Below are 57,671 nucleotides of genomic sequence, written 5' to 3'. Positions count from 1 at the left end.
GACCGCATGCTCAAGGACATGGCCGCGCGACTGCTCGAATGCGTCGCCAAAGACGACACCGTGGCCCGCATGGGCGGAGACGAGTTCACGCTGCTACTGCAGCCGGGCGCTTCGCAGCAGGCGGCGATGAATCGCGCCATTCATGTCGCCGAGCAGATCCTCGGCAGCCTGGTGAGGCCGTTCGTGCTCGAAGGCCGGGAGTTCTTCGTGACGGCCAGTATCGGTATCGCGCTGAGCCCGCAGGACGGTAAGGAACTGAGCCAGTTGATGAAGAACGCCGACACGGCGATGTACTACGCCAAGGAGCGCGGCAAAAACAACTTCCAGTTCTATCAGGCAGACATGAACGCCAGTGCGCTGGAGCGTCTGGAGCTGGAAAGCGATCTGCGTCACGCCTTGGAACAGAAAGAATTCACCCTGTATTACCAGCCGCAATTCAGCGGCGACGGCAAGCGCCTGACCGGCGCCGAAGCGTTGTTGCGCTGGCGCCATCCGACCCGCGGACTGGTTCCGCCAGGTGATTTCATTCCGGTCCTCGAAGAGCTAGGGCTGGTGGTCGAAGTCGGCGAATGGGTGCTCATGGAAGCCTGTCGCCAACTGCGCGAATGGCACAAGGCCAAAGTTCGCGTGCCGAAGGTGTCGGTCAATATCTCGGCCCGGCAGTTTTCCGACGGCCAACTGGGCACGCGTATCGCCAACATCCTGCAGGAAACCGAGCTGCCTCCTGCCTGTCTTGAACTGGAGCTGACTGAAAGTATCCTGATGCGCGAGGTCAGCGAGGCGATGATGATTCTCGACGGCCTCAAACGTCTGGGCCTAAGCATCGCGGTGGACGATTTCGGCACCGGCTACTCGTCGCTGAACTATCTCAAGCAGTTTCCCATTGATGTGTTGAAGATCGACCGCACCTTCGTCGATGGCCTGCCCTCCGGCGAACAGGACGCTCAGATCGCCCGCGCGATTATCGCCATGGCCCACAGCCTCAACCTGGCCGTCATCGCAGAGGGTGTGGAAACCTACGAACAGCTGGAGTTCCTGCGCGAACACGGCTGTGACGAAGTGCAGGGCTACCTGTTCGGCCGTCCTATGACGCCGTCACGGTTTGAAGCGCAGTTCAGCAACGATGCGCTGTTCATGCTGGACTAGTGTGGTGTTTCAAGCCATAAGCCGCCGGCAGAAACCCACAGGCGTAAAGCGGCTGGTTTGCGGCTCGCTGCATTGCATGGAAGCTGCATTGCGCTCATCACGCGCATGACCGGCTTTCATATGCCAGATAAAAGCCGATGTTGTAGAATGCCCCCCTTTTCAATTGCCCGATCCCCGAGGACCGCCATGTTCAGCCGTCATTTGACTATCGCCAAGTACGACTCCGACCTGTATGCCGCTATGGAACAAGAAGCCAAGCGCCAGGAAGAGCACATCGAGCTGATCGCCTCGGAAAACTACACCAGCCCCGCTGTCATGGAAGCGCAAGGCTCGGTACTGACCAACAAGTACGCCGAGGGCTACCCGGGCAAGCGTTACTACGGCGGTTGCGAATACGTCGATATCGTCGAGCAACTGGCCATCGACCGCGCCAAGGAGCTGTTCGGCGCCGATTACGCCAACGTCCAGCCGCACGCCGGCTCCCAGGCCAACAGCGCAGTCTATCTGGCCCTGCTGAGCGCTGGCGATACCATCCTGGGCATGAGCCTGGCCCACGGCGGTCACCTGACCCACGGCGCCAGCGTTTCGTCCTCCGGCAAGCTGTACAACGCCGTACAATACGGCATCGACGGCAACGGCTTGATCGACTACGACGAAGTCGAGCGTCTGGCAGTCGAACACAAGCCGAAAATGATCGTGGCCGGCTTCTCGGCTTACTCGCAGATACTGGACTTCCCGCGCTTCCGCGCCATCGCAGACAAGGTCGGTGCGTACCTGTTCGTCGACATGGCGCACGTGGCCGGTCTGGTCGCCGCAGGCGTCTATCCGAACCCGGTTCCTTTCGCTGACGTCGTCACCACCACCACCCACAAGACCCTGCGTGGTCCACGTGGCGGCCTGATCCTGGCTCGCGCCAACGCCGAGATCGAAAAGAAGCTGAACTCCGCGGTATTCCCGGGCGGCCAGGGCGGTCCGCTGGAGCACGTGATCGCGGCCAAGGCGATCTGCTTCAAGGAAGCGCTGCAGCCTGAGTTCAAGACCTACCAGCAACAAGTGGTCAAGAACGCCAAGACAATGGCCGAAGTGTTCATCGAGCGCGGTTTCGACGTAGTGTCCGGCGGCACCGAGAACCACCTGTTCCTGTTGTCCCTGATCAAACAGGACATCTCCGGCAAAGACGCCGACGCGGCCCTGGGCAAGGCGTTCATCACCGTGAACAAAAACTCGGTGCCAAACGACCCTCGCTCCCCATTCGTCACTTCCGGCCTGCGTTTCGGCACTCCGGCTGTGACCACTCGCGGCTTCAAGGAAGCAGAGTGCAAGGAACTGGCAGGCTGGATCTGCGACATCCTGGCTGACTTGAACAACGAAGCGGTGATCGACGCCGTTCGCGAGAAGGTCAAAGCCGTCTGCGCCAAGCTGCCGGTTTACGGCGCTTGATAGCAGCCGCTTGACGCGAAAAAGCCCGGCTCCAGAGCCGGGCTTTTTTATGGGTGACTGGTGATCAACCTGTGGGAGCGGAACGCTCGCTCCCACAGGTTTATCGTTCGGCAAGGGCTAGGGGTGTAACAGAGCCGTAGGGTGAACCACTGATTCAATCTGCTGCCACCCTGGCAAACCCTTCGCGAATCTTTTCTTCGGGCAAGTCATCGGCGATAAACACGATCACGCTTTCACGCCGCTCATCCGCGCCCCACTCCAGGTCGAAATCAAAGCCGTACAACTTCAATACGCCCTGGAAAACCAGCTTGCGGTCTTCGCCAGCGATGTTGAGCACACCCTTGTAGCGCAGCAACTGCTTGCCATGTTCTTCAAGCAGGTCGTTCATGAAGCTGCTGAGCCGGTCGATGTCCAGCGCCTTGTCGCTGCGCAGTACCACGCTGCTGATGCGGTCGATGGAGCGTCCCGCAGGTGCCGCCGGGCGCAAAGTCATGCCGCCGACATCGGCGTTGAGGTTGAAGCCACGCACATCCAGCAGCTCGGCCAGATCGATCTGGCCATGCTCGACCACGCGAATAGGCGCACGACGGTTGATGCGAGTCAGGCGCTCGCTCAGGGCTTTGAATGCAGAGTCATCCACCAGATCGGTCTTGCTCACCAGCAAGCGGTCGGCAAAACCGATCTGCGCCTGAGCGATGGTCTGCTCCAGATGCGTATCGGCATGCGCGGCATCGACCAGGGTGATGATGCCGTCAAGGATGTAGCGCTCGCGCAGTTCTTCGTCGATGAAAAAGGTCTGCGCCACGGGTGCAGGATCGGCAAGGCCGGTGCACTCGATCACCAGCCGATCGAACGCGATCTCGCCGCTGTCCAGGCGCTCCAGCAGCAGGACCAGTGCCTTGGTCAGGTCGGTGTGAATGGTGCAGCACACGCAGCCGTTGGACAGGGTCATCACCTGCACCGGCTCATTGCCCAGCAATTGCGTATCGATCCCGGCATCGCTGAATTCGTTTTCGATCACGGCGATCTTCAGACCGTGCTCTGCCTTGAGCAGATGACGCAACAACGTGGTCTTGCCCGAGCCGAGAAAACCACTCAGAACGGTGACGGGAATCGGTGGCGAAACGGTCATGCCTACTCCTGCTTTTCGATTTTTTGCTAACGGCGCGCTCCTGAAAGAACCCCGCAAATGAAAACGCGCCACGATAGGCGTGGCGCGTCAGGTCAAACCGGCTCGACAGCCTGAACCGTTAACAGCATTTCGGCCCGCCTTTGCCGCCGTAACGTGCATCCTGGCGCTCGCGGAAAAACGCCTCATACGACATCACCGGCTTGTCCGGATGAGTGTTCTGCATATGCTCGACGTAGGTGTCGTAGTCGGGCATGCCGACCATCAAGCGCGCAGCCTGACCCAGATACTTACCCAGACGACTCAGGTCATTGAACATTTGCACCTCCTCGCCTCACAGCGCACTCAGTGGGTTTTCGGGAAGGCCTGAAACGGCGCTTCCTTGTCGGTACGCTCTTTCTTGATCCAGGCCGCGCGACCGACCTTGAGCGCGTAGAACAGGATGCTCAGTACCACGAACAGGAACAGTGCGGTCAAAACCGCGTTGGTGTACGCGTTGAAGATCACGTGCTGCATCTGCTCAACGCTTTTGGCCGGTGCCAGAACCTGCCCGGCATCGGCCGCCGCGCTATATTTGCGGGCCAGCGCCAGGAAGCCAACCGCAGGACTCGGATCGAACAGCTTGATGAAGCCCGCTGTTACGGTGCAAATCAACAGCCACGACGCCGGGAGTATGGTGACCCAGATGTACTGCTGACGTTTCATCTTGATCAGCACCACCGTCGCCAGCATCAGCGCAATACCCGCCAGCATCTGGTTGGAGATACCGAACAGCGGCCACAAGGTATTGATGCCACCGAGCGGATCGATCACGCCTTGATACAGCAGATACCCCCACAACGCCACGCAGCCACCGGTGCCGATGGCGTTGGCGGTCCAGGACTCGGTGCGTTTGAGCGAAGGCACGAAACTGCCGAGCAGGTCCTGCAACATGAAGCGGCCGGCACGGGTACCGGCGTCAACTGCGGTGAGGATGAACAGCGCTTCGAACAGGATCGCGAAGTGGTACCAGAACGCCATGCTGTTCTGGCCGGGAAACGCCTGGTGCAGGATCTGCGCGATGCCCACCGCCAGCGTAGGTGCACCGCCAGCGCGGGCCAGTACGGTGTTTTCGCCAATGTCTTTGGCGACTGCAGTCAATTGATCCGGGGTGATCACGAAGCCCCAGCTGCTGACCATCTGCGCGACCGAGGTGACATCAGCACCGACCACTGCTGCCGGGCTGTTCATGGCGAAATAGACGCCAGGCTCGATGACCGATGCGGCCACCATGGCCATGATCGCGACGAAAGACTCCATCAGCATGCCGCCGTAGCCGATGTAACGCGCGTTGACTTCGTTATCCAGCAGCTTGGGCGTGGTGCCCGAGGAAATCAGAGCGTGGAAGCCGGACACCGCGCCACAGGCGATGGTGATGAACAGGAATGGAAACAACGCACCCTTCCATACCGGGCCGGTGCCGTCGGTGAACTGCGTCAGGGCCGGCATTTTCAGCTCGGGCGCCAGAATCAGAATGCCGATCGCCAGCGCGACGATGGTGCCGATTTTCAGGAACGTCGAGAGGTAGTCACGCGGCGCCAGCACCAGCCATACCGGCAGCATGGCGGCAACAAAACCGTAACCGACCAGCATCCAGGTGATCTGCACGCCCGTAAAGGTGAACAGCGGCGCCCACTCGGGACTGGCCGCAACCTGACCGCCAAGCCAGATCGACAGCAGCAACAGTACAACGCCCACCAGCGAGATTTCGCCAATGCGGCCCGGACGAATGAAGCGCATGTAGATGCCCATGAACATCGCGATCGGGATAGTCGCCATGACCGTGAACATGCCCCATGGGCTCTCGGCCAAGGCCTTGACCACGATCAGCGCCAGCACCGCGAGAATGATGATCATGATCAGGAAGCAGCCGAACAGGGCGATGGTGCCGGGCACGCGGCCCATTTCCTCGCGAACCATGTCACCCAGCGAGCGGCCGTTACGACGGGTCGACAGGAACAGGATCATGAAGTCCTGCACCGCCCCGGCCAGCACCACGCCAGCAATCAGCCAAAGAGTACCGGGCAGATAGCCCATCTGCGCAGCCAACACCGGACCGACCAGCGGACCTGCGCCGGCAATGGCGGCAAAGTGGTGGCCGAAAAGAATGTGTTTGTTGGTCGGAACATAATCCAGACCGTCGTTGTTCAGCACCGCCGGGGTGGCCCGGTCAGGGTCCAGCTGCATGACACGACTGGCAATGAACAGGCTGTAGTAGCGATAAGCGACCAGATAGATGGCAACCGCAGCGACCACGATCCAGAGTGCGTTGATTGCCTCTCCCCGACGCAAGGCAACCACTCCCAGAGCCCAGGCCCCGAGAATCGCAACGATCAGCCAAGGCACATGGCGCAGCAGACTATTATTATTTTTCATTTTTTATTTCCAGCAGAGTGGACATGTTTGAAATGGCTGACAGAGTTTAGCGTTGCTGGAGCGAAAGGCCACCCCCCACAATGGTCTAGCCCGGGATTTGGCCTATAGTCAGAGCATCTGTAGCCCAGTCGGGGGTCCGGTCGTCCAGGCCCCTGCTGCCGAACCCAAGGAGAAGTCGTGCCATGCCAGATTCTCACGAAGATCGCCGTCGTTTTAAACGTATATCGTTCAACGCCAAGACCGAGCTGGCGCAAGGTGCCGGGATCTGGCCGGTGCAACTGCTCGACCTGTCGCTCAATGGCTTGCTGATCCAGCGCCCCGAGCCATGGCAGGGTAATCCCGACGAGACTTTCATCGTCGATATTCATCTGGATGCGAGTACCCATGTGCGCATGGAGGTGCGGCTGACCCATGACGACCACAATCACCTGGGTTTCGCCTGTGAACACATTGATCTGGATTCAATCACGCACCTGCGCCGTTTTGTCGAGCTGAACCTGGCCGATCAGGATGAGCTGGACCGGGAGCTGGCGGCGTTACTGGAGGTGTGAAGACTGCGGGGAAATTTCCCGACCGACGCACGCCGCTGTGTAGGCGCGAGCTTGCTCGCGAGGGCCTGGTTACCTTTAACACACCCTTCGCGGCGAGCTCAGTCCTCGCAAGCAGGCTTGCTCCACGGGAGTCAAGTCGGCGCTTATACGGGCATTTACAATGCGCCTATTCCTCAAACAATGCGTCCAGCGCCTGATCCAGCCGGGTCACGGCAATCACGGTCAGACCCGGTGGCGATTCTTTCGGCGCATTGCCCTTGGGCACGATGGCGCGTTTGAAGCCGTGTTTGGCGGCCTCTTTCAGACGCTCCTGCCCGCTCGGCACAGGTCGCACTTCGCCGGACAATCCGACTTCCCCGAACACCAGCAAATCTCCAGGCAGCGCCCGGTTGCGCAAGCTGGACATCACCGCCGCCATCAAGGCCAGGTCGGAGGCGGTTTCCAGCACCTTGACCCCGCCGACCACGTTAAGGAACACATCCTGGTCGTGGGTCGGAATGCCGCCATGCCGATGCAGAACCGCCAGCAACATCGCCAGCCTGTTTTGATCCAGACCCAGGGTCACACGGCGCGGATTGGACAGGTGGCTGTCGTCCACCAGCGCCTGCACTTCGACCAGCATCGGTCGGGTACCTTCCCACGTGGCCATGACCACGCTTCCTGCAACGGCTTCCTGCGCGCGGGTCAGAAAAATCGCTGAAGGGTTGGAGACTTCTTTCAGGCCCTTGTCGGTCATGCCGAACACGCCCAGTTCATTGACGGCGCCGAAACGGTTCTTCACTGCCCGCAGTAAACGCAGACGCCCGTCCGATTCGCCCTCGAAATACAGCACAGTGTCGACCATGTGTTCGAGTACCCGCGGCCCGGCCAGCGCCCCTTCCTTGGTCACATGTCCCACCAGAAAGATCGCGGTGCCGCTCTGCTTGGCGTAACGCACCAGCAGCGCCGCGCTCTCACGTACCTGCGACACGCCACCAGGAGCCGATTGCAGTTGCTCGGTGAAAATGGTCTGGATCGAGTCGATCACCATGACCTTCGGCTGTTCGATCCGGGCCGTCGCGATGATGCTTTCGATGCAGGTTTCGGTCATCACCCGCAGTTTTTCCTGCGGCAGCCCCAGCCGGCGGGCGCGCATGGCGACCTGCTGCTGCGATTCCTCACCGGTCACATACAGCGCGGGCATGCGCTCGGCAATGGCGCACAGCGTCTGCAGTAGAATCGTCGATTTACCGATACCCGGATCACCGCCGATCAACACCACCGAACCATCGACCAGACCACCGCCGAGTACGCGGTCCAGCTCGGCGGAATTGGTGGAAAAGCGCGGGATCTCTTCAACACTGACTTCAGCCAGGGTTTTGATCTGCGCCTGCTGGCCGGTCCAGCCAGCACGACCGCTGGGCGCCGCTGCAGCGCCGCTTTCAATGACCGTCTCGACCAGGGTGTTCCATGCGCCGCATTCACCGCATTGCCCGGCCCATTTGGGAAAGGTCGCGCCGCACTCGGTGCAGCCATACATGCGCTTGGCCTTGGCCATGAAACCCCCGCCGCAAAAAAGAGCCAATCATACCCCATGACTTGGACACACGCCCGGGATGGCCCGCGCAGACACCTTTCTGAACGAATCGATAAAACTTACCCGTACAAAGCCGGTCGATTGCATGGATTACGCGAGATGCAGTTAGCTGACTACACTGCGTTGGACACTTTCATTTGCAACAAAGGAACACACCATGAGCGTACTAAGCGAGTTCAAAGCCTTTGCCGTCAAAGGAAACGTCGTCGACATGGCCGTCGGCATCATCATCGGCGCAGCATTCGGCAAGATCGTTTCGTCGTTCGTCGGCGATGTAATCATGCCTCCGCTGGGTCTGCTGATTGGTGGCGTGGACTTCAGTGACCTGGCAATTACCTTGCGCGCAGCCGTGGGAGACGCCCCGGCCGTAGTGCTGGCCTATGGCAAGTTCATCCAGACGGTGGTCGACTTCCTCATCGTAGCCTTCGCCATCTTCATGGGTGTGAAGGCGATCAACCGCCTGAAACACCAGGAAGCCAAAGCCCCGACGCTGCCAGCAACACCTAGCAAGGAAGAAACCCTGCTGACCGAGATTCGTGATCTGCTCAAAGAGCAGAACAGCAAACCGGCTGCGTCGCTGCCGGTGAATCCTGATCGGTTGGTTTAAGGCACTTCGCCCCTGCGGGAGTGAGCCTGCTCGCGAAAGCATCTGTGCATACAACACATGCTTGGCGACGGGCTCAGTCCTGGCGAGCAAGCTCTCTCGCAAGCTTCTCTGGCCGTAGCCATCAGCGCGGAGCCAGCAAGCAGCTCCTTTACCAATAGTTCTCTACTGCCACCTGACCAGGCTTGCGGGTCAGCGCCAGACGCATATCACGAGTCTTCAGCAGCGCTCGGGTGTCATCGATCATTTGCGGATTACCGCAGAGCATGACCCGGGAATGCTCAGGGGCAAGGTCCACCCCCGCAGCTTTTTCCAGCTCGCCGTTTTCGATCAGCGTGGTGATGCGGCCATGCAAGGCCCCCGGGTGCTCTTCGCGGGTCACTGTGGCGATGAACTGAAACTTGTGGGCGTACTCGGCCAGATAATCGCGTTGCATCAATTCGGCGATCAACGGCTGATAAGCAAGCTCCTGCGCCTCCCGAACGCTGTACACCAGAATGATGCGTTCGAATTTTTCCCATACCTCGAAGTTCTGCAAGATCGACAGAAACGGCGCCACCCCGGTCCCTGTCGATAACATCCACAGATCTCGGCCATCGGTGAAGCGATCGAGGGTCAAATAGCCGACCGCCTGTTTCTCGACCATCAACGTGTCACCCACCTGCAGGCGGCTCAGCTCGCTGGTGAACTCCCCGCCCGGCACGACGATGGAAAAAAACTCGAGAAACTCATCGAACGGCGACGACACCACCGAATACGCGCGCCACACCGTGCTGCCATCAGCCTTGGTCACCCCCAGCCGCGCAAACTGCCCTGCCGTGAAGCGAAACCCCGGGTCGCGGGTGGTGCGCAAGGTGAACAGGCTTGGGGTCAACGGGGTCACGTCGAGCAGCGTTTGCCGGGTGAACTTCTCTGCACTGGCAGTCATGGGCGCTCCTGGCTCCTTTCACTCATTCAGGTGCGCACAGTTTCCCGCAAACCGCCGTCGATAAACACCGCGGGTTTGTAGTGGTATCTGGCAATGAAAGTCGGGGGCTCAAAACTGGCCATTTTTTAGAGCATTTCGCAATTGGGGTTATCGCGACCGGTTAGATCGTCCGCGCAACGACGTCGTAACCTTTTGATTGGCCGCGAGTTGCGAAATCTGCGTTGACCCGAGCGCCTTTCCGCTGGTCAGCAAGCGACAGACCAGAGCCGAACCACAGGGGATTCCTTTCCTAGACTTCAATCAAAACGGTAATGAATCAGATCAGCCATGGAGGCTTGGAATGGAATACATGAAACTGGACCTGCTACGGATGAGCCGAGCCGTCCCCCTGATCCACAGTGGCCTGACATTCAGGGAGATCGAAGTACTCAAGTGGTCGGCAGAGGGCAAAACTGCCGCTGAGGTGGCGATGATTCTGAATGTGAAGCTACGCACGGTGAATTTCCATATCGGCAGTGCCATTCGCAAAATGGGCGTCACCAACAAAACGTCGGCGGTGGTGCAGGCCGCGCTGCATGGCGTGTTCCAGCCTTAGTTTCGATAGTACTGGAAATGACAACGAAACCCCGGGTGCTAAGCCATAGCAAAACCACGTAAAATCGCCGGTTTCGCGAATCGGGATCAGGGGCGCTGTGTTCACAGGTGCCGAGTCACGGCTCGCGTCGCCCACGAATGGAATTCTCCAGCTCATGCCCCTGCTTAACTCGCCTTTCGCCCAGCTCGACCTGATTCGCCAGCCGGAGCAGTCGGACGAACCGTTACAGGCCTTCGATGCCGCCGACGAGTACCTGCTCAATCACCTCGCCGAGCATGGCCTGACACTGCAGACGCGTGTGTTGATCCTCAATGACAGTTTCGGCGCGCTGGCCGCAAGCCTTGCGCCGCATGCTGCGGTATCGAGCAGCACCGATTCGTTTCTGGCGGCACAGGCACTGGAAAAGAATCTGGTGCGCAACGGGCAGGCTTATGACGCCGTGCCGGTGATCCCGGCCAGCGCGCCCTTCGAAGGGCCGTTCGATTGGGTGTTGATTCGCGTGCCGAAAACCCTGGCACTGCTCGAAGAACAACTGATTCGTCTGCAGGGAAAGCTGGCGCCGGGAGCCAGGGTGGTTGCTGCGGGGATGATCAAACACCTGCCGCGTTCGGCCGGTGAGCTGATGGAAGAATACATCGGCCCGGTGCAGGCTTCGCTGGCGGTCAAGAAAGCACGGTTGCTGTTTTGTTCGCCTGAAGCGAAAGCCAACCAGCCCTCGCCTTTCCCGACCCGCTACACCGTGGACGACCCGAAGATCGAGCTGATCAACCACGCCAACGTGTTCTGCCGTGACGGCCTGGACATCGGTACGCGGGCGTTTTTACCCCACCTGCCGAAAAACCTCGGTGAGGCACGGGTGGCGGACCTGGGATGCGGCAACGGCATATTGGCCATTGCCAGCGCGCTGCAAAACCCTGACGCGCACTACACGTTGGTGGACGAATCGTTCATGGCGGTGCAGTCAGCGCAAGAGAACTGGCAGTTGGCGCTGGGTGATCGGGAAGTGCGGATTCGCGCCGATGACGGCCTGGCGGGCCAGACGCCTGATTCGCTGGACGTGGTGCTGTGCAACCCGCCGTTCCATCAGCAGCAAGTGGTGGGGGATTTTCTCGCGTGGCGCATGTTCCAGCAGGCGCGCGCAGCGCTGGTGACAGGCGGTGCCTTGTACATCGTGGGCAATCGACACCTGGGGTATCACAGCAAACTGGCGCGGCTGTTTCGCGGGGTGGAGCAAGTGGCAGCGACGCCCAAGTTCGTCATCCTCAGGGCCCGAAAATAACCGTATTCCTTGTATCGTGCTGCAACTTAATGGGACTTCATGCCCGCCGCGGTCATGAACATCCGCAACAGCATGGCGACGACGAACAGCGCCAATACACTGCCTGTCCAGATGATGACTAGCCAGCCAAGGCGCTGCCAAAGCGGTTTTCCCAGCGCCAAGTCTTCATCAGGCACAGATCGGTCGGAAAAAGATTCTTTACCGGACATCGTTAAACCCTCTTCTTGGAAACAGCGGCCCCGGTGCCCTCATAGAGATGTCACCGGGACCTTTGCTCACTAGTGGTAACCGTCTTCGTGGGTGACCTTGCCGCGGAACACGTAATAGCTCCAGAACGTATACCCAAGGATCAACGGGATGATGAACAAGGTGCCGACCAGGATGAAGCCCTGGCTCTGCGGCGGCGACGCGGCGTCCCAGATTGAGACCGAGGGCGGAATAATGTTCGGCCACAGGCTGATGCCCAAACCGCTGTAGCCGAGGAAGATCAGCACCAACGTCAACAGGAACGGCGTGTAGTGCGCGTTACGCTCCACCGCCTTGAACAACCCGTAGATGGTTGCCAGCACTAACGCTGGCACCGGCATGAACCAGATCAGATTCGGCGCACTGAACCAGCGATCGGCGATGTCCTGATGCGCCAGCGGAGTCCACAGACTGACAATGCCAATCACCACAAGGATGGCAAGTGCCAGAGGACGCGCCAGATCGTGCATGGCCTTCTGCAAGGCGCCTTCGGTTTTCATGATCAGCCAGGTGCAGCCGAGCAACGCGTAGGCCACGATCAGCGCCAGACCGCAGAACAGCGAGAAAGGCGTCAGCCAGTCGAGCCCGCCCCCGGCGTACTGGCGGTTAACCACCGGTATGCCGTCGATGTACGCCCCCAGCGCCACGCCCTGAAAGAAGGTTGCCACCAGCGAACCGCCGATGAATGCCTTGTCCCAGAGATGGCGTTTGGCATCGGTCGCCTTGAAGCGGAACTCAAATGCCACGCCTCGGAAAATCAGCCCGATGAGCATGAAAATCAGCGGCAGATACAAGGCCTCCAGCACCACCGAATAGGCCAGCGGGAAAGCGCCGAACAGTCCTGCGCCGCCCAGCACCAGCCAGGTTTCATTGCCGTCCCAGACAGGCGCAACGGTGTTCATCATGACGTCGCGGTCGGTCTTGTCCTTCATGAACGGAAAGAGAATCCCGATGCCCAGGTCAAAGCCGTCCATGACGACGTACATCATGATGCCGAAGATGATGATCACGGCCCAGATCAGTGGAAGATCGATACCCATGACTCAATTCCCCTCGCGCAGGCTGTCTTTATGGCCTTCTACGCTGCTTTCGTCAGCAGCGGAGAGAGGACGTGCTGGAGTGCGTTTCTGGCCGGGACCACCGTGGGGCGTGTCATCGCCTTCGTGCGTTTTCGGCCCCTTGCGCACCAGCCGCATCATGTAGCCGAAGCCGGTGCCGAACAGCATGAAATAGACCACCACGAACAGCACCAGGGTGATCGTCAGTTGCCCCACGCTATGGTGCGACGACGCGTTGGCGGTGCGCATCAGCCCATAGACCACCCACGGCTGACGGCCGACTTCGGTGGTGAACCAGCCCGCCAGCATGGCAATCAGGCCGGCAGGCCCCATGCACATGACCAGCCTCAGGAACAGACGATTGGTGTACAGCCCGCCACGCCAGCGCAACCAGGCGCTCCACAGGCCGACCGCAATCATCAGCATGCCCAGCGCGACCATGACCCGGAATGACCAGAAGATGATCAGCGAATTCGGTCGATCCTCAGGTGGGAATGACTTCAGCGCGGGGATCTGTTTATCCAGGCTGTGAGTCAGGATGAGGCTGCCCAGGTAGGGAATCTCTACCGCGTATTTGGTCCGCTCTTCCTTCATGTCAGGGATGCCGAACAGAATCAGCGGCGTCGGTTCGTTACCAATGTTTTCCCAGTGACCTTCGATGGCGGCGATCTTGGCCGGCTGGTGCTCCAGCGTGTTCAAGCCATGAGCGTCACCTACCACGGCCTGGACCGGTGCGACGATCAACGCCATCCACATGGCCATCGAAAGCATGCGGCGAATGGCCGGGTTATCGCGGCCACGCAACAGATGCCAGGCCGCCGAGGCACCGACGAAGAACGCGGTTGCAACGAATGCGGCAATTGCCATGTGCGCCAGGCGGTAGGGGAAGGACGGATTGAAGATCACCGCCAGCCAATCGACGGGTATGACCCGGCCGTCGACAATGTCAAAACCCTGTGGCGTCTGCATCCAGCTGTTGGAGGCGAGAATCCAGAACGTCGAGATCAGTGTGCCGATGGCCACCATGACGGTGGCAAAGAAGTGCAGTCCACGACCGACGCGATTCCAGCCAAAGAGCATGACTCCCAGAAAACCGGCTTCCAGGAAGAATGCGGTAAGGACCTCATAGGTCAGCAATGGCCCCGTCACCGCGCCGGCGAAATCGGAGAATCGGCTCCAGTTGGTGCCGAACTCGTACGCCATGACCAGACCGGAGACCACACCCATGCCGAAGTTGACGGCGAAAATCTTCGACCAGAAGTGGTACAGATCGCGGTAGGTATTGTCGTGAGTCTTGAGCCACAGGCCTTCGAGCACCGCAAGGAAGCTCGCCAGACCAATGGTGATGGCAGGGAAAAGAATGTGAAACGAAACAGTGAACGCAAACTGAATTCGGGCGAGATCGAGCGCCTCTAAACCGAACATAGGTCTTCCTCTATCAGGTTATACCGGCTTCAGACGCGAGCCTTCAGCCACTGCCCCACAGCCTGTCGATGACGACGCGCGATTGTTCTTTTGGTTTCGCGCCCATGTTTGACCGGACAAAAATGACTCAGGGGGTGTGTCCAGATGCACGATCAATCAACGCTCAAGGCTGTATTGACGCAGATCAACTGACTCAGAAAGAGTAGTCCCATTTCGGCACTTGAACCGCGTGGTCTTTTGTCGCGTGACGAGTTGTCTCACCCTACAGGTATCTGCACGCCATTCATTCCCTTCGGTCGCGGCCATGGCGATATCGCGTTTGGCATCGATCTGGCTGGCGATGGCGTTGATGTCGCGTCCCGCTTGTACCGAGAGGTCTCGGCCTGCGCTGACGGTAGAGCCGATCTGGGTGATGTCGCTGTTGGTGTGTTTGCTGTTCAGCACGAGGCTGTCAGTCAATTGGGTTGCGGCGGTGTTGACGTCTCGGCCGGCGTTCAGCGTCATGTCGCGACCGGCTTGCAAGGTGCTGCCGATGTTGTTGATGTCTCGCCCGGCAGAAACGCTCAGGTCGTTGGCGGCTTCGATGCGGGCGGCGTTATCGGCGTACTCCTTGTGCAGTTGGCCCCGCACGTCGCTGTCGAGCGAAGCGACGCTGCGCTCGTTGGTGACATCGCCGCCGATGGCGGTGACAGTGACATCGCGACCGGCGATGATGCCGCCCGCCTTGTTGGTGACGTCGTTGCCCGCGAGCAGGTCCAGACGGTTGCCGGCGGAGATCAGGCCGCTGTTCAACAGGTCATTGCCAGCGGTGGCGGACAGGTTGTTGGTGGCCTTGAGGGTGCCGACGTTGTCGAGGTTCTGGCCGGCAATGAGGGTCACGTCCTTGCCGGCGATCAGCGCGCCGTTCGGGGCGAGACGACCAATTGCCTGGCTCACGAATCACCTTCACTTAAATATTTTAATTCCCTACTCATCAAACATTTTCTGTGTTCTATCAGCCTGAGCCTTCGCAGTTACTTCCCAGCACGCAGTTAAACTGTTTTGACTTAACACGTTAGGCCAGCCAAAGGAAGGGAGGTTTACACTAAGTAGATAAAACAACACCAGCACGAAGCCGGTGTTAGATTAATCGAAACCTCTACACATTAAGTACACCTACTAAAAGCCAAGCGCAGGGCCGCACCTATATCAGAAGGGCTACTACCGCTGGGGATAGTGACATAGTTACTCTCACTTATACCCTTACCACTCCAGGCTTCTAGCTTTTCGTGATGACTGGGGCGAATAGTGATCTGATCACTCTTACTTTCGATACTGCATTTTTTCATATCTTTAAATAATGCACGCTTGGTCTTGTAGCCATAGCGCTCCAAAGTGTTGCCAACCCATTGATCATACCGTTCATTGGTCAGGTTGTAGTCGTAGAGTTCCATATCAAAAGTAGCTTCAGGATGAATCCAAACATCCTTTCGCGGCTCGGGAAGCACAAATCGGCTATGAGCCAAGGCGTCAAGCACAGCAAGGCCTAGCTCTTTATCGGCAGCGTCAGGGCTGAAAAAATGCTCCACACCTTGCGGATCTGCTTGGCTACTTCGATAGCCAGAAAAAGTTTTTACGGAAATGAAATCTTTATTCATTTTCGCATCTGCCCAAGCTGTTTTTACGACATCACTCATCTTAATCTACCTTGGTAATTTTCACCGTAACGCCTTTGCTCTGACCATACTCAATAGCTCTATTAATTTGATCCCACTGAGCACTCGTCGTAGCCTTTGGAACTGCCACTTGCAATTCACGACTAGTAATTTGACTAGAGGATACTGTTACGTCTTTCAAACCGTACTCAGTAAACCCTGCGGCGGTATCAATATTTCCTTTGAGTGATGAATATACCTGGCTCGGATTGGCCATTTTAGCCACAGTGGTCGTATCAAGTGTTTTTGCACTAGTCGCAACACCGGTCGTTCTATCAAAAAAGTCAAATGTCTTAAAGTTTGGGGGTAGTCGAGAGCCAGCTGGCAGTTGCGTCCCAAGGTAATCCTCCCAAGGCATGCCCTGTCCTTGGATACCCTTACCCCACTCAATCCCAGTAGTAGCACGGTCTACCGCTCCGCCAGTTGCTTTTGCACCAACAGCAAACCCTGAACTAGCCTTCCCCAGTATAGCCCCTAATCCTAAGCCAGAAAGCTCTCCGGCCATGAACTCGCCCCACGCTTTAACGAACTCGGTCGCTGGCTGGACACCTTCAAACCCTTCACCCCGCGCGAGCGCTCGTCCGGCATCAGCCATCTTTTCAGCTGAGTATCCCTGGCTTTGCATGTACTCCATTTGGGTAGTAGCGGCTTGCCCATACGCGGCTAAACCTGGCGGCAGATGATCGCCGAAGTTGTACTGGGTACCGTTCTGCGCCACCCAGGCGCCGGTTTTCAAGCTTTCACCATCGGCGCCACTCTGGGTGGATGCGGCAAGTAAACCGACCAACTGCGAGCTCATGCTGAGCAGATTAGGATTGCCTTTCACCAACTCATTGAGCTCGGCCACTACGGCCTCATTAGCCCCAGCTGCCAAAGCACCAGTCTTGAAGTCACCACCGCTGACTTTGGCCAACAGCCCGCCGACCATGGCGTGAACCATGATCTTTTGAAGGCTGCCGTCGGCAGCTGGAACATAATCCCCCACGGCGTGGAAGCTGGCCGCAGCCAAGGTATTGAACAACGTGCTTTGCAGTGCATCACCCAGATCACCGCCTTGGCCCATTATCTTGCTCAGTGCCGCCGAGGTGCCATTCTGTAAGCCCTGATTGATCGCGAACTGACCAATTCCTTTCCAGGTACTGAGGTTGGTGGTGATTTTGCCAGTCACAGGGTCGGTGGTGACACCGGTCCATTCATCGAAATAGCTAGCGGTCATCCCCGCCGTGACGCCCGAAATGACATACCCTTTAAGGGCTTCGGTTGAGGTCACGTCTCTTATGACAGCACCTAGATTGCCCTTATTGTTGATCGTACTGACGGCAGCACCACCAGCGGCAGAGCTTGCCACCGCCGTTAGCGCTACGTTGCCCCATCCAGCGGCAGTTGCCATTCCCGCAGCGGAGGTCCCAGCGGCGGCCATGGCGGTACCAGAACCTGCTGTGGCACCGGCTACTGTGCCCAATGCCGCACTCGCTGCGCCAGCGGTAAGAACCGTCACAATAATGATGATCGCCAGCATTGCGCCCTGGCCCAAGCTCGAGTTGCTGTACTTATAGGCGTCGTGAGTTTCCTTGATCAGCTTCCAATCAACATCCCCCCGCTTCTCCGCATCCTTCAACCAGCCCAGATCGGGATCAGCCTTGACCATCGCATCAATCGCCTGGCTAACCGTCTGCTGATTAACCTGCTTGACCTCGATATGCAGGCCATCCACCGCATTGATTGCCACTGCGCCTTTGGCGATCAGCTCACTCTGTCTAAGGGTCTCATCGGTCTTGCCCTTGCCGGACATCGAGTTCCACGCAAGGCTGCTATTGCTCTTCTCATGACTCTCCTGATGAAGGTCCTTTACGCCCTCGAAGTTGATCGCCCCGCCGCTGTTAATCGTCAGGTCGTTACCGCTATTGAGCTTCGCGACCTGATACTGCTGATCGCCGCCACTCATCAGCACGAGGTTGCCGCCAGAAGAGATTTCACTGCTGACGTTGGTGACTTGCGTCACTTCGTCGTGCTTGGTTTTCTTGGCGCCGAAGGAGCCTTTTTTCTTCATGTCGTAGAGCGAGTAATCGTTGTCCTGCGCGGCCAGGACTTCGAGTTTGTTGCCTGCTGCCAGATAGGCCTCGTCGTTGGCGGCGATGCGGCTGGAGGTGACGGCCAGGTTTTGCCCGGCACTCACTGCAACACTGCCACCTGCCGTGATCTCGGTCTGGACCTGGCTGACGTGGTCTTCCTGGCGCTTGACCTTCTTGCTCTTGCTGTACGAGTGCTCTTCGTCCGCCGCCGAGCTGATGGTGACGTCTTCGGTCGCGGCCATGGCGATATCGCGTTTGGCATCGATCTGGCTGGCGATGGCGTTGATGTCGCGTCCCGCTTGTACCGAGAGGTCTCGGCCTGCGCTGACGGTAGAGCCGATCTGGGTGATGTCGCTGTTGGTGTGTTTGCTGTTCAGCACGAGGCTGTCAGTCAGTTGGGTCGAGGCTGTGTTGACGTCTCGGCCGGCGTTCAGCGTCATGTCGCGACCGGCTTGCAAGGTACTGCCGATGTTGTTGATGTCACGCCCGGCAGAAACGCTCAGGTCGTTGGCGGCTTCGATGCGGGCGGCGTTGTCGGCGTATTCCTTATGCAGTTGGCCCCGCACGTCGCTGTCCAGCGAAGTGACACTGCGCTCGTTGGTGACATCTCCGCCGATGGCCGTCACGGTGACGTCGCGACCGGCGATGATGCCGCCCGCCTTGTTGGTGACGTCGTTGCCCGCGAGCAGGTCCAGACGGTTGCCGGCGGAGATCAGGCCGCTGTTCACCAGGTCATTGCCGGCGGTGGCGGACAGGTTGTTGGTGGCCTTGAGGGTGCCGACGTTGTCCAGGTTCCGGCCGGCAATGAGGGTCACGTCCTTGCCGGCGATAAGCGCGCCGTTCGGGGCAAGGCGACCATCGGCTTGAGCCAGATACAGCACCGGCACCAGCACGTTTTCGCCATTCACTTCGCGCTCTTCGAGCCAGACGATGTCGTGGGTCAGTGCCGCCACTTGCTCGGACGTCAGCGATATGCCGACGGTCAGATTGAGTTGGGTTTTGCTGGCGATGGCGTTGTTCATCAGGTACTTGAACTGATCCTCGTTGGAGGTCTGTCCATCGATGAATGCCTGGCCGGTGCGCGAGGTGACGGCTTGCTGCACCAGACGCTGTTCGTAGAGGCCGTCGCCGAGGCGCTTGGCGCTTTCGTCGGGGTTGTAGCCCAGGCCCGCGAGCAGGTAATCCGAGCTCATGAATTGCTTGAGGTCGGTGAGCACCGGGTTGGTTTCGATCAGGTATTTGCCGGTGTTGGGCGTGGCTGCGGTGGAGGGCAGGCCCTGAACCCTTTCGACCGTCTGCGCGCTCGCCGACTGGCCTGGGCTGATGCCGGTGGGGTTGGCGCCACTGATGACGCTGATGCCGGGAATGGGGGTAACGCCTGTCGAGCCCGGAATTCCTGAGGCGCCAGTAACGCCTGTTACGCCTGTGACACCGGTAATTCCGCTGACACCTGCTACGCCTCTCACACCTGTAACGCTTTCGACACCTGCGACTTGGTCGACGGCTGCAATGCCGCCAGCGCCCGCCTGGTGGCTGGGAACCGAGAACCCGCCGCTGCCGGAATCGCCCGGTGTGGAGATGTTGAATGCCGATGCATCGGCGTTAATGGCCGAGGGATTTCGAGATAAATCGCCGAGCTGCCGACTTGTGCTGAGTGCCTGATTCGCGGAGGCGATTTGCAGGCTGCTGCCCTGCCCGACCGGAATGGCTTGGTCGCGCTGAGCGGTTGAAACACTGGCGCCTGTCATGGTCCAGCTTTGCGGTGCGGCGGTGGGTGCAGCAACAGTGGCGTTACTGCTGCCCTGCCCGCTCAGGCGGAACAGGCCGTTCTGACCGGTGGGGAGGCTGAATCCCGGAAGCGCGGTGGGGTCGACCTGCTTTTGCGCGAGGTCGGGAGGCAGTTGTGCGTTCAAGCGAACGACGACGGTCTGACCGGTGCCGTTGGCGTGGGTGTCGGCGACTTTGTTGGTGCCGCCGGCTGAAGCGTAGTCTTCGTGAATGACGCTGTTCTGCAGGTCTTTGGTGGCGGTGATCGCCACATTTCCCCCCGCCTGGATGACGGCGCTGCGGCCGGCGTTGCCGGTGCCGTCCTTGGCGACTTCGACGTCGCTGACGAGCTGATACTTCGTTATTGTAGAAGGTAGCTGTTGAAGATTACTGCGATCATACTTCGACTGTGGGACTTTCCAATCAGCTTCATAGGGTACCAGGGCGTTTAGTAAGTACTGCTGAGTAATCGCATCCTTCGCAACCCAGGAATATATTGGAGAAGGACTATCGCCACCGGTCAGCCCCTCCTCAATCATAAATATTCCTTTACGTAAGTTGCCTTGACTATCTCCGTAATAAAAACCAGGGAAGTCAGGATCATTACTTTGATTATAGCTAGCTACCGAAGCAGATGAGCGATAGTAGGTTCCGTCGCTAATATCACCAGAAGAAAAAATCCTAGTTCTTTCGACCGTGCCACTCACCGCTCCTATATTTTTCACGTTGTCAGCTTGAATGGAAATATTACCGCGCGCGCTCACGGTACTTTTACTGTTTATGAAGCTGCTGCCAGTAAAACTTAGGTCACTACCAGCAGTAATCAGTGAGGATGCACTGGTATCGCTATCCTGGCCTGCGTCGTAGTTCTCCCGCGCAATGTAATTCACCCGGTAAGTGTCACCTCTGCAGTCAAGGCACTGCACCGCAATAAACCCGCTCACCAGGGTGCGGCCGACCGCAAAGTTCTGCGCGCCGCCGGAACCCTCGGTGCGGTTCTCGAATGCCGTGGCATTGATGGTGAACGTGCTACCACTCTCCATCGAACCGGAGACATTAGAGACTTGGTCGGCACGTGCAGTCCCGTAACCGCCAATGGTGAGATCACGCAGGCTATAGAAATCGCCTTTCGTGTTGGTCAAGGCCCCGGTGTTCAGCTGCATGTTCGCGCCGCTGAAGATCAGCCCCTGATTGTTGTTGAGCATAGGCGTCGTGATCGCGAGGGATTGGCCCGCGCCCAACGAGCCGGAGTTGGTGACGCTGCCCGCATTAACGAACAGATCCGCACTTGAAGTCAGGCGGCCGTAGTTGGTTACAGACCCGGCCACATTGATATCCGTCCGCCCCCCCCCCGCAATGGAGGTCGGCGCATTCAGATCCAGTCGATTCGCGCTCAGGCCCAACGTCCCCAGGCTGGTCAGTCGGCCGTTGCCCGAATACCCGCCCGACAACGAGACATTCATTGCTCCGTCGCTGGCAATCAGCCCATCGTTGACCCAGTTCCCGCCGGTCCCGACAAACGCCGTGGACGCCAGCAGCTGACCCGCTGCGGTCTGGGTGAAGTTGTTGACGTTGACGTTCAACGTGCCGGCCTGAAGGACGCTGCTGTTGGTCCAGGTGTCGGCGTTGAGGGTCAGCACGCCGCGAGTGACCAGGCTGCCGCCGGCGTTCATGACGTTGTCGGTGGACACGCCGAAGTTGCCGCTGCCGACATGCAGAATGCTGCCGCCACCGTTGAGGAGGCTGCCGACGCCCACAGCGAGGTCGGTGTTGGCGGTTTCCAGAGCACCGTTGCGGTTGTCGAACAGGCCGCTGATTTGCAGGTTGGTCAGGCCGCTGGTGCCGAGGGCGCGCAGTTTGCCGGTCTGGTTGTCGAGGCTGGCGGCGCTGATGCTGAGGGTGCTGTCGCTCTCGATGATGCCGAGTCGGTTGTTCAACGCGCCGGCGAGGCTGAGGTCGATTTGTTGGCCGGCGATCTGCCCGTCATTGTCGCCGCTGTTGTCGAAATTGTTGCCGGTGACGTTGATTCGCTGCCTGGCGTACAGGCCGCCGTTACGGTTGTCGAAGTTGCCGCTACCGGTGTTGATCAGCGCGTCGCCGCCTTGAGCCGACACCCGGCCGCCATAGTTGTCGATGCCGGCCAGCGCGCGGATGTCGAGGCTTTGCGCCTGGGTGATGCCGCCCTGACGATTGACGTCGTAGCCGTTTTTCAGCACGCCGGTGATGCGCGCGACGAAGGCGCTCTGCAGGCTCGACAGCACGCCGCCACGGTTGTCGACATTGTTGGCGGTCAGGTTGAGGTTGCCGGCCTGGGCGATGATCCGGCCGTTCTGGCCGTCGATGTCGCCGTTGACGGTCAGGTCCAGCGCGCCCTGGCTTTGCAGGGTGCCGCTGGCGTTCGCGAGGCTCGCGGCTTGCAGTCTGAGGTTGGCGTTTTTGCTGTAGATCAGGCCGTCGTTGGCGTTCTGTACGGCGCCGCTGGCGTTGACCTGAAGCTGGTCGTTGGCGGCCACGGTGCCGCGATTGCTATTGTCCAGACCGCCGGTGGTAAGGGTCAGCGCCCGTTGGCTGGCCAGTTGACCGCCCTGGTTGTTGATCTGGGCGGCGCGCTGAATCAGCAGATCCCCTGCGCTGGCGAGCTTGCCATTGGTGTTGGTCAGGGTGCCGAGCAGGTCGAGGGTGACGGCGGCGTTGCCCGCGACGGTGCCCGCGCTGTTGTCCAGGTCGGTGCCGGTGAAGCTGATGTTCTGTTGCGCGTTGACCGTGCCTGCCGCGTTGCCGAGGCCGGCGGCATTGATGATCAGGGCAGCGCCACTGTCGATCAGGCCGTTCTGGCCGTTGTCCAGCACGCCGCTGACGTTGAACGTCTGGCCGCCGCCGCTGGACAGGATCCCGCCGCGGTTATCGACACTGGCGGCGCGAACGCTGAGGGCTTTCTGGCTGACCAGCGCTCCGGCTGCGCCATTGAGCAGCGCGCCCGTCAGGTTGACGCCGACGTCGCCGCTACGGCTGGAGAGTGTGCCGCTGTTGCGGTTGTCCAGTGTTGCGCCACTGACGTTCAACCCTGCCCAACCAGAGATGAGACCGGCCTGATTGACCAGCGTAGTGGCGTTGAGCACCAGGTTCTGGTTGCTGATCAGTCGGCCGCTGCTGTTATCCAGCGTTCGGCCGGTCAACGAAAAACCCTGGGCGCTGGACATCTCGCCAGCCTGGTTGTTGAAGTCGCGCATCCGGTTGACGTTCAAGGCGCCTTTCGACGTGATAAGCCCGCGCTGGTTGTTCAGGTCGGCGCCGTTGAGGTCCAGCGTCACGGCGCCGTCACCCAGCAGCCGTCCGCCGTTCTGGGTCAGGCTGTTGAGCGTGAGGGTCATGTCGCCCTTGGCCGAGACTTCACCGCCGTCGCTGGAATCCAGCGACTGAGCGTTCACATGCAGCGTGCCCTTGCTGTTGATCAGGCCGGTGGTGCGGTTGTCCAGCGAACCGGTGTGCAGAGTCAGGTCAGTGCCGGCGAGCAGCAGGCCGCCGCGGTTGTCGAGATCGACGGCGGTGGCGTCGAGCGCACCGGTCGCGTTGATGAGCCCGTTGCTCTGATTGGTCAGCAGGCCGTGAACATTCAGGCCGAAGTCGCTGCGGCTGGTCAGGGTGCCGGCGCTGTTGTTCAGCGAGCCTGCATCGATGTTCAGGCCGGCGGCGGCGATCATGCCCTTGACGTTGGTCAACGCCTGGGCGAGGCGGACGGTCAGCGGCTGGTTGCTGAGCAGTTTGCCGTTGCTGTTGTCGAGGCTGTCGGCGCTGAAGGTGAAGCCCTGAGCGCTGGAAATTTCACCCTTCTGGTTGTTCACGCCAACCAGGTTTTTCAACAACAGAATGCCGGGGGCGTTGATCAGACCGTTCTGGTTATTCAGCTGGCCGTGATTCAGGTCGAGGGTCAGGTCGGTGTTGCTGAAGAGCATCCCGCCTTGTTGATCCAGCCCGGTGACACTGGCCGAGAGCGCGCCGTTACTGCCGATGCTGCCGCCGTCGAGGTTGCTGACCTGAGCCGCCACCATCTCCAGGGTCGAGGCGCTGCTGACGCGGCCGTTCTGGCTGTTATTGAAGTCGCCGGTGTGCAACAACAGCGCGCCTTTGCCGCTGATGCTGCCACTCTGGCTGTTGTCGAGGGTGCTGCTGTTGAGGGTCAAGCCGCCATCGGTGACCAGCTTGCCACCTTGGTTGCTGACCGCCCCGCTGCTGGTCACGGTCAACGCACCGGCACTGGAAAGACTGCCGCCGTTGTTGGCAACCGAAGCGCTGCGCACGTTCAGGGTGCCTTCGCTGTCGATCAGGCCCTGGCTGTTGAGCAAGACGCCGCTGAGGCCCAGGTCAATTTTCTGCTGACTGACCAGATTGCCGCCGCTGTTGTCCAGCTGCGTGCCGGTGACCGTCAGCAATGACTTGCCGGACAACACGCCGTTGGTGCGGTTGAGCAGCTGATCGACGGTCAGGGTCAGGGACTTCTGGCCGATGACGCGGCCTGCATCGCTGTTTTCCAGACGCTGGCCGGTGACGCTGATGTCGTCCTGGCTGGACAGCTCACCGCCGCGGTTATCGATGTTATTGACGTTCAAGGTCATGACGCCGTTGGCGCTGACCAGGCCGTCCTGGCGGTTGTCGAGGCTTGCGCCGGTGAGGTTCAGCGCGCCCAGGGCGATCAACTGGCCGCCTTGTTGTTGCAGGCCGCCGATGTTGGCGATCAGGTCCTGTTTGCTGGCGATCTGGCCCAGGCCATTGTCGACGCTGGCGGCATTGAAGGTCAGCTTGCCGTCGGCCACCAACGTGGCGTTGTGGTTGTTCAGGGCGTTGCTCACGGCGAGGTCAAACGCACCTCGGCTGCTGAGCAGGCCGTCGGTGTTGTCGAGGCTGTCGCTGCGGGCGTCGAGGGCCGCGGCGGAAATCACGCCTTTGACGTTGTTGAGCGCATGGGCAACACGCACGATCAGGGCTTGATCGCTGAGCAGTTTGCCGTTGCTGTTGTCGAGGCGGTCGGCGCTGAAGGTGAAGCCCTGGGTGCTGGAAATCTCGCCGTTCTGGTTGTTCACACCGACCAGATTTTTCAACAACAAGGCGCCGAAAGAGTTGATCAGGCCGTTCTGGTTGTTGAGCTGGCCGTGGTTGAGATCGAGGGTCAAGGCGCCGTTGCTGAACAGTTCACCGCCCTGTTGATCAAGGCCGGTCACGCTCGCGCTGACCGATTTAGTCGCGGCGATGCGCGCGCCATCCTGATTGGTGACCTGGCCTGCGCTGAGGGTCAGGGTGTCGGCGCTGGTGAGCTGGCCGCCGTGGCTGTTATCAAAGGCGCCGGTGTTGATTACCGCGCCGGTTTTGCCGGAGATCACGCCCTGATTGCGGTTGTCGAGGCTGGCACTGGCGAGGGTCAGGCCGCCATCAGTGGTGATCGAGCCTTGCTGGTTATTGACCGCGCCGGGGGTGGCGATCGTCAGCGCGCCCGCGCTAGACACACTGCCTGCGGCGTTCGACAGCGATGTCGCCTTGAGGCTGAGCGCGGCTTCGCTGCTGAGCAAACCTGCGTCGTTGAGCAGCACGCCGTCAAGGTCGACGGCCAGACCGTTCTGGCTCGCCAGGGTACCGGCGCTATTGTCCAGCGTTGAGCCGGTCAGTTGCAGGGTGTCGCCGAACAACATCCCTTTGGCGCGGTTGATCAGACGATCAACGTTGAGCTGCAACGCCGTGCCGGCGATGACTTTGCCGGCATCGCTGTTGTCCAGTTGCTGCGCGGTGATCGTTACGTCCTGCTGGCTGGACAGCTCGCCGCCACGGTTAGTCACGTTGCCGACGGTGAGTTTCAGCGCTTTTGTGGCGCCGACCAATCCTGCGCCACTGTTATCGAGGGTGTTGCCGGTCAGCGTCAGATTGCCCTGAGCAACAAACTCACCGCCCTGCTGAGCGAGGTCGCCGACGTTGGCGACCAGATCCGCCTGGCTGGTGATGCGGCCAGCGGCGTTACGCACGCTGTCGGCCTGGATCTGCAACAAACCGGCTGCACTGAGCAGGCCGTTCTGGTTACTCAATTGCTGGCCAAGGAACGCAATCCCGCCCTTGCCGCTGATCAAACCCTTTTGACTGTTATCCAGCGCATCGATGAACAGCTGCATGTCCTTGGTGGCACGCACCGAGCCGCCGCGGTTATCGACCGTGACGCTGCGCAGGGTCAATGCGTTCTGGGTCGAAATAACGCCGCCGCGGTTGTCCAGCGACCGGCTTTGCAGCACCATTGCGCCTTTGGCCTGAATGCTGCCGCCCGCCTGATTGTTCAGCGCGCCGGTCAGTGTGAGGGTGACATCACCGTCGGACACCACCGTGCCCGACTGACTGTTGTCCAGACTGCTCGCGGTGACGGTCACGCCATCGGCGGCACCCAGCGTTCCGCTCTGACTATTGATCGCGCCGCCGACGCCCAGGGTCAGGCGTTCATCGGCGGTGATCTGACCGCCAGCGTTGTTCAGACTGGCCGCCGTGACATTGCCGATCTGCGCAGCGGACAGCTCGCCGTTCTGGTTCGACAGCGCAGCGCCGACCACGACATTCAACGCTGCATCGCTGCTGATGCTGCCATCGTCGTTGAGCAGCGTGCCGGTTTGCAGGTCGATGCCCTTGCCGGAGATCAGTCCGCGCAGGTTGCTCAACTGTCTATTAACCCGAACGCTCAACGCTTGTTTGCTGATCAGCGAGCCGTCGTCGTTTTGCAGGTCGTCAGCTGCGAGGGCGAACGCGTTGAGGCTGGAAATTTCGCCGGAGCGGTTGTCGACGCGGGTTAGGTTTTTCAGCAGCAACTGCCCCGGCGCCGTGATCAAGCCACTCTGGTTGTTGAGCAGCCCGCCGTGGAGGTCCAGGCTGACATCGCCGTTGCTGTAAAGGTGGCCGCCGTTGTGCTGGTCCAACCCGGTCACAGACGCCGTCAACACGTTCGCACTGGCAATGCGCCCTGCGTCGCTGTTATCGACGTGCTCCGCTGTGAGCAGCAGTGTGCCGGTGCTGGTGAGTGTCCCGTTGCGGTTGTTGAACGCAGCGGTGTTGAGAGTGACGCCAGCCCCTGCGATTCGACCGCCGTTGCTGTTGTACGCCTCGCCGGTTTGCAGGTTCAGCTCACTGACGCTGGTCAGCGCGCCCCTGCGGTTATCCAGGCTGGCGGCGTTGATGCGTGTGCTGCCGTTGGCGGTGACCGTTCCCGAACCGTTGAGCAGTTGCCCGGCAATGTCCGCCGACAGGGCGCCAACACTGGTTACCTTGCCCTTCTGGCTGTTGTCGAAGGTTTGCGCAGTGATCGCCAGATTGCCGTTGCTGGTGATCAGGCCACCGCTGGCGTTCCACAGTTGGCTGGCGGCTATCGACAGATCGCCCTGGCTCAACACCTGACCGGCTTGGCGGTTATCAAGACTGGCTGCCTTGAGCTGCACACCGTTGGCGGTGATCACCCCGGTTTGATTGAGCAGCTGCCCGGAAATGTCCGCAGACAAGGCGGCAACACTCGATACTTTGCCCTCTTGGCTGTTATCGAGATCCTGCGCGGTGATCGAGAGACTGCCGTTGCTCGTAATGAGACCGCCGCTGGCGTTCCATACCTGAGGGGCTGTAATGGTCAGCGCGCCCAGACTCGCCACCTGACCTGACTGGCGGTTATCCAGGGCGTTCGTGTTGATCTGCACACCGCTGGCAGTGATCAAGCCGCCGCTGTTATTCAGCAGTGGACCGGAAATGTCCGCGAACAAGGCCGCGAGGCTCGACACCTTGCCCTGTTGGCTGTTGTCGAGGTTTTGAGCGGTGATCAACAGGTTACCGTTGCTGGTGATCACACCGCTGCTGGCGTTCTTCAGCTGACTGGCGGCTATCGAGAGAATGCCCTGGCTCAACACCTGCCCACCCTCGCGGTTATCCAGGGTCGTCGCGTTGATCTGCACACCGTTGGCGGTGATCGACCCGCCGCCGTTATTGAGCAGCTGTCCGGAAATATCCGCTGACAACGCTGCCACACTCGACACCCGGCCCTGCTGGCTGTTGTCGAGCTCTTGCGCGGTGATCGACAGATTGCCGTTGCTCGCAATGAGACCACCACTGGCGTTCCACACTTGAGTGGCCGCAAGGGTCAGCGCGCCCTGACTCGACACCTGAGCGCCTTGGCGGTTATCCAGACTGGCTGTTTTGACCTGCACGTCACCTTTGCCGGTGATCGACCCTGCGCTGTTGAGCAGTTCTTCGGAAATGTCCGCAGACAACGCCGCCGCACTCGACACCTGGCCCTGCTGGCTATTGTCGAGCTTTCGCGCGGTGATCGAGAGGTTGCCGTTGCTGGTGATGACCCCACCGCTGGCGTTCCACACTTGAGTAGCCGCAAGGGTCATACCGCCCTGGCTCAACAGCTGACCCGCCTCGCGGTTATCCAGGCTGGCTGCCTTTACCTGCACGTCGCCGTTGGCGGTGATCAACCCGGCGCCGTTATTGAGCAGTTGTCCGGAAATATCCGCCGACAATGCCGCCACACTCGAGATATTGCCCTGTGTGCTGTTGTCGAGATCCTGCGCAGTGATCGCCAGATTGCCGTTGCTGGCGATCACGCCACTGTTGCCATTCAAAAGCTGACCTGACGCGATGGTCAGACCGCCCTGACTCAACACCTGACCGGCCTGGCGGTTGTCCAGGGTCGCCGCTTTGATCTGCGCGCCATTAGCCGTGATCAAACCGGCGCTGTTGAGCAACTGCCCGGAAATGTCCGCTGACAACGCCGCTGCACTCGAGATTTTGCCCTGCTGGCTGTTGTCGAGGTTTTGCGCAGTGATCGACAGGTTGCCGTTGCTCGCGATAAGGCCGCCGCTGGCGTTCCATACTTGAGTGGCCATAAGGGTCAGGCCGCCCTGACTCAGCACACGACCGGCCTGGCGGTTATCCAGGCTGGCGGCGGTCAGTTGCGTACCGGCCTGGCCGCTCAATGTGCCGCCCTGGTTATTGATGGATTGCCCAGCGCTGACCTGTAGCGTTCGGCTGGCGACCACGTTGCCGGCGTTGCGTAGGTCCTGCGCGCTGATCGTCACATCGCCGGCGCCGTTGCGGCTGTTGTCGGCATTTACGCCGGCTTCGACGATGGCGGTGTTGGTCAGCTGACCACTGGTGGATAGCTTGATCTGGTCACGGGCGGCGACGTTCTGCTGAATGTTCAGTTCATCGCGGCCTTGCAGGTCGACGCTGCTGCCATACACCGGGCCCTGAACCTGAGCGTTGAGGGCCTTGACGTTGACGGCGCCGGTCGCGGCGGACTGGGCCATGTTCAGCTGGCCGTTGGCGTCGATCTGGATGTCGCCGGCGCTGGCCGCCAGATTACCGGCCACTTTCACGCCGACCCCAGCTTCGGTACCGACCAGACGAATGGCGCCGGCATACATGCCACCCAGCGCAGAACTGTCGATGGCCAGTTGCGGTTTGGCGCTGCCGTCGTCAGCCAGTGCCGTGGCGTTCAGGGTCTGCGCGTCGACGTTGTTGCGACCCGCGATGATGTTGAGTTTGTTGGCGTGCAGCTCGGCGTTGATCTTCGCGCTGCGGGTGATGATGTCGAACTGATCGAGGTTGCTGGCATCCAGCCCTCCCCCTTCGATGGACACGCTGCCGCCTTCGACGCGGAAATGATCGAGACGGCCGTTGTCCAGCACCGGCGTGCCGGTGGTGAGGGTCGCCCGCGGCGTGTTGATGAACCCGCAACCGTTGCAACTGATGCCATAGGGGTTGGCGACGATGACGTGAGCGGCCTGCCCGGCCACTTCGGTATAGCCGTTGAGCTGACTGGCGTTGGCGCCGGTGACTTCGTTGAGGATGATCGACGCGGCCCGACCGTTAAGGTTCGGGTTGCCCACCACGATGCCGCCCAACTGCGTGCTCTGGGTGCGGGCGGTGGCGTTGTTGAGGATCACGCCCTGGGTGCCGACGTTGTACTGCTGATACTGGTTGTGGGAAAGACCGCTAGCATTGGGCGCCGCGATGTTGACGATGGGCACGCCGTTCCCTGCCTGACCCAGGGTGGTGTTGGTGGTGCCGCTCACCGCGATGCCGTCGGCTTGGGCCAACAGCGGTTGCCAGAACATGGCGTTGGCCAGAATCAAGGCGATCCCGCGCTTGGGCATGCCCCAGAAGCGCGGGCGCTCAGTCAGCGCAGCAGAAGGCTGACGCACGAGGAAATCGAAGTGGCGGACGTCCATGTCAGGTATCTCGGTCAAACGTTAGAGAAAAAAATCCAAGCGGAAATAGATCGGCGACTCGCGCTCGATCAGGCCGCCCGGGCGCTCCAGAGAGTGGGCAAAGGTGACCGTCGTGGCGACGTGCTGACCTCGGGCAAAGCATTCGAGCGCGTTGCTGGACAGGCGCCCGTGTTCTTCGCCGTTGTAGCGATCGTTGGTGATCACGCCCTGGTCGTAAGACGCTGCAATGCCGTAATCGCTGAAGGCCGGGCGCAGCCAGTCGAGGGTGATGGGCCGGGTCAGGCGCAGCTCGTTGCGCCAGTAGCCGCCGCTGTCGCCGGCCAGAAGTTGGTCCTTGTAGCCGCGCACCGAAGATGACCCGCCGAGGCTCATGCGCTGAGGGCTGAACAGCACATCTTCGCTGCGCTGCCCAGTGGCGAGGCTGGTGAAGGTGAAGCTCTCGTCCCACAGCTTGAACGGCTGCAGATAACTTACGGTGCCGGTGTATTTGCGGTAGCGCGCATTGGCTTCGCCAGGCCCGGGGTGGTTGTTGTCTTGGGCGCCAAACGCGCTGATGCCTTGTTGCATGCCAAGGTCAATGTTGAGAAACGCCGAGCCCACGCGCCGTCCGTGGTTGATGCCGTACTGCACTTCGCTGATGTGGTTGCTGCTGTCGGCCAGCCGGCTGCCTTCGATGTAGTTGTTGCTGCGCAGGTTGGAGACGCCGACGTTCAGCGAGGTCTTGCTCAGGGCGTCACGGTAGATGACCCGCTCAGCACGCAGTTGATGGGTCTGGCTATCGCCGTTCTGCTTGAAATCGAACCCGTTCGCCTGAGCCTGTGAGCGGTATTCGCTTTCGCTGTAGCTGTAACTGAAATTCCACCAGCCCCACGGCAGGTTGTAGGCCAACCCGGTGTTGTGCGAGGTGTGCAGGTGGTCGGTCATAGCGTCGTGGCCGCCGCGCAGGCTCAGCTGATCCGCGAGACCCAGCGGGCTGTCCCACTCAAGTCCGGAGTTCCACTGTTGCTCGCCGGTGCTGCGCTGGCCATCGTTGTTGCGCGACAGGCTCACGCGCCACGGCTTTTGCGGGGTGTTCTTGACCAGCACGTCGCTGCCGCCGACTTCCTGGCCCGGCGTCAGCTCCATCTGCGCCTGATTGGACGGCAGGCGATTGAGCTGATCGACCATCTGCTCGATCTCGCGCAGATTGACCAACTGCCCTTCCCGCCCCGGAAACGCCATCGCCAGTTCACGCTCGCTCAAGCCACCGTCGGCAGCGCTGCGCAGTTTTTCCAACTGGCCTTCGACCACCAGCACCTGCAGTTGCCCCTTGGACAGATCCTGCTGGGGGAGATAGGCGCGGCTGGTCACCAGCCCTTTCGCGATGTACAGGTTGGTGATGGTCTTGAGCAATTCGTTGAGTTGAGAAACACCTAGGCATTGGTGCAGATAGGGCTGTATCAACCCCGCGCGCTCTTTGACAGACAGCGCGTCTGCACCATTGAGTTCAATGGTTTGGATACGGAAGCAGTGGGGGTCGGCAGATGCCCTGAGCGTGGCGGATACTGCCTGCTTGCCTGGCAGATCCTTGAGTTGGTCGAGGCGGCGTTGCTGTTCTTCAAGCAACTGCTGCTGACGGTCACGAATAAGGTCTTGCTCGCCAGGCGCCGGTGCAGCATAAGAAGAAAGGGCCGTTGCGCTCAGCAGGCCGAGCGCCGCGATTCGAATGGCAAAACAGTTCACAAATCGTCCTTGATATAGCGCATTGACATCATTGAAGGCGGCGACTTTAACGAGACAAAACAATGGCGTCAATTAATACGAAGGCTTTTTTAGGGATGAACGATTCGGCAGGTCGTGCGCTGAGGGTCATTACATGCCCCGCACCTCCGATCTGAGGTAGAGGAGAAAATCGAACCGCGATAGCCCGCCTTGATACGGTGGCAGTTGCAATGCTGGCTGTATATGAGTCCCCAGCTATAGGGGACAAGTCACAGGGCTAGGCAAGGAGCCGAGAAAGTGCAGCGGTCAGTCGTCGATAAACCGCACCCGCTTCCGGCACCTGGCCTTTGCCCCTCAGGCTACCATGCACCAGCCCAAGGCCCGGATCGAACTCGGTGGCCACGCCCGCTTCGCGCAGCGCCCTCTCATAACGGACGCCGTCGTCACGCAGCGGGTCGAATTGCGCGACGGCGATGAACGCTGGCGCCAAGCCTCTGAAATCCGCAGCGTTGAGCGGCATGGCATAAGGCGAGCGCTGGTCCTGCGGTGAGTACAACCGCCGATAGAAGGCCAGCTCCGTCATGCTGAGCAAGGGCGCATCGAAACATTCGCTGCGCGACGGCAAATCATCAGGGCCACCCAGCTCGGGGTAAATCAGCGCCTGGCCCGCTGGCTGTCGCTCGCCGGCATCGCGCAGGGCCAGACACACCGCCGCTGCCAGGTTACCGCCTGAACTGTCGCCGGCAATCGCAATTCGGCCCGGGTCGATGTCAAGCCGCTGCGCTTGAATCTGCAGTGCATGCCAAACCGCCAAACTATCGCCGAAACCCGTCGGAAACGGATGCTCAGGCGCCAATCGGTAATCCGCGGCGATGACCACGGCGTTGAGGTCCGATGCCAGCGCAGCTGTGAGGAAGTCATGGGAGTCCAGATCGCCCACGACCCAACCGCCACCGTGCAGGTACAGCACGCAAGGTGCAAGACGCTCAGGGGAAAGCAGATGAGGTCGATAGCAGCGCACCGGCACCCCCGCCAATTCAAAGTTCGTGACCTCAAGGTCAACTGGCCGGGCCGGATTGAAGGCGTCGCACATGCGTGAATAGGCCCGCCGCTGCACCTCGATCTCCGGCGAATCGACGCTGAAACTCAAGGTCTGCTCGATGAATCGGAGCATTTCGGGTGACAGCGGATAGCGAGTGGGCATTTGCGCCTCCATTGCGCCTGGATACCGGAATCCAGGGGTACACAGGATGAGAGGGTGCTGCAAAACCTGTGGGAGCAAATCATTCGCGATTCGGTATTCCAGCCACCCTACAGGTGGGCAGGGCTAACGTCTCGTAAATGAATTGGCGCCCACAGGCCGAATCTACAGCGTTCCTGAGAGCACCGACTATTTGTTAACAGCCCTCTGCACCGTAGCCGCCGCATCCTTGCCGTCAAAGGTGGTCACGCCCTCGAGCCAGCGCCGGGTGTCTTGCGGGTGATCCTTGAGCCACTGTCTGGCGACATCGGTCGGCGCCTTGCGGTCCATGATCGGCACCATCATCTGGCTCTCCTGAGCGGCGGTGAACTTCAGGTTGCCCAGCAGCGTGTTGACGTTCGGACAACGGGTCGCATAATCCGGCGCGGTGACCACTGAAACCGTTGCCGCGCCCTCCCCCGGTCCGAACACGTCTTCGCTGCCCGTCAGGTAAGCGATCTTCATGTTGATGTTCATGGGATGCGGGGTCCAGCCCACGAAGACCACCCACTCCTTGCGATCCACCGCGCGCTTGACCGCGGCGAGCATCCCGGCCTCACCCGACTCCACCAACTGGAAACCCTTTAGGCCGAACTGATCCTTATCGATCATGCCTTTGATGTTAGCGTTGGCGCCGGTGCCCGGTTCGATGCCGTAGATCTTGCCGCCAAGTTTGTCTTTGAACCGGACAATATCGGCAAAGGTTTTCAGCCCCGCATCCGCCTCGAACTGCGGCACAGCGAGGGTTGCCTGCGCGTCGCTCATGCTCGGGGTGTCAAAGACCTTGACCTGATTGGCGGCGACGAACGGCGCAATGTTCTTGTCCATCGCCGGCTTCCAGTAGCCGAGGAACACATCCAGCCGGTCATCGCGCAGGCCACCGAAGACGATTTGCTGTGCGGCACTGGTCTGCTTGACCTCATACCCCATGTTTTGCAGCAGCACTTCGGCCACCGCACTGGTGGCGATCACATCCGTCCAGTTGACCACCCCCATCCGCACGCTTTGACACTTGGCAGGCTCGGCTGCCATCAGGGCAGTGCTGCCCAGCATCAGCACACTGCAACTGATCTGAAGAATAATTTTTTTCATGCGTGCTCCTCGGGTCGGCTCGTTTTGATCAGCTCTTTTCGGCAGTTTTTCAAGGCTTCAAGACCCACGGCAATCCGAATGCTGCCGCGTGCAGGCAACTTACGCAGCGGCACTTTGCATGACGCGCACCAGCGCGACCTGTGGTTGCACTGGAGCGACATTGGACGTATCGCCGATTTTTAGAGAGGGAGCAGGCTGATGAAGATCCACCGTGGGCGCGGATTCATTCGCCTGAGGCCGCCTCCGTGAGCACGCTCCCCCGCACAGCCTCGCAGCCCAGCAGTGGGCTGCGATTAATCCCGGGTGGGTTCAGAGCACCTTATCCAGCGTCACCGGAAACTCCCGAACGCGCTTGCCAGTGGCGTGGTAGACGGCATTGGCAATCGCCGATGCCACTGCGACGATACCGATCTCGCCGACGCCTTTGGAACCGAGTTCGTTAACGATGTCGTCGTTCTCTTCGACGAACACCACATCGATATCGTTGATATCCGCATTTACCGGGATGTGGTACTCGGCAAGGCTGTGATTCATGAAGCGCCCCAGATGATGATCGGTCTGGGTCTCTTCCTGCATCGCCTGGCTGATGCCCCACACCACGCCACCGAGGATCTGGCTGCGCGCGGTTTTAGGATTGACCACCTTGCCCGCCGCTACCGCACTAACCACCCGGTTGACCCGGATACTGCCCAAGTCTTCGTCGACCAACACTTCGACGAATACCGCCGAGTGCGTTGCCGTGGAGTAGGCGTTGCGCTTCTCGTCGGGTTCGGCGTCGACCTGCACTTCGAGCACGTCATGGGACGATTGGCGAACAATATCGGCGTAGGCAAAATGCTGATCCTTGACGATCAGATAGCCGTCACCGAATCCCACTTCCTCCATACCCACTACGGCAAATTGCGGATGGGCCATACGTAGCGCGTCAAGCAACTTGGCGCGCAGGGCACGGCAGGCCTGTTGCACGGCCGTACCGACCGACGACACCGTGAACGAGCCACCTTGCAGCGGCGCGGTGGGCAACGAGGAGTCACCCAGCACAAAAATGACGTCATCGGGCATCACGCCCGCCGCTTCGGCGGCAATCTGCACCATGACCGTGTAGGTGCCGGTGCCAATGTCAGTGGTTGCACTGCTGACGGTCAGCTTGCCATTGTGATCAATGCTGGCTTTGGCGCTGGCCTTCATCTGCATGGCCTCCCACACGCCGCCCGCCATGCCCCAACCGACCAACTGGCGCCCGTTGCGCATGCTGCGCGGTTCAGGGTTGCGCTGGCTCCAGCCAAACCGTTCGGCCCCCTGCGTATAACAGGCAAGCAGCTCCTTGCTGGAATAGGGTTTGTCTTCGTTACCGTTGCGCTCGGCAAAGTTGATCACGCGCAACTGCACCGGATCGATACCCGCCGCACAGGCCAGCTCGTCCAGCGCGCATTCCAGCCCTACCATGCCCGACGCCGCGCCAGGTGCACGCATGTCCAGCGGTGTGTAAACGTCCAGGGGCGCCAATTTGTAGGTCAGCTGCACGTTGTCGCACTGATAGAGCATGCCGCTCCACTCGACCACGTGCTCGACGAAGTCTTCGAAACGCGAGGTCTGGCCGATGACGTCGTGCCCCACGGCGACCAACTTGCCTTCGGGGGTGGCACCCAATCGCAGGTGCTGCAGCGTATTGGGCCGGTAGCCAAAGGTGAACATCTGTTGGCGGGTGAGGGTCACGCGCACCGAGCGTTTCAAATGCAATGCCGCCATCACCGCCAAAGGCAGTTGATATTGCGGGCGCAGTCCAGAGCCGAACGCGCCGCCGACGAATGCGGCGAAGACCCGAATCTTCTCCTTATCGAGTCCGAACACCTTGTGCAGGTAGTCCTGACAGTTCTGCGGGCCCTGGGTCTTGTCGTGAACGTGGAGACTGCCATCGTCCTGATACAGCACAGTCGAGGCATGAGGCTCCATCGGATTGTGGTGCTCATTGGGCGTGCTGTAGTGCGCGTCGACAGTGAACGCCGCACCGGCAAAGCCAGCCTGAAAATCACCCCGCGGCTTCGGCGTTTCTGCCGGAGCGGTGTGGGCATTTTCCTGAGCGACGATCAGATTCGTCTCATGATCCTGCGCCTGATACTCGATGCGGATCAGCGAACCCGCGTAGCGGGCCAGCTCCAGGGTATCGGCCACCACCAGCGCCAACGGCTGACCGCTGTACAGCACGCGGTCGTTATAGAAAGGACGAAACGGCGAGCCTTCGGCGGCGTCGGCGTCTTCGTAGTTTTCATCGTAGCTGGCGATGTGAGGGCGATTGGTGTGGTCAATGACCGTTACCACACCCGGCACCTGCAGCGCCGCCGAGGTGTCGATCTTGAGGATGCGCCCACAGGCGATCGTGCTGGAAACCACGCTGCCGTGCAGCAAGCCCAATTCCGGGTACTCACCTGCGTAGCGAGCCTGACCGGTCACTTTCAACAATCCATCCACGCGATCGAGTGGCTGGCCTACTGGCGAGCTTTTAGCGGGTGGAGACATTTTGGCGTTCATCAGGCGTTCCCTCCCACGGCGGCGTCGCTCAAGGCTCGAACGATTGCGCGACGCGCCAGTTTGATCTTGAAGGCGTTGTGCTCAAGCGGCTGCGCATCGCGAAGCATGGCATCGGCCGCCGCGACGAAATTCTCCCGGGAAACCGGCTGGCCCTTGAGCAACTGCTCAACGGTCTTGTCGCGCCATGGCTTGTGGGCCACGCCCCCCAGCGCCAGGCGCACGTCCTTGATGACGTCGCCGTCCAGCTCCAGAGCTGCGGCCACGGAAACCAGGGCGAAGGCGTAAGAAGCACGGTCACGGATCTTCAAGTAATGGCTGTGCTGCTGAAACTTCGCAGGCGGCAGCTCGATGGCGGTGATCAGTTCGTCGTCAGCCAACTGGTTATCGCGCTGCGGTGAATCGGCCGGCAGTCGATGGAAATCAGCGAACTCGATGGTGCGTTTGCCTGCCCGCCCTTCCACATGCACCACCGCTTCAAGGGCGGCCAATGCCACGCACATGTCCGAGGGGTGGGTCGCGACGCATTCATCGCTGGCGCCAAGAATCGCGTGAATCCGGTTCAGCCCCTCTTTCGCCGGGCAGCCTGAGCCAGGCTCACGCTTATTGCAGGGCACCGTCGAATCGTAGAAGTAGTAGCAACGGGTGCGTTGCAGCAGATTGCCTCCGGTGCTGGCCATGTTGCGCAACTGTGGCGACGCTCCGGCGAGCACAGCCTGAGACAGCAACGGATAGCGACTTTCCACCAGCGGATGCCAGGCCAGGTCGGCGTTGCTGACCAACGCACCGATCATCAGTCCGCCATTGGCGGTCTCTCGCACATCCTTTAAAGGCAGGCCGGTGATGTCGATCAGGTGCTCAGGCCGGGCGATGTTCTCTTTCATCAAGTCCAGCAGATTAGTGCCGCCTGCGATGAAGCAGCTGGCTGGACCCGCCAGATTGATCGCCTGGTTGACGTCTGCAGGCTTGCTGTAGCTGAAGGGGTTCATGACTGGCGCCCTCCCTGGTCGGGCGCCGCGTTCAGTTGCGGCAGTACTTCCACCACCGCTGCGCGAATGTTGCTGTAGGCGCCACAGCGGCAGAGGTTGCCACTCATCAGTTCTTTGACCTGGTCGTCGGTTTTCGCTCGCCCTTCATTGGCCAGCCCTACGGCCGAGCAAATCTGCCCCGGCGTGCAATAGCCGCACTGAAATGCATCGTGCTTGATGAAGGCACGCTGCATCGGGTGCAGCGCATCGCCCTCTGCAAGCCCTTCGATAGTGGTCAGTTCGGCTCCGTCGCACATGATGGCCAGCGTCAGGCAGGCATTGATGCGTTTGCCGTCGCGCAACACCGTGCAGGCACCGCACTGGCCGTGGTCGCAGCCCTTCTTGGTGCCGACCAGATCCAGCTGTTCGCGCAGCAGGTCCAGCAAGGTGGTCCAGGGCTGGACATTCAGCTGTCGGGGTTGGCCGTTAAGCGTCAGGGCAATGGAATGCCCTGCGAAAGCCTGTGGGTTAGTCGCACTCATGGAAAGCCTCACGGTTGATACTTGTCAGCGCAGTTGATCTGCGTCTATGGGGGTACGACTTGCGGGTTTTGGCAATCGTTCAGGGATTTTGATGAGAGCGTTGCCTGGTTTCAGTGACCGCAGCCGCGGTCCTGCGACCTATGGAAGCGAAGTCACTCGCGAAAATGTGTCAGGCAATGGATCTGCGTCGACTGAACCGACCAATCGGCCAATACCCCATAGCGCCAAGCCAGCAGCCACAGCGACGGGACGCTGGTATGATGCGCGGCTTTTTGCGACTGGCAGAATTTGTGCAGGCTGTTTCGGCGAGCTGTGCTTTGCTGTTTGAGTCGATTTCATTAATGGCGCGATGCGTCACCGGGGAGCCACACATGCTGGAGCGGCTGTTTCAACTCAAGGCACATAACACCAATGTGCGCACCGAAATCCTGGCCGGAATCACGACGTTCCTCGCCATGGCCTACATCCTGTTCGTCAACCCGAGCATTCTCGGTGAAACCGGCATGGACAAAGGCGCCATCTTCGTTGCGACCTGCCTGGCTGCCGCCATCGGCTCCACGGTCATGGGCCTGATCGCTAACTATCCGATTGCGCTGGCGCCGGGCATGGGCCTCAACGCGTTCTTCACCTACACCGTGGTCCTGCACATGGGCCATACCTGGCAGGTGGCGCTGGGGGCGGTGTTCATTTCGGCGGTCATGTTTTTCATGCTGTCGATCTTCCGCATTCGCGAGTGGATCATTAACAGCATCCCGCTGCCGTTGCGCTCGGCCATCGCCGCTGGTATTGGCCTGTTCCTGGCGCTGATCGCCATGCAGAAATCCGGGATCGTTGTGAGCAACCCGGCCACGCTGGTCGGCTTGGGCGATCTGGCCAAACCGGAACCGATTCTCGCGGCCCTGGGGTTTGCCATGATCGTGGCACTGGAAGCGCTGAAAGTGCGTGGCGCGGTATTGATCGGCATCCTTGCCGTGACCATCGCCTCCATTGTGCTTGGGTATTCACCCTTTGCTGGCGTGGTTTCGATGCCGCCCTCGCTGGCTCCGACCTTTCTGCAACTGGACATTCCAGGGGCGCTGAACATTGGCCTGGTGAGCGTGATCTTCTCGTTTCTCTTCGTTGATCTGTTCGATAACTCCGGCACCCTGATCGGCGTCGCCAAGCGCGCGGGCCTGATGGGCAAGGATGGGCACATGCCGAAAATAGGCAACGCCCTGATCGCCGACAGTACCGCCGCCATGGCCGGTTCGCTGCTGGGCACGTCGACCACCACCAGTTATGTCGAGTCGGCAGCGGGCGTGAGTGCCGGGGGCCGTACCGGTCTGACAGCCATCGTCGTGGCGGTGATGTTTCTGCTGGCGCTGTTTTTTTCGCCATTGGCAGGCAGCGTTCCGCCATTCGCCACCGCCCCGGCCCTGTTGTTCGTGGCAGTGCTGATGACCTCCGGTCTGGCGGAAATCAACTGGGACGACATCACCGAGGCAGCCCCCGTGGTGATCACTGCGCTGGCCATGCCGTTCACCTACTCCATCGCCAATGGCATCGCCTTTGGTTTCATTTCCTGGACAGTGATCAAGCTGTTGTCAGGCCGCGCCCGTGAGCTGAATTCGGCTCTGGTGGTGCTGTCGATCCTGTTCGTGATCAAGCTGGGCTTTTACCCATGAGTGCTACGTTCGACCCTGCACACTATAGCCAGCAGCTCGATGACAAGGCAGACCGCCTGCGCGAATTGCTTAAGCCGTTCGACGCCCCGCAGCCCCAGGTATTCGACTCACCCCGGGAACATTACCGCCTGCGCGCTGAATTCCGTCTCTGGCGCGACGAGGGTAAGCGGCACTACGCAATGTTCGCGCCGGGCGACAAACACACGCCGATCCTGATCAACGACTTTCCTGTCGCAAGCCTGCAGATCAACGCGCTGATGCCAGTGCTGCGTGATCGTTGGGAGGCCAGCAAGACCCTCAATCACAAGCTGTTTCAGGTGGATTTCCTGACCACTCTGGCCGGCGACGGCATGATCACGCTCTGCTATCACCGCCCGCTGGACGACGCCTGGAAACGGGAAGCCGAGCAACTGGCTGCCGAGCTTAAGGTCAGTGTGATCGGTCGCTCCAAGGGTCAGCGACTGGTGATCGGTCGCGATTACGTGACTGAAGAGCTGGAAGTCGCCGGGCGTACTTTCAGTTATCGCCAGCCGGAAGGCGCATTCACCCAGCCCAACGGCACGGTGAACCAGAAGATGTTGAGCTGGGCTTATGAAGCGCTGGGCGAGCGTCAGGATGATTTGCTGGAGCTGTACTGCGGCAATGGCAACTTCACCCTGCCGCTGGCAACACGGGTGCGCAAAGTGCTGGCCACCGAGATCAGCAAAACCTCGGTGAACGCGGCGCTGAGCAATCTGGCCGATAACGCGGTGGATAACGTCTCGCTGGTGCGGCTGTCGGCCGAAGAGCTGACCGAGGCGCTCAATGAGGTGCGTCCGTTCCGCCGTCTGGCCGGTGTCGACCTGAAAAGCTATGACTTCGGCAGCGTTTTCGTTGATCCCCCGCGTGCGGGCATGGACCCGGATACCTGTGAGCTGACCCGGCGTTTCGAGCGCATCCTGTACATTTCCTGCAACCCGGAAACCCTGGCCGCCAACATCGCCCAACTGCACGATACCCATCGAGTCGAGCGTTGCGCGCTGTTCGATCAGTTTCCGTATACGCACCATATGGAATCGGGCGTATTGCTGGTTCGGCGTTGAGATCAGTTGCTACGGCAACGCATGCAACCTGTGGACGCGCTTGCTCGCGAAGGCGTTGTGTCGGTTAACACCGTTGACACACCAGACAGCCATCGCGGCAAGCGCGGTCCAACAGATTGGCGCCATGCATCTGCCATGCACAACCGTCATATCTCCCACCGCCCATCATTAAATTTCCGACAGTAAGCGGCACACATTTGTTTACAGGTGTATTACAGTCGGCCGTCTTTCGCTTCGATGGATGCCCTGCCTTGAGCTCCGATACGCCTGCCTCACCTTCCGAATCCACCTCTGGAAGCGCCCTCAAGCAGCCCGGTTTCTTTGCCTTCCTGAGTGCCCGTCTCGCTGCCGTCTTTGCCATGCAGATTCAGGCCGTGGTGGTCGCCTGGCAAGTCTATGACATGACCCGCAGCCCGATTTCACTGGCTTATGTGGGGCTGGCGCAGTTCATTCCGATGCTGCTGTTGCTGATGCCTGCAGGCGATCTGATCGATCGCTACGACCGCAAACTGATTCTCACCATCAGCTGGAGCGTGCAGGCGCTGTGCAGCCTGATGCTGATGCTGTTTTCGGTGACTCATCATCAGGACACCCGGCTGATCTACGCGACTCTGGCGCTGTTCGGTTGCGCCCGTGCGTTCACCGGTCCCGCCCTGCAAAGCCTGCTGCCACAGGTGGTGCCCCGGGAAAAACTCGCATCGGCAATCGCCACCAACAGCATGATCATGCGCATTGCGACCATCGCCGGACCGCTGGTGGGCGGCGGACTGTATGCGGCAGGCGGCGGTGGGCTGACCTACTCGGTGTGCATGGCCAGCTTCATCACCGGCGTGTTGCTGCTGATCCGGGTGCCGGTGCTGTATGCCGGTAAAAAGCAGATTCTGGAATCCACGGCGTGGAAACGCTTCACGGCGGGCATCGCCTTTATTCGCTCGCGTCCGATCATCCTCGGCACCATTTCCCTGGACCTGTTCGCTGTGCTGCTGGGCGGCGTAGTGGCACTATTACCGATCTACGCCCATGAAGTGCTGCATCTGGGGCCACAGGGTCTGGGCGCATTGCGCAGTGCGATGAGCCTGGGCGAAGTCGGCACCGGCTTGTACCTGAGCGTGCGCCCGTTCGATCGTCACGTCGGCATGGTGATGTTCATCGCTGTAGCAGTGTTTGGCCTGGCCAACCTGGTGTTTGCCCTGTCCACGCTGTTCTGGCTGTCGTTACTGGCGTTGATGATCGCGGGCGCGGCGGACATGGTCAGCGTCTACATCCGCTCGACGCTGGTGCAATTCTCGACACCGGACGACATGCGCGGCCGAGTGAATGCGGTGAATATGCTGTTCATCGGCTCCTCCAACGAACTGGGCGAATTCCGCGCTGGCAGCAGCGCTGCGCTGTTCGGCGCAGTGCCTGCCGCGATTCTTGGCGGGTTGTGCACCTTGGGCGTGGTGGGCGCGTGGATGTGGGGCTTCAAACCGCTGCGGCAAGTCAATCACTTCGCCGACGCCTCGCCTGCTGAAACGACGCAGAAGCAGACCGCGCAGGTTTAACCCCATTCTATTGCCCTGAAGAACAGCGATGCGGGCAGCGCACGCCGGTCGCCAGATCAAACTGGACGCAATGCCGTGCACATCCCGACGTCACCAAAGCGGCTGGCTCGGAGGCGATTTTCAGTGCGCCGACGAGCAATCGCATTGGCGGAACGACGATAGCTTTGTCGCAGAACAACCCGCTGACAGACCTTCAGCAACATCCTATAGCCCAAGTGTTTCCTGCCTGTGGATTCTTTAGGCAAGAACCAATGACTCGCAGAAGGCGAGTACAAAAAGCGGGGTTTCAAGAACTATTCCCCCCTTCCCACCTCTTAACTCCAGCAAGTCAGACAACCGGCCTTCCCCGCTGTCTACAGTTCCTACACGACTAGAAGAGGATTCACCCCATGCTGTGGAAAAAAGGACGTCGCAGTGACAACGTCGTCGACGCGCGCGATGACACCGGCGGCGGGGGTGGCGGGGGCATGCGCATCGGCGGTAAGGGCCTGGGCATCGGCGGGATCGTGATCATCGTCGCCATCGGGCTGCTGACCGGGCAGGACCCGATGCAGATTCTCGGACAGATCGCAGGCCAGATGGACACGCAGCAAACCAGCGCAGTCAGCCCTCAGACACGCCAGGCCCCACCCGCCAATGACGAGCAGGCGGATTTCGTACGGGCGATTCTGGGCGATACCGAGGACACCTGGGGCCAGATCCTTCAGCAAGGGGGCCGACAGTATAAGAATCCGACGTTGATTCTGTTCCGCGGCCAGGTGCAGTCGGCCTGCGGGTTTGCCTCTTCTGCCAGCGGCCCTTTTTACTGCCCTGCGGATCAGCGCGTGTACCTGGACATGGATTTCTTCCGCGAAATGAGCCAGCGCTTCAAAGCCGCCGGAGATTTTGCGCAGGCCTATGTCATTGCACATGAAGTTGGTCATCACGTGCAGACCTTGCTTGGGGTTTCAGCTAAAGTTGACGCGGCCCGTCAGCGCGGTATGCGCATGGAAGGTGACAGTGGTCTGCTGGTGCGTCAGGAGCTGCAAGCCGACTGCTTTGCCGGCGTTTGGGCCAATAACGCGCAAAAGCGTTTGAACTGGCTTGAGCCCGGTGATATTGAGGAGGCGCTGAATGCGGCCAACGCCATTGGCGACGACCGCTTGCAGCAGCAAAGCCAGGGGCGTGTAGTGCCGGACTCGTTTACCCACGGGACGTCTGCCCAGCGTGTTCGCTGGTTCAAGACAGGTTTTGCGCAGGGACAAATCAACCAATGCGATACATTCGCCGCCAAGAGCCTCTGATCACATGATGAAACCGCTTTCGATCCTGTTGTTGGGCACCCTGATGAGCGCGGCCGCTCATGCTGCGGATCAGGCGGTCAAAGCCATCAGCCCCGACCGTCTGCTGATCAACGGAACGTCTCAGGCCACCCTCGGCCTGAGCCAGAATTGGGTGCGCCCCAACCCGCAGATTCAGCGAGTGGTCATCATCTTCCATGGCCGTTTGCGCAATGCCCAGACCTACCTGCGCAGTGCCGAACGGGCGGCCAATCTGTCCAAGCAACGGCCCAGGACCCTGCTGATTGCACCGCAATTCCTCGATGAGAAGGACGTTGCGGCGCACCATCTGCCGGAAACGGTGCTGCGCTGGCACACCAACGACTGGATGGCGGGTGACAAGTCTCTGGGAGCCAGGCCGATCAGCTCGTTCGTGGTCATCGACCATATTCTCAAGCGCCTGAGCGACAGCAAGTTGTTCCCGAATCTGAAAGAGATCGTGATTGCTGGTCATTCCGGCGGTGGGCAGGTGGTGCAGCGTTACGCGGTCATCGGGGGCAAACAGGACGCGCTGCTTAAGAAGGAAGGGATCAAGCTGCGCTATGTGATTGCCAATCCATCGTCGTATGCCTACTTCGACGCGACACGCCCCATGCCGGTAGACGCAAAAACATGCCCGAACTTCGACACGTGGAAATACGGCATGAACAAGCTTGCGGCCTATGCGGGTAAAGACACGCCAGCGGAACTGGAAGCTGCGTATGTGAAGCGCGATATCACCTATCTGCTGGGCGAACTGGACACCGATCCGAACCATCCTGCACTGGATAAAGACTGTGGCGCCGAGGCACAAGGCCCCTACCGCCTGGTGCGTGGGCACAACTTCTTTGACTACCTGAGCAAGCGTCATCCGGAAGGCTTGAACCAGCGTCTGGTTGAGGTCAAAGGCGTGGGTCACAGCGGCGACGGGATATTCACCTCGCCTGAAGGGCAGGCGGCGTTGTTCAAGGGCAATTGATTGCGCGACCTACCGGGAAGCGAGCTTGCTTACGACTGCGGTGGGTCAGGCATCCGGCTATTGCCTGACATCTCGCATCCGCTGCCGTCGTAACCTGCGACATCTCCTACCGGTTTTGCGGCGACTGGAGCAATCCAGCAGGGACGTCAGTCCTTGAGCATCTTGCGCAACGCCACGCAATCATCGACGTGCCAGTCGGTCAGCTCAGGCCATGGATTTTCCGGTAGGTTGACCAGCACGGTGTGGGTCCCGGCCGCTTTTGCGCAGGCGAGGTCGAAGTGGTAATCCCCCACCATGACCATCTGTGATGGCTCGATGCCCCAGCGCCGGGCCAGATTGATCAAGCCACCTGGATCAGGCTTCGGTGGCGCTTCGTCGCGCCCCAACACATCTTGCGCGTCGAAACAATCAGCGATGCCGATGGCTTCCAGTGTGACGTGGGCCAACTCTTTGGCGTTGCGCGTAAGGATGCCCAGCCGATAGCCGCGCCCCACCAGTTCGCGCACCAATTCAACGGCCCCTGCCGCCGCCTTCGACGCCAGTGCCAATTTTCGCTCATGCTCAAGCAGCCATGCATGTTTGGTCGCCGCCACGTTGGCAGGCAGAGCAGCCAGGTGACCGAGAATGTCATCCTCTTGGGGAATGCCCAGTGCGCGCTTGATCGCGGGAAAGTCATGCACGGCAATGGTCAGGGTGCCGTCCATATCGAACACCCAATGGCGCAGGCCAGCCAGGCTCATTCCCAGTCCTTGCGATGGCGAATCAGACCTTCCTGAGTGACCGATGCCACCAGTTGCCCCGCCCGGTTATAAACACTGCCGCGGGTGAAACCGCGAGAGTTGCCCGCCCAAGGGCTGTCCATTGCGTAGAGCAGCCACTCATCGGCACGCAGTTCGCCGTGGAACCACAGGGAGTGGTCGAGGCTGGCGATCTGCATGTCCTTCTGCCAAACCGTCTTGCCATGGGGCAGCAGTGAAGTGGTCAGCAAGTTGAAGTCCGAGGCATAGGCGAGCATGTATTTGTGCAGCGCGGGGATGTCCGGCAAGGTGCCGTCAGCGCGAAACCAGACGTACTTCACCGGATCGGTCGGTTCGGGGTCGTACGGGTCAGTCTCGGTCACAGGGCGAAACTCGATGGGTGTCGGACACAGCAGCTTGTCCTTCATGTGCGCCGGAATCAGGTGTTCACGCTGACGCATCAATTCGAGTTCAGAGGGCAGGTTTTCCGGACCGACGACCTGCGGCATCGAGGTCTGATGCTCGAAGCCTTCTTCGTCGTACTGAAACGAAGCGCTGCAGGTGAAGATCGGATTGCCCTTCTGGATCGCCGTCACACGGCGGGTGCTGAAGCTGCCACCATCGCGCACGCGGTCGACCTGGTAGACCACTGGCAGATGCGCATCGCCGGGGCGCAGGAAATAGCCGTGGAGCGAGTGAACATGACGCTCGTCTTCGACGGTCTTGCTCGCCGCCGACAGCGACTGCCCGAGTACCTGCCCGCCAAACAGCTGGCGAAAGCCAAGGTCCTGGCTGCGTCCTCGGAAGAGGTTTTCTTCGATCGGCTCAAGGCTCAACAGCGCCACCAGATCATCCAGCACATGGCTCATTCGGGGTTCCTCACACGATCATCACATACACATTACAGCCACGGGCGCCCATCAGCGGCGATCACGGGATCGGGCGAGATGATACAGATCTTTGCCGACTGATTCCCGCGATTCACAGCGTGGCGAGCCACTGTTGCCGATTGATCCGGTACAACACGTGACGCCTCAGCCCATGGCCCTCGGGAAGGTTGGGGTGATCGAAATCATCGGCTGGGTCATTGTGCATGCCGATGGCCTGCATGACCTTTTGCGAGGGCAAATTGCTGACCGCCGTAAAGGACACGATCTGCTCCAGCTCAAGATGCTCGAAGCCGCAGCCCAGTACCGTCCACGCAGCCTCGCTGGCGTAGCCAAGGCCCCAGTGCTCCCTGGCAAGGCGCCAGCCGATTTCCACCGCCGGGGAGAATGCTGCATCGAACCCCACCACGCTCAGGCCGGTAAAGCCGATGAATTCGCCGGTGTCCTTGCGCTCCAGTGCCCACAGGCCGAAACCGTATTCAGCGAAGTGACCGCGAATGCGCCCGATCAGCTTGGCGCTTTCCAGGCGCGTCAACACTCGCGGAAAGTAACGCATGACCTGTGGATCGGCGCACATGTGCGCAAAGGCCGGCAGATCGTTATCCCGCCACTGACGCATCAACAAGCGGGCACTGCCGAGTTCAAGTATCGGTTGCATTGCCCATTTCCCTCCTCCTTAATTTGCTCGCCGGCGTCTGTGCGTCTGTCCAAAAAGCCCGGTCAAATCGCTGTGCCGAGGCCATCATTGCTGGCAAGATTCCCTTTCGAACCTGACGCGTACACACCATGTCCCTGCCGCTGATCTACCACGAAGATTACAGCCCGGCGTTTGCGCCCGACCATCGTTTCCCGATGGATAAATTCCGGCTGCTTCATGACCACCTTATCGACAGCGGCCTGACCACGGATGCTCAACTGTTCCGCCCGCAGGTTTGTCCGGACGATATTCTCGCGCTGGCCCACGACCCTTCTTATATACGTCGCTACATGGACGGCGAGCTTTCCCGGGAGGATCAGCGCCGGTTGGGCCTGCCCTGGAGCGAGGACCTGGCCCGACGTACGGTGCGCGCCGTGGGCGGTTCGTTGCTGACGGCGCAAAAGGCCCTTGAGCATGGCCTGGCCTGTCATCTGGCCGGGGGCACTCATCACGCTCACTACGACTACCCCGCCGGATTCTGTGTTTTCAACGACTTGGCCATCATCAGCCATTACCTGCTGCAGAGCGGTCGGGTGGACCGTGTGCTGATCTTCGACTGCGACGTGCATCAGGGCGACGGCACCGCACGTATCCTCGAACACACCGAAGATGCGATCACCGTGTCGCTGCATTGCGAAAAGAACTTTCCCGCGCGCAAGGCCCAGAGTGACTGGGACATTGCGCTGCCAATGGGCATGGAAGACGATGATTACCTGAACGTAGTCGATGACACGCTCAATTACCTCCTGCCGCTGTATCGGCCCGACCTGGTGCTGTACGACGCTGGCGTCGATGTCCACAAGGACGATGCGCTGGGGTATTTGCAGTTGACTGACGAAGGGGTGGCCCGCCGCGACGAAGCCGTAATGCGACATTGCCTGGGACGGGACATCCCCGTGATGGGGGTGATTGGCGGCGGCTATAGCAAGGATCGCCAGGCGCTGGCGCGGCGCCACGGGATACTGCATCACAGCGCACAGCGGGTGTGGCTGTCGGAAGGGCTTTGACCCGTTCGCAGGACACCGAAACTCACACTGGCTCGTCAGGCGACCCGAAGATCGCTGCCGGTCAGTTACCCACATCCCCTGTGGAACCGCCTGTGGATAACCTGAGTGCAAGGCTGCAGACCCCATACAGCCCGAGGCTTGCACGCCGCTGTACGTTTTTTGATCAATAGTTTTCCACAGGCTGCTCGTTTGTGCCGAGGCTCGGGTAGAATGCGCGGCCCAGTTCACTGATCCGCAGTTCGCCCATGACTTCCCTACCCTCTACCTTCCCTCAATCAGTCGCTGTCATCGGTGGGGGACCTGCCGGACTGATGGCAGCCGAAGTGTTGAGTCAATCAGGCTTGAAGGTCGATCTCTACGACGGCATGCCTTCGGTGGGGCGCAAGTTTCTGCTGGCCGGGGTGGGCGGCATGAACATTACCCATTCCGAAGCTTACCCGGCGTTCGTGTCGCGCTATGCCGAACGCGCACCGATGGTCGCTCCCCTGCTTCGAGGCTTTGGTGCCCAGGCACTGTGCGAGTGGATTCACGGGCTGGGCATCAATACCTTCGTCGGCAGCTCAGGCCGCGTATTTCCCTCCGACATGAAAGCTGCACCGCTGCTGCGTGCCTGGCTCAAGCGCTTGCGTGATGCCGGTGTGGTTATCCACACCCGCCATCGCTGGCTGGGCTGGAACGCAGACAACAGCCTGCGTATCGCAAGCCCCGAAGGCGAACTGAGCATCGCTCCCGCCGCCACGCTATTGGCACTGGGTGGGGCCAGTTGGGCGCGTCTGGGTTCGGACGGTGCGTGGTTGCCTGTGCTCGAGCAGTGCGGCGTGGGAGTCGCGCCGCTTCAAGCCGCCAATTGCGGATTTGAAGTATCGGCCTGGAGCGAATTGTTGCGCAGTAAATTCGCAGGCGCCCCACTGAAGAACGTCGCCATGGGCCTGCCGGGACACACGCTACGCCTGGGCGAGTGCGTTCTGACGCAGACGGGCGTCGAGGGCAGTCTGGTGTATGCGTTGTCGGCGCAGATTCGTGAGGCGATTAATCAGTCGGGCGCAGCCTGCGTCGAGATCGACCTGCTGCCGGGCAAGAGCCTGGCTGACGTACAGAAAGCACTCGGCAAACCACGGGGCTCACGCTCGATGTCCAAACATCTGCACAGTCAGTTGGGCATCGACGGAGTCAAGGCTGCCTTGTTGCGCGAACTGGCGCCCAACGGGGCATTTGCCGATCCGCAGTTGCTGGGCAGGGCCGTTAAATGCCTGCCGCTGATCTTGATAAAACCTCGCCCTATAGACGAGGCCATCAGCACCGCTGGCGGAGTGAAATTCGAGGCGATGGACCCGCGGCTGATGCTCAAAGCGCTGCCCGGCGTGTTCTGCGCCGGGGAAATGCTCGACTGGGAAGCGCCCACCGGCGGCTACCTGCTGACAGCCTGCTTCGCCAGCGGACGGACGGCGGGCCTGGGGATGGTTGACTGGTTGCGAGGTCGCCTGGAGCAAACCCCGTAGCCTTCACGCCGCCCGATCGGCCCGTGGCGCCAACGCGGCTCCAGACTGGGGTTTATCCACAGGCGCTCGGGCCTTGGTTGAGTGGCCCATGAGGCGTTTGCCTGCCTCGTATGCTTTCAACTCGATGTATTTATGCGCGAAGAAAGCCAGCACGACCGAGAGGATGGTGACCGCTACCACGAACAGGGTATTGCCCGGCACGGAGCCGGTGTCCATGAAACGCTGCCCTGCGATCATCGGCGCCAGCGCCAGCCCGGTCACTTTCTGCGCCACGATGAAGACTGTCGACAGACCGAACAACAGCGCAGCGTGCGTCATGTAAATCGAGTAAGACAGCTTCCCCAGCAGGACAAACACGCCGGTTTTGAGAAACGCAGACACCCGTCCTCCCTCGAATGCAAACAGCAACACCAGCACGCAAAACGCCAGGCTGCCGATAGGCGAACGGTGGTCGAAATCATTCATCACGATCCAGTAGGTGGCGTACATCATGGCGCATTCGAGCACCGTCATCAGCCACGGCCTGAGCCTCCACCTATTGCGAATCAGCAGGTACACCAGATAGGTGATATTGCCCGCGAAAAAGCAGGACAGTCCAAGCATCGCGCGCTCAACCAGCGGTTCGTGCCCGCAAAAGATCAACGCGAAAGTCGCCATCGATACGGCGGCGAACAGCAGAAAGCGATTTCTCATGGAGAACATGCACAGGGCACCAAACAGCATATAGATGTAGAACTCGATGCTGATGGTCCAGGACGGGTAGTTGAACGACATGGTTTCGGTAAAAGGGGTCCACGCTTGAACCAGCAGCAGATTGGGCAGGATCTCGGTCGGTGCAAACGTTCCGGTGAAAGGCACGTTATTGAGCTGGAAACCATTCTGGTAAGCGATCCACCGCGCCATCTCAAACAGGACGAAAAACCCGAGCATCACCAGATGCAGCGGGTACAGACGGAAAATACGAGAGATAAAAAAGGATTTGAAGGAGAGATTGGGCTTCATGCCATAGGTGTGAGCAAGGACGAAACCGCTGAGCACAAAGAAGAAATTGAGCAGGACTTCATCTCGTCGCAAGAACGGCAGTTGAACGAACGTATTAACCACATGCAGATGAAAGAACACTACAAGCAACGCGCAAATCCCTCTGAAACTGTCGAGTGTGGTGAATCGCTGCACAGGTTTCATCACGCAACTTCCGCTCTGGCTGGGAGCCCACCCTCGATGATCGAGGGTGGCGCCCGCACACGGTATTGAGTTCCTTATACCCTGGACAGTTGAAATATTTCATCCCCGACACATTCATGAGTAGGAAATTTGACGCCAGCCGTCGCCACCTGTGACTTTGAAGTCAGCACCGGACTGAAGAGTATTAAATCGCCAAAAAAATGGCCTTTTACTATCTTGCTAACGCATAGGCCGTGGATCTAAAAATCGCCAGTATGTTGCTACTGCAAAAATGCGCCTTCAGAACCTGATCCGGCCTGCATAAAATCGACCGTCACTTTCCCGACATTCGTTTCAGATTTCCACCCCGTGGCCGATGCACTCCTACGTTTAAGTGTTTCGCTGGCCCTACAACAACAACGCTCCAGCTAACGACTTCGAAAAATGGACCTTCTGGAGAATTGAGATGAAGAGCTGGTTCGCGAACATCAGCGTTAATATGAAGCTGACCTTAGGGTTCGGCGTTGTACTTGTTTTTACTGCCCTGCTTGCCCTTATCGGTTGGACCAGCCTGGGTAACATGACCTATCGCAGCGATCGTGTTGCGGACATCATGCAGCTCAATAACCGGCTGAGCGACCTGCGCATCACGCGCTTGCAATACATGATCAGCAATGGCGACGAAGCCGTTGCGCAAAACGTGCAGACCGCGCTTGACACGTTCAAGGCTCAACAACAGTTTCTGCAAGGCACGTTCACCAACCCGGCGAACGTCGTGCCGATCAAGGCACTGGGTGAGCAAATCCGGGCGTACGAGGTTTCGCTGAACAAAATGCGTGAGGGCTACAGAGCCAGCACCCAGGTGCGCGCCGACATGGGTGTCGACGCGGTCAAGGCCGCTGGGCTGATCGCCGCGATCAATGACGACGTGACGAAGCTGGACGCTGCCGATGAGCGCCGCTTCGCCCAATACCAGGCCGCCATCAAGGCCCGGGAAGACGTGATGCTGGTGCGCTACGAGGTGCGCGGCTACACCGCCAACCCCAACGACAAGACCGAAGATGCCGCCGCACGTCAACTGGACACCGCCATCAGCGGTCTGGAGCAACTCAACGCTACGTTCGGCAGCGCGCAGGCCGACCGCCTGAAACAGCTGGAAACCTCGCTGACCGGCTACCGCACCTCGGTTCTGGGCTTCAAGGCTGCCAACGACAGCATCAACACCGCACGCGCCGAGATGACGGACGAAGGCGCGGCCATCGTCAAGCTCAGTCAACAGCTGGTTGACTTGCAAACCACGCTGGGCAATGCCGATACGCACCAGGCCCGCATGCTGCAGATTGGCGGCACATTGCTTGCCCTGATCTTCGGCGCGCTGGCGGCAGTGATCATTACGCGTCAGATCACCCGCCCTCTGCAGGAAACCCTGGAAGTCGTCGACCGCATCGCAGGCGGCGATCTGACCCATAACCTGATCGTGACCCGTCGTGACGAACTCGGCGTATTGCAAACCGGCATCCAGCGTATGGGTACCACCTTGCGCGAGCTGATCGGCGGAATTCGCGACAGCGTCACGCAGATCGCCAGCGCTGCCGAGGAGCTGTCTGCAGTCACCGAACAGACCAGTGCCGGCGTCAACAGCCAGAAAGTCGAAACCGATCAGGTCGCCACGGCGATGCACGAGATGTCGGCCACCGTGCATGAAGTCGCACGCAATGCAGAGCAGGCCTCGGTTGCAGCCTCCGATGCCGACAAGCAGGCACGTGATGGTGACAGGGTCGTGGGTGAAGCGATCACCCAGATCGAGAAGCTGGCCAGCGAGGTGTTGCGCTCCACCGACGCCATGAGCGTGCTGGAACAGGAAAGCAACAAGATCGGCAAAGTGATGGACGTGATCAAGGCGGTGGCCGAGCAGACCAACCTGCTGGCCCTCAACGCCGCCATCGAAGCTGCCCGCGCCGGTGAGGCCGGACGTGGTTTTGCGGTGGTGGCCGACGAAGTACGTGGTCTGGCCCAACGCACTCAGCAGTCGACCGAGGAGATCGAAGGGCTGGTGGCCGGTTTGCAGAACGGCACCCGTCAGGTATCGGACATCATGCTCAGCAGCCGCAACCTGACCGAAAGCAGTGTGGCCCTGACGCGCAAGGCCGGCACATCACTGGAAAGCATTACCAACACCGTGTCCAACATCCAGGCCATGAACCAGCAGATCGCTGCCGCCGCCGAGCAGCAAAGCTCGGTGGCCGAGGAGATCAGCCGCAGCATTCTGAATGTGCGCGACGTGTCGGAACAGACCGCCGCCGCCAGCGAGGAAACCGCTGCCTCCAGTGTCGAACTGGCCCGTTTGGGCAACCAGTTGCAGATGCTGGTCAGCCACTTCAGGGTATAAAACACGAAAGCCGTGCCGGGGGATCATATTCCTCGGCACGGCTTTTTGATGACTCCAGGATCATGCGCAATTTCGATAAACCGCGATGCTGCTGATGCGCTGGATGATCGAACCGATCAGCGGGGACTGCTTGTCCAGCGCGCCAATGCGGTCGGCCGCCTGCTCCATGTGCCGGGCCAGTTCCCGAATGACCTCGACGGTCGCTGGACCACGGCTGCGCGCTGCCATCGGTCTGTTGCGAGGTGCACGCGATACTCGCAGCTGCGGCCACGGCGCTTTCCCGATTGACCTGATCAGTGATGATCGTTGCGAACTTGACCACTTTGTATAACCGGTCGTGAGCATCGGTAATCGGGTTGTAGGACGCCTCCAGCCAAACGTTGTGGCCGTGACTGGAGACGCTTAAAGCAGCCGGTGACGAATTCGCCCCGGCGCAGCTTGCGCCCAGAACCCCTGGTATTCGGGCCAATTGTATTCCTCCGCTTCGCAGAACAACCGGTGATGTTGCCCCTGAATTTTCGCCAGGGTGTAACCCATCGCATTCAGAAAACGCTCGTTGCGGTGAGCACTTGACCATTGAGATTGAACTCGATCACGGCGGTGGAGCGTTGCAGCGCCTCGATCAGGTTCTCGTGCTCGCGTGAGTTCTCGATGGTGCGGGTCAGATCGCTCGAGTGGGTGGTGAAGTAACTCACCCGCCCGCTACTGTCGCGCACCGGTTGCACGATCGAACGCAGCCAGGCCTCCTGAACGTTGCCACGCAGCAAGCGCGAAGCGCCGCTCAAGTGTTCGCAGGGCAGCCAACTCTTTCTTGAGGCGTTTATTGAACATGGTCGGCGAACATCCACAGAGATGAGAGGGATCAATCTGAGCATCGGCTTGACCGGTTCTTTCTTAAGACTCAGCCGACCGAGCGTCGTGACCTGCTAGCGGCGGCAGACTGAACCTGGGGCAGGAAATGCCCTCTTTGATTGGTTGACTTCAACAAAGGGATTTATTCGTCGCCCAATTACCACATACTGCCCGCGCTGTTTTATTTCCTCAGCGCCATTTTCAACATCGCCAGGTTCATCTTCATGAAAAAAATTCTGCCTTATCTTCTGAGCGCCGCCGTCGCCTTTATTCCAGCCGCTTTTACTCAGGCCGCAACATCTCCAGCCCCGGTTCAACTGATCGTATTGAGCTCCGGCGGCATCATGGCCGCATTCAAGGCCATCACCCCCGATTACGAACAACGGGTGGGTGTCAAACTGCTGGGCGAAGTCGCGCCCTCGATGGGCACTACCCCGCAAGCCATTCCCAATCGCCTCGCACGCCAGGAGCCCGCCGATGTCGTGCTGATGGTGAGCGCGGCAATGGACAAGCTGATCAAGGACGGCCAGGTCGATCCGAAGACCCGTGTGGATTTGGGCAAGTCCTACATCGCCATGGCGGTAAAACAGGGCGCGCCGCATCCTGACATCAGCACGATGGAGGCCTTCAAGCAGACGCTGCTCGACGCCAGGAGCATCGCCTATTCCGACAGCGCCAGCGGTATGTACCTGTCACGCGTGCTGTTCAATCAGATACACGTTGCCGACCGTATTCAGAACAAAAGCCACATGATTCCCGCCGAACCTGTGGGTGAAGTGATCGCTCGCGGCGATGCGCAAATAGGCTTTCAGCAGTTGAGCGAATTGAAGCCGGTGGATGGCATCGACATCGTCGGCCTGATCCCCGACCAGGCCCAGCAAATGACCCTGTATTCGGCCGGTGTCGTGACCCGAAGCAAGCACCCCGAGCAGGCAAAGCAGCTCCTGGATTTCCTGAGCTCATCGGCCGCCGCCCCGGCGATCAAGGCCAGCGGGCTGGACCCGATTGCGAAGTAATTGAACGCGGGATGGACTTCATCGGCTAGGGATAGTCCCTGTGGGAGCGACTTCATTCGCGAAAATCGTGCAGCCTATAGAGATGCGTTAGCTGCACCGAAGTCTCGCGAATGAATTCGCTCTCACAGTTCTTGTATCAGGCTAATCGGGTTGCAACTCAATCAGCTCGCCCCGGATGTCGAGCCCGTCGATGTGCAGGATACCGACGCTAATCGGCAACTTGAAACGCCGAGGTCCGGCACTGCCGGGGTTGATGAAGAGCATGCCGTGGCGTGTCTGCTGCAGCGGCTTGTGCGAATGCCCGGTCACTACCACCCGGACATCCGGCGGCAATGTGTCGGGCACGTCGGCAAGGATGTGGGCGACGTAAATCCCCACCAACCCCACACGCAGCACGGCCTCGGACGGCACATCGGCGGCCCAGGCGTCATCGGTGTCGTTGTTGCCGCGAACGACGGTCAGCGGCGCGATTTGTTTGAGCGTGTCGAGAATCCCCGGCTTGCCGATATCGCCGCCATGAATCAGATAATCACAGTCACGCAACGCTTCCAGCGCCTGGGGACGCAGCAAACCGTGGGTATCCGAGATCAGCCCGACCTTTATCCCCATCGCTCAACTCCCGGACGGCGTAATGGCCGCTTGACGAGCCTGTACGCGCTTCATGCTGATCATCGCCAGCAACGCCACCACTGCCACCAGCGAGGCAAAGAACTCACCGACATGCGGCAAACCGAATGCCTGCACGCTGAAACCGACAGCGACTACCGGCAGTGAAATCGAGATGTAGAGCACGACAAAAAACGCTGACGTCACTGCGGCTTTCTGATTCGGCGGGCTGCTCGCCGTCACCGCGCCCATGCCGGCACGCAGAATCATGCCCTGCCCCACGCCTGCCATGAGACCGGCACAGACCAACAGCAGCAGTTGCGCGGTGGCGATACTCAGGCCCAGACACACCATTCCAAGGATCAAACCGACGCAACCAAGGGTCATGTGCAACCCCTTGGGTAACCATTGCAGCAACGTCTGGCCAATGATCGAAGACACGAAAAACAACCCGATCACCGCGCCAATCAATAGCCCGCCATGAACCTGCATGATGTGAATCATCACCGACGGCACCATGCTGGTGAACAACCCAGCAACGCTGAACCCGGCCAGGCCGGCGATCGAGGCCGAGATGAACACACTGCGTACCGACGCCGGAACCGAGGGCTTCTGGATGCGCAGTTTCAGCTGTGCCGGGCGCTGCACGGTTTCGCGAATCACGGCCACACCGACCGCCGCCAGCAACAGCAGCGCAAGGTGCACGTAGAAAATCAGATGCAGGGGATCGGCCAGGTTTTGTGAGGTGAACCCTGCCAACAAAGGCCCGAGCCCTAAGCCCAGCATGTTGGCTGCAGTGGCCATGAGTGTGGCGTTCTTCCAGGTTTTCGGCGCCAGCTCGATTACCGCTACAGTCGCAGTGCCGGTCATGATGCCTGCCGAGAACCCGGAAAAAAGCCGACCGATCAGCAGACCGCCAATCGAATCGGAGAACAGGAATATCAAGGCACTGACCGCGCCCATGCACAGCCCCGCCAGCAGCAGCGGCCGACGTCCCAGCTGGTCCGACCAACTGCCTACCACCAACAGCGCTGCGATCACCCCTGCCGCATAGATGGAAAAGATGAGGGTCAGCCAGCTCGCGTCGAACCCCAGCTTTTGCTGATAGATCGCGTAGAGCGGCGTCGGCAATGTGGTGCCGAGCATGGCGATCAACAGCGCCGCAGCGGCGATGAAGAAATCGCGAGAAGAGGATGAAGCCGGCGAGGTCATGAGTTCTCCAGACCAATTAAGAGGGGTGCACATTATTCGCGCTTTGCGCAGGGCACGGCGGAAAAACTGCAGTAGCGAGTTGACCGCAGCACAAACCGTTGCGTTCGATGCGTTATGCCCGTCGCCGACAGCGCCACGCGCGCTTGCGATGAAAACGATAACACCCGACCCGCCTGACTCGCCGCTTTGCCGCCCCAACCGTGCTAGCCTTGGCCAATTCAGCGCTAATGCGGCCGCCCCGCACGCTGCCCCGATCCAAGGCCGCCAGAAGTCCATGAGCAAAAAGACCCCCGTCACCATTTCCGACATCGCCCGGCGTGTGAACATGACCCCCGTCACCGTTTCCCGGGCCTTGAACAAACCCGATCTGGTCAAGCCCGCGACCCTGGCGCGCATCCTGGAAGTGGCCGAGGAACTGGATTACGTGCCCAATGCATTTGCCCGCAGTCTCAAGCGCAGCGAGAGCATGATCATCGGCGTCATTACCGCCTCTGTGGACAACCCGTTCTACAGCGAGATGATCAAAGCCATTTCCCGCGAAGCGAAAAAGCATGGCTACACCATCATGCTGGTGGACACCGACAGTTCGCAGGAGCTGGAGCGCAAGGCGGTGGACACCCTGCTCGGTTACCGGGTGGCGGGGATCGTGTTGTCGCCGGTGTCCGACGAGCCGACTTATCAGCCCGGTTATCTGAGCCGCCTGAGCAATGGCGATATTCCCGTGGTGCAACTGGACCGTGCATTGCACGACAGCCCGTTCAGCCACGTGGTGCTGGACAACTACCACAGCGGCCTGAAAGGTGCGG

The 57,671-nt window shown here is 60.0% G+C and carries 38 protein-coding genes and 2 pseudogenes (2 of these 40 cut by a window edge); 16 read left to right on the top strand and 24 right to left on the bottom strand.

Going from position 1 to position 57,671, the window contains the following annotated elements; translation table 11 throughout:
• Positions 1–1,146, top strand: partial view of an EAL domain-containing protein gene (locus tag EC915_RS21290; RefSeq protein ID WP_372237938.1) — the 3' end only. It extends 2,694 nt beyond the left edge of the window; only the last 1,146 of its 3,840 coding nucleotides appear in the window; the start codon falls outside the window, past its left edge; it ends in the stop codon at positions 1,144–1,146.
• 186 nt (positions 1,147–1,332) lie between these two features.
• Positions 1,333–2,586 carry a serine hydroxymethyltransferase gene (gene glyA / locus EC915_RS21285; protein WP_133752483.1) on the top strand — a complete coding sequence of 418 codons (1,254 nt, stop codon included), beginning with the start codon at positions 1,333–1,335 and terminating at the stop codon, positions 2,584–2,586.
• Between the two features lie 154 nt (positions 2,587–2,740).
• Here the strand turns inward: glyA and yjiA are convergent, their stop codons facing one another.
• The 3 genes from yjiA to EC915_RS21270 all read right to left on the bottom strand — a co-directional run bounded on the left by yjiA (position 2,741) and on the right by EC915_RS21270 (position 6,130).
• Complete coding sequence (gene yjiA, locus EC915_RS21280; RefSeq protein ID WP_133752482.1) at positions 2,741–3,718, bottom strand: GTPase; 978 nt, start codon at positions 3,716–3,718, stop codon at positions 2,741–2,743.
• 118 nt (positions 3,719–3,836) lie between these two features.
• Complete coding sequence (locus EC915_RS21275; protein WP_133752481.1) at positions 3,837–4,034, bottom strand: YbdD/YjiX family protein; 198 nt, start codon at positions 4,032–4,034, stop codon at positions 3,837–3,839.
• Positions 4,035–4,060: 26 nt separating this feature from the next.
• Positions 4,061–6,130, bottom strand: a complete 2,070-nt coding sequence (locus tag EC915_RS21270) for a carbon starvation CstA family protein (protein ID WP_133752480.1) — start codon at positions 6,128–6,130, stop codon at positions 4,061–4,063.
• A gap of 182 nt (positions 6,131–6,312) precedes the next feature.
• Between EC915_RS21270 and EC915_RS21265 the strand changes: the two genes are divergently transcribed.
• Entirely contained in the window at positions 6,313–6,681 is a 369-nt protein-coding gene (locus EC915_RS21265) for a PilZ domain-containing protein (protein WP_133752479.1), read from the top strand.
• Between the two features lie 166 nt (positions 6,682–6,847).
• Here the strand turns inward: EC915_RS21265 and radA are convergent, their stop codons facing one another.
• The gene (gene radA, locus EC915_RS21260; protein WP_133752478.1) at positions 6,848–8,218 is read right to left on the bottom strand and encodes a DNA repair protein RadA; all 1,371 of its coding nucleotides are present in this window, start codon (positions 8,216–8,218) and stop codon (positions 6,848–6,850) included.
• Positions 8,219–8,414: 196 nt separating this feature from the next.
• On the opposite strand from radA, the gene mscL reads away from it, so the two are divergent.
• Positions 8,415–8,864, top strand: coding sequence for a large-conductance mechanosensitive channel protein MscL (mscL, locus tag EC915_RS21255; protein WP_133752477.1), 450 nt, complete (start codon positions 8,415–8,417; stop codon positions 8,862–8,864).
• A gap of 148 nt (positions 8,865–9,012) precedes the next feature.
• On the opposite strand, the gene EC915_RS21250 is transcribed toward mscL, so the two are convergent.
• Positions 9,013–9,789 (bottom strand): ferredoxin--NADP reductase, encoded by a 777-nt coding sequence (locus EC915_RS21250; protein WP_133752476.1) that lies wholly within the window; start codon positions 9,787–9,789, stop codon positions 9,013–9,015.
• A 349-nt stretch (positions 9,790–10,138) separates the two neighbouring features.
• On the opposite strand from EC915_RS21250, the gene EC915_RS21245 reads away from it, so the two are divergent.
• Positions 10,139–10,384 (top strand): helix-turn-helix transcriptional regulator, encoded by a 246-nt coding sequence (locus EC915_RS21245; protein ID WP_256658799.1) that lies wholly within the window; start codon positions 10,139–10,141, stop codon positions 10,382–10,384.
• A gap of 154 nt (positions 10,385–10,538) precedes the next feature.
• Positions 10,539–11,663: a methyltransferase gene (locus tag EC915_RS21240; RefSeq protein WP_133752474.1), complete on the top strand. Its 1,125-nt coding sequence runs from the start codon at positions 10,539–10,541 to the stop codon at positions 11,661–11,663.
• A gap of 26 nt (positions 11,664–11,689) precedes the next feature.
• On the opposite strand, the gene EC915_RS21235 is transcribed toward EC915_RS21240, so the two are convergent.
• The 12 genes and pseudogenes from EC915_RS21235 to EC915_RS21180 form a co-directional block, all read right to left on the bottom strand.
• Complete coding sequence (locus tag EC915_RS21235; RefSeq protein WP_133752473.1) at positions 11,690–11,872, bottom strand: DUF2474 domain-containing protein; 183 nt, start codon at positions 11,870–11,872, stop codon at positions 11,690–11,692.
• Between the two features lie 69 nt (positions 11,873–11,941).
• A complete protein-coding gene (cydB, locus tag EC915_RS21230; RefSeq protein ID WP_133752472.1) occupies positions 11,942–12,949 on the bottom strand; it encodes a cytochrome d ubiquinol oxidase subunit II in 1,008 nt (335 codons plus the stop codon).
• 3 nt (positions 12,950–12,952) lie between these two features.
• Positions 12,953–14,392, bottom strand: a complete 1,440-nt coding sequence (locus EC915_RS21225) for a cytochrome ubiquinol oxidase subunit I (protein WP_133752471.1) — start codon at positions 14,390–14,392, stop codon at positions 12,953–12,955.
• Positions 14,393–14,683: 291 nt separating this feature from the next.
• Positions 14,684–15,331, bottom strand: a pseudogene (locus EC915_RS21220) (hemagglutinin repeat-containing protein); the annotation flags it as partial.
• Positions 15,332–15,537: 206 nt separating this feature from the next.
• Complete coding sequence (locus EC915_RS21215; protein ID WP_133752469.1) at positions 15,538–16,068, bottom strand: contact-dependent growth inhibition system immunity protein; 531 nt, start codon at positions 16,066–16,068, stop codon at positions 15,538–15,540.
• 1 nt (position 16,069) lies between these two features.
• Positions 16,070–30,163, bottom strand: coding sequence for a filamentous hemagglutinin N-terminal domain-containing protein (locus EC915_RS21210; protein ID WP_133752468.1), 14,094 nt, complete (start codon positions 30,161–30,163; stop codon positions 16,070–16,072).
• 21 nt (positions 30,164–30,184) lie between these two features.
• Positions 30,185–31,885, bottom strand: coding sequence for a ShlB/FhaC/HecB family hemolysin secretion/activation protein (locus EC915_RS21205; RefSeq protein WP_133752467.1), 1,701 nt, complete (start codon positions 31,883–31,885; stop codon positions 30,185–30,187).
• Positions 31,886–32,141: 256 nt separating this feature from the next.
• On the bottom strand, positions 32,142–33,068 hold the full coding sequence (locus EC915_RS21200; protein ID WP_133752466.1) for an alpha/beta hydrolase: 927 nt from the start codon (positions 33,066–33,068) through the stop codon (positions 32,142–32,144).
• A 186-nt stretch (positions 33,069–33,254) separates the two neighbouring features.
• A complete protein-coding gene (gene choX, locus EC915_RS21195) occupies positions 33,255–34,196 on the bottom strand; it encodes a choline ABC transporter substrate-binding protein (protein WP_133752465.1) in 942 nt (313 codons plus the stop codon).
• A gap of 309 nt (positions 34,197–34,505) precedes the next feature.
• On the bottom strand, positions 34,506–36,713 hold the full coding sequence (locus EC915_RS21190) for a xanthine dehydrogenase family protein molybdopterin-binding subunit (protein WP_133752507.1): 2,208 nt from the start codon (positions 36,711–36,713) through the stop codon (positions 34,506–34,508).
• An 11-nt stretch (positions 36,714–36,724) separates the two neighbouring features.
• Positions 36,725–37,711, bottom strand: a complete 987-nt coding sequence (locus tag EC915_RS21185; RefSeq protein WP_133752464.1) for a xanthine dehydrogenase family protein subunit M — start codon at positions 37,709–37,711, stop codon at positions 36,725–36,727.
• Complete coding sequence (locus tag EC915_RS21180; protein ID WP_133752463.1) at positions 37,708–38,232, bottom strand: (2Fe-2S)-binding protein; 525 nt, start codon at positions 38,230–38,232, stop codon at positions 37,708–37,710. The genes EC915_RS21185 and EC915_RS21180 overlap by 4 nt, the downstream gene beginning before the upstream one ends.
• Positions 38,233–38,603: 371 nt before the next feature.
• Between EC915_RS21180 and EC915_RS21175 the strand changes: the two genes are divergently transcribed.
• The 5 genes from EC915_RS21175 to EC915_RS21155 all read left to right on the top strand — a co-directional run bounded on the left by EC915_RS21175 (position 38,604) and on the right by EC915_RS21155 (position 44,799).
• Entirely contained in the window at positions 38,604–39,896 is a 1,293-nt protein-coding gene (locus EC915_RS21175; protein ID WP_133752462.1) for an NCS2 family permease, read from the top strand.
• Entirely contained in the window at positions 39,893–40,978 is a 1,086-nt protein-coding gene (gene trmA / locus EC915_RS21170) for a tRNA (uridine(54)-C5)-methyltransferase TrmA (RefSeq protein WP_133752461.1), read from the top strand. The genes EC915_RS21175 and trmA overlap by 4 nt, the downstream gene beginning before the upstream one ends.
• A 251-nt stretch (positions 40,979–41,229) precedes the next feature.
• The gene (locus EC915_RS21165) at positions 41,230–42,522 is read left to right on the top strand and encodes an MFS transporter (RefSeq protein WP_133752460.1); all 1,293 of its coding nucleotides are present in this window, start codon (positions 41,230–41,232) and stop codon (positions 42,520–42,522) included.
• A 389-nt stretch (positions 42,523–42,911) separates the two neighbouring features.
• Positions 42,912–43,805, top strand: coding sequence for a neutral zinc metallopeptidase (locus tag EC915_RS21160; RefSeq protein ID WP_133752459.1), 894 nt, complete (start codon positions 42,912–42,914; stop codon positions 43,803–43,805).
• A gap of 4 nt (positions 43,806–43,809) precedes the next feature.
• Positions 43,810–44,799: an alpha/beta hydrolase gene (locus tag EC915_RS21155; protein WP_133752458.1), complete on the top strand. Its 990-nt coding sequence runs from the start codon at positions 43,810–43,812 to the stop codon at positions 44,797–44,799.
• Positions 44,800–44,945: 146 nt separating this feature from the next.
• Here EC915_RS21155 and EC915_RS21150 read toward each other — a convergent pair whose 3' ends face one another.
• The 3 genes from EC915_RS21150 to EC915_RS21140 all read right to left on the bottom strand — a co-directional run bounded on the left by EC915_RS21150 (position 44,946) and on the right by EC915_RS21140 (position 47,081).
• Positions 44,946–45,539, bottom strand: coding sequence for an HAD family hydrolase (locus tag EC915_RS21150; protein WP_133752457.1), 594 nt, complete (start codon positions 45,537–45,539; stop codon positions 44,946–44,948).
• A complete protein-coding gene (gene tesB, locus EC915_RS21145; RefSeq protein WP_133752456.1) occupies positions 45,536–46,405 on the bottom strand; it encodes an acyl-CoA thioesterase II in 870 nt (289 codons plus the stop codon). The genes EC915_RS21150 and tesB overlap by 4 nt, the downstream gene beginning before the upstream one ends.
• Before the next feature lie 112 nt (positions 46,406–46,517).
• Positions 46,518–47,081 (bottom strand): GNAT family N-acetyltransferase, encoded by a 564-nt coding sequence (locus EC915_RS21140; protein WP_133752455.1) that lies wholly within the window; start codon positions 47,079–47,081, stop codon positions 46,518–46,520.
• 128 nt (positions 47,082–47,209) lie between these two features.
• Here EC915_RS21140 and EC915_RS21135 point away from each other — a divergent pair, with 128 nt between their 5' ends.
• Together EC915_RS21135 and EC915_RS21130 are read left to right on the top strand one after the other, a co-directional pair.
• On the top strand, positions 47,210–48,127 hold the full coding sequence (locus EC915_RS21135; RefSeq protein WP_133752454.1) for a histone deacetylase: 918 nt from the start codon (positions 47,210–47,212) through the stop codon (positions 48,125–48,127).
• A gap of 245 nt (positions 48,128–48,372) precedes the next feature.
• Entirely contained in the window at positions 48,373–49,626 is a 1,254-nt protein-coding gene (locus EC915_RS21130; RefSeq protein ID WP_133752453.1) for a TIGR03862 family flavoprotein, read from the top strand.
• A gap of 3 nt (positions 49,627–49,629) precedes the next feature.
• On the opposite strand, the gene EC915_RS21125 is transcribed toward EC915_RS21130, so the two are convergent.
• Positions 49,630–50,811, bottom strand: a complete 1,182-nt coding sequence (locus EC915_RS21125; RefSeq protein WP_133752452.1) for an acyltransferase — start codon at positions 50,809–50,811, stop codon at positions 49,630–49,632.
• A gap of 445 nt (positions 50,812–51,256) precedes the next feature.
• Here EC915_RS21125 and EC915_RS21120 point away from each other — a divergent pair, with 445 nt between their 5' ends.
• On the top strand, positions 51,257–53,179 hold the full coding sequence (locus tag EC915_RS21120) for a methyl-accepting chemotaxis protein (RefSeq protein WP_133752451.1): 1,923 nt from the start codon (positions 51,257–51,259) through the stop codon (positions 53,177–53,179).
• 69 nt (positions 53,180–53,248) lie between these two features.
• Here EC915_RS21120 and EC915_RS21115 read toward each other — a convergent pair.
• Positions 53,249–53,970, bottom strand: a pseudogene (locus tag EC915_RS21115) (PAS domain-containing protein); the annotation flags it as partial.
• Between the two features lie 285 nt (positions 53,971–54,255).
• Between EC915_RS21115 and EC915_RS21110 the strand changes: the two are divergent.
• Positions 54,256–55,047, top strand: a complete 792-nt coding sequence (locus tag EC915_RS21110) for a substrate-binding domain-containing protein (RefSeq protein ID WP_133752450.1) — start codon at positions 54,256–54,258, stop codon at positions 55,045–55,047.
• A 141-nt stretch (positions 55,048–55,188) separates the two neighbouring features.
• Here EC915_RS21110 and EC915_RS21105 read toward each other — a convergent pair whose 3' ends face one another.
• Entirely contained in the window at positions 55,189–55,656 is a 468-nt protein-coding gene (locus EC915_RS21105; protein ID WP_133752449.1) for a metallophosphoesterase family protein, read from the bottom strand.
• A 3-nt stretch (positions 55,657–55,659) separates the two neighbouring features.
• Positions 55,660–56,865, bottom strand: coding sequence for an MFS transporter (locus EC915_RS21100; RefSeq protein WP_133752448.1), 1,206 nt, complete (start codon positions 56,863–56,865; stop codon positions 55,660–55,662).
• A gap of 274 nt (positions 56,866–57,139) precedes the next feature.
• On the opposite strand from EC915_RS21100, the gene EC915_RS21095 reads away from it, so the two are divergent.
• A protein-coding gene (locus EC915_RS21095) for a LacI family DNA-binding transcriptional regulator (RefSeq protein ID WP_133752447.1) crosses the window boundary here: on the top strand, positions 57,140–57,671 show its 5' portion. 530 nt of this gene lie beyond the right edge of the window; 532 of the gene's 1,062 nt are visible here — the first part of the coding sequence; it begins with the start codon at positions 57,140–57,142; the stop codon falls past the right edge of the window.

Origin of the sequence: Pseudomonas sp. LP_7_YM, from assembly GCF_004364435.1 — a bacterium.
Classification (GTDB): Bacteria; Pseudomonadota; Gammaproteobacteria; order Pseudomonadales; family Pseudomonadaceae; genus Aquipseudomonas.
Note: the sequence above shows the minus strand (reverse complement) of the source record. Positions and strands in the feature narration are given on the sequence as shown.

Coding starts and splice junctions, on each gene's coding strand:
- EC915_RS21100 (WP_133752448.1), bottom strand. CDS start 56,865: ATGACCTCGCCGGCTTCATCCTCTTCTCGCGATTTCTTCATCGCCGCT.
- EC915_RS21200 (WP_133752466.1), bottom strand. CDS start 33,068: ATGCCCACTCGCTATCCGCTGTCACCCGAAATGCTCCGATTCATCGAG.
- EC915_RS21180 (WP_133752463.1), bottom strand. CDS start 38,232: ATGAGTGCGACTAACCCACAGGCTTTCGCAGGGCATTCCATTGCCCTG.
- EC915_RS21110 (WP_133752450.1), top strand. CDS start 54,256: ATGAAAAAAATTCTGCCTTATCTTCTGAGCGCCGCCGTCGCCTTTATT.
- EC915_RS21210 (WP_133752468.1), bottom strand. CDS start 30,163: ATGGACGTCCGCCACTTCGATTTCCTCGTGCGTCAGCCTTCTGCTGCG.
- EC915_RS21155 (WP_133752458.1), top strand. CDS start 43,810: ATGATGAAACCGCTTTCGATCCTGTTGTTGGGCACCCTGATGAGCGCG.
- EC915_RS21265 (WP_133752479.1), top strand. CDS start 6,313: ATGCCAGATTCTCACGAAGATCGCCGTCGTTTTAAACGTATATCGTTC.
- EC915_RS21275 (WP_133752481.1), bottom strand. CDS start 4,034: ATGTTCAATGACCTGAGTCGTCTGGGTAAGTATCTGGGTCAGGCTGCG.
- mscL (WP_133752477.1), top strand. CDS start 8,415: ATGAGCGTACTAAGCGAGTTCAAAGCCTTTGCCGTCAAAGGAAACGTC.
- EC915_RS21240 (WP_133752474.1), top strand. CDS start 10,539: ATGCCCCTGCTTAACTCGCCTTTCGCCCAGCTCGACCTGATTCGCCAG.
- EC915_RS21270 (WP_133752480.1), bottom strand. CDS start 6,130: ATGAAAAATAATAATAGTCTGCTGCGCCATGTGCCTTGGCTGATCGTT.
- EC915_RS21120 (WP_133752451.1), top strand. CDS start 51,257: ATGAAGAGCTGGTTCGCGAACATCAGCGTTAATATGAAGCTGACCTTA.
- EC915_RS21185 (WP_133752464.1), bottom strand. CDS start 37,711: ATGAACCCCTTCAGCTACAGCAAGCCTGCAGACGTCAACCAGGCGATC.
- choX (WP_133752465.1), bottom strand. CDS start 34,196: ATGAAAAAAATTATTCTTCAGATCAGTTGCAGTGTGCTGATGCTGGGC.
- EC915_RS21105 (WP_133752449.1), bottom strand. CDS start 55,656: ATGGGGATAAAGGTCGGGCTGATCTCGGATACCCACGGTTTGCTGCGT.
- radA (WP_133752478.1), bottom strand. CDS start 8,218: ATGGCCAAGGCCAAGCGCATGTATGGCTGCACCGAGTGCGGCGCGACC.
- yjiA (WP_133752482.1), bottom strand. CDS start 3,718: ATGACCGTTTCGCCACCGATTCCCGTCACCGTTCTGAGTGGTTTTCTC.
- EC915_RS21225 (WP_133752471.1), bottom strand. CDS start 14,392: ATGTTCGGTTTAGAGGCGCTCGATCTCGCCCGAATTCAGTTTGCGTTC.
- EC915_RS21250 (WP_133752476.1), bottom strand. CDS start 9,789: ATGACTGCCAGTGCAGAGAAGTTCACCCGGCAAACGCTGCTCGACGTG.
- EC915_RS21160 (WP_133752459.1), top strand. CDS start 42,912: ATGCTGTGGAAAAAAGGACGTCGCAGTGACAACGTCGTCGACGCGCGC.
- EC915_RS21140 (WP_133752455.1), bottom strand. CDS start 47,081: ATGCAACCGATACTTGAACTCGGCAGTGCCCGCTTGTTGATGCGTCAG.
- EC915_RS21130 (WP_133752453.1), top strand. CDS start 48,373: ATGACTTCCCTACCCTCTACCTTCCCTCAATCAGTCGCTGTCATCGGT.
- EC915_RS21215 (WP_133752469.1), bottom strand. CDS start 16,068: ATGAGTGATGTCGTAAAAACAGCTTGGGCAGATGCGAAAATGAATAAA.
- EC915_RS21235 (WP_133752473.1), bottom strand. CDS start 11,872: ATGTCCGGTAAAGAATCTTTTTCCGACCGATCTGTGCCTGATGAAGAC.
- glyA (WP_133752483.1), top strand. CDS start 1,333: ATGTTCAGCCGTCATTTGACTATCGCCAAGTACGACTCCGACCTGTAT.
- EC915_RS21190 (WP_133752507.1), bottom strand. CDS start 36,713: ATGTCTCCACCCGCTAAAAGCTCGCCAGTAGGCCAGCCACTCGATCGC.
- EC915_RS21125 (WP_133752452.1), bottom strand. CDS start 50,811: ATGAAACCTGTGCAGCGATTCACCACACTCGACAGTTTCAGAGGGATT.
- tesB (WP_133752456.1), bottom strand. CDS start 46,405: ATGAGCCATGTGCTGGATGATCTGGTGGCGCTGTTGAGCCTTGAGCCG.
- EC915_RS21175 (WP_133752462.1), top strand. CDS start 38,604: ATGCTGGAGCGGCTGTTTCAACTCAAGGCACATAACACCAATGTGCGC.
- EC915_RS21245 (WP_256658799.1), top strand. CDS start 10,139: ATGAAACTGGACCTGCTACGGATGAGCCGAGCCGTCCCCCTGATCCAC.
- EC915_RS21135 (WP_133752454.1), top strand. CDS start 47,210: ATGTCCCTGCCGCTGATCTACCACGAAGATTACAGCCCGGCGTTTGCG.
- EC915_RS21150 (WP_133752457.1), bottom strand. CDS start 45,539: ATGAGCCTGGCTGGCCTGCGCCATTGGGTGTTCGATATGGACGGCACC.
- trmA (WP_133752461.1), top strand. CDS start 39,893: ATGAGTGCTACGTTCGACCCTGCACACTATAGCCAGCAGCTCGATGAC.
- cydB (WP_133752472.1), bottom strand. CDS start 12,949: ATGGGTATCGATCTTCCACTGATCTGGGCCGTGATCATCATCTTCGGC.